The sequence below is a fragment of the Mucilaginibacter sp. SJ genome, assembly GCF_028993635.1.
Lineage (GTDB): Bacteria > Bacteroidota > Bacteroidia > Sphingobacteriales > Sphingobacteriaceae > Mucilaginibacter.
On sequence record NZ_CP118631.1, the window covers coordinates 1,438,869 to 1,496,539 of the forward strand.

At 42.0% G+C, this 57,671-nt stretch carries 43 protein-coding genes (2 of these 43 cut by a window edge); 16 read left to right on the forward strand and 27 right to left on the reverse strand.

All coding sequences use genetic code 11. The annotated features are described in order from the left end of the window. Window positions 1-83, forward strand: partial view of a M1 family metallopeptidase gene (locus tag MusilaSJ_RS05660; protein ID WP_274989076.1) — the final stretch only. It extends 1,510 nt beyond the left edge of the window; only the last 83 of its 1,593 coding nucleotides appear in the window; the start codon falls outside the window, past its left edge; it ends in the stop codon at window positions 81-83. 466 nt (window positions 84-549) lie between these two features. On the opposite strand, the gene rpmA is transcribed toward MusilaSJ_RS05660, so the two are convergent. The 5 genes from rpmA to MusilaSJ_RS05685 all read right to left on the reverse strand — a co-directional run bounded on the left by rpmA (window position 550) and on the right by MusilaSJ_RS05685 (window position 3,802). Further along, on the reverse strand, window positions 550-972 hold the full coding sequence (rpmA, locus tag MusilaSJ_RS05665; protein WP_274989077.1) for a 50S ribosomal protein L27: 423 nt from the start codon (window positions 970-972) through the stop codon (window positions 550-552). Window positions 973-1,021: 49 nt separating this feature from the next. Then, window positions 1,022-1,330: a 50S ribosomal protein L21 gene (rplU, locus tag MusilaSJ_RS05670; protein ID WP_090467954.1), complete on the reverse strand. Its 309-nt coding sequence runs from the start codon at window positions 1,328-1,330 to the stop codon at window positions 1,022-1,024. A 75-nt stretch (window positions 1,331-1,405) separates the two neighbouring features. Beyond that, complete coding sequence (locus tag MusilaSJ_RS05675; protein ID WP_274989078.1) at window positions 1,406-1,912, reverse strand: hypothetical protein; 507 nt, start codon at window positions 1,910-1,912, stop codon at window positions 1,406-1,408. 68 nt (window positions 1,913-1,980) lie between these two features. Beyond that, on the reverse strand, window positions 1,981-2,346 hold the full coding sequence (locus tag MusilaSJ_RS05680) for a four helix bundle protein (protein WP_274989079.1): 366 nt from the start codon (window positions 2,344-2,346) through the stop codon (window positions 1,981-1,983). 82 nt (window positions 2,347-2,428) lie between these two features. Further along, window positions 2,429-3,802 carry a dicarboxylate/amino acid:cation symporter gene (locus tag MusilaSJ_RS05685; RefSeq protein ID WP_274989080.1) on the reverse strand — a complete coding sequence of 458 codons (1,374 nt, stop codon included), beginning with the start codon at window positions 3,800-3,802 and terminating at the stop codon, window positions 2,429-2,431. Window positions 3,803-4,044: 242 nt separating this feature from the next. Between MusilaSJ_RS05685 and MusilaSJ_RS05690 the strand changes: the two genes are divergently transcribed. From MusilaSJ_RS05690 to MusilaSJ_RS05700, 3 genes are read left to right on the forward strand one after another with little or no spacing between them, the layout of a single operon-like run. Then, a complete protein-coding gene (locus tag MusilaSJ_RS05690) occupies window positions 4,045-4,572 on the forward strand; it encodes a hypothetical protein (protein WP_274989081.1) in 528 nt (175 codons plus the stop codon). A gap of 41 nt (window positions 4,573-4,613) precedes the next feature. Then, entirely contained in the window at window positions 4,614-5,111 is a 498-nt protein-coding gene (locus MusilaSJ_RS05695) for an RNA polymerase sigma factor (protein ID WP_090525007.1), read from the forward strand. Next, window positions 5,098-5,688, forward strand: a complete 591-nt coding sequence (locus MusilaSJ_RS05700) for a hypothetical protein (RefSeq protein WP_274989082.1) — start codon at window positions 5,098-5,100, stop codon at window positions 5,686-5,688. Before MusilaSJ_RS05695 ends, MusilaSJ_RS05700 begins: the two co-directional genes overlap by 14 nt. A 100-nt stretch (window positions 5,689-5,788) precedes the next feature. Here the strand turns inward: MusilaSJ_RS05700 and MusilaSJ_RS05705 are convergent, their stop codons facing one another. The 8 genes from MusilaSJ_RS05705 to MusilaSJ_RS05740 all read right to left on the reverse strand — a co-directional run bounded on the left by MusilaSJ_RS05705 (window position 5,789) and on the right by MusilaSJ_RS05740 (window position 22,656). After that, window positions 5,789-8,146 carry a GAF domain-containing protein gene (locus tag MusilaSJ_RS05705; RefSeq protein ID WP_274989083.1) on the reverse strand — a complete coding sequence of 786 codons (2,358 nt, stop codon included), beginning with the start codon at window positions 8,144-8,146 and terminating at the stop codon, window positions 5,789-5,791. A gap of 22 nt (window positions 8,147-8,168) precedes the next feature. Beyond that, complete coding sequence (locus MusilaSJ_RS05710; protein WP_274989084.1) at window positions 8,169-11,774, reverse strand: BamA/TamA family outer membrane protein; 3,606 nt, start codon at window positions 11,772-11,774, stop codon at window positions 8,169-8,171. A 51-nt stretch (window positions 11,775-11,825) separates the two neighbouring features. After that, window positions 11,826-12,722, reverse strand: coding sequence for an SdiA-regulated domain-containing protein (locus tag MusilaSJ_RS05715; protein WP_274989085.1), 897 nt, complete (start codon window positions 12,720-12,722; stop codon window positions 11,826-11,828). Next, the gene (gene ppk1, locus MusilaSJ_RS05720; RefSeq protein WP_274989086.1) at window positions 12,709-14,754 is read right to left on the reverse strand and encodes a polyphosphate kinase 1; all 2,046 of its coding nucleotides are present in this window, start codon (window positions 14,752-14,754) and stop codon (window positions 12,709-12,711) included. Before ppk1 ends, MusilaSJ_RS05715 begins: the two co-directional genes overlap by 14 nt. 35 nt (window positions 14,755-14,789) lie before the next feature. Next, on the reverse strand, window positions 14,790-16,025 hold the full coding sequence (locus MusilaSJ_RS05725; RefSeq protein ID WP_274989087.1) for a Pycsar system effector family protein: 1,236 nt from the start codon (window positions 16,023-16,025) through the stop codon (window positions 14,790-14,792). A 275-nt stretch (window positions 16,026-16,300) separates the two neighbouring features. Further along, window positions 16,301-18,862 (reverse strand): DUF3857 domain-containing protein, encoded by a 2,562-nt coding sequence (locus MusilaSJ_RS05730; RefSeq protein ID WP_274989088.1) that lies wholly within the window; start codon window positions 18,860-18,862, stop codon window positions 16,301-16,303. Window positions 18,863-19,086: 224 nt separating this feature from the next. After that, complete coding sequence (locus tag MusilaSJ_RS05735; RefSeq protein WP_274989089.1) at window positions 19,087-19,446, reverse strand: endonuclease domain-containing protein; 360 nt, start codon at window positions 19,444-19,446, stop codon at window positions 19,087-19,089. A 186-nt stretch (window positions 19,447-19,632) separates the two neighbouring features. Continuing rightward, the gene (locus MusilaSJ_RS05740) at window positions 19,633-22,656 is read right to left on the reverse strand and encodes a DUF2723 domain-containing protein (RefSeq protein ID WP_274989090.1); all 3,024 of its coding nucleotides are present in this window, start codon (window positions 22,654-22,656) and stop codon (window positions 19,633-19,635) included. Between the two features lie 360 nt (window positions 22,657-23,016). Between MusilaSJ_RS05740 and MusilaSJ_RS05745 the strand changes: the two genes are divergently transcribed. Then, the gene (locus MusilaSJ_RS05745; protein WP_274989091.1) at window positions 23,017-24,636 is read left to right on the forward strand and encodes a gliding motility protein RemB; all 1,620 of its coding nucleotides are present in this window, start codon (window positions 23,017-23,019) and stop codon (window positions 24,634-24,636) included. A 62-nt stretch (window positions 24,637-24,698) separates the two neighbouring features. On the opposite strand, the gene MusilaSJ_RS05750 is transcribed toward MusilaSJ_RS05745, so the two are convergent. After that, window positions 24,699-24,842 (reverse strand): hypothetical protein, encoded by a 144-nt coding sequence (locus tag MusilaSJ_RS05750; protein ID WP_274989092.1) that lies wholly within the window; start codon window positions 24,840-24,842, stop codon window positions 24,699-24,701. Window positions 24,843-24,944: 102 nt separating this feature from the next. Here MusilaSJ_RS05750 and MusilaSJ_RS05755 point away from each other — a divergent pair, with 102 nt between their 5' ends. Next, the gene (locus MusilaSJ_RS05755) at window positions 24,945-26,000 is read left to right on the forward strand and encodes a winged helix DNA-binding domain-containing protein (protein ID WP_274989093.1); all 1,056 of its coding nucleotides are present in this window, start codon (window positions 24,945-24,947) and stop codon (window positions 25,998-26,000) included. 45 nt (window positions 26,001-26,045) lie between these two features. Next, window positions 26,046-26,816, forward strand: coding sequence for a DNA-formamidopyrimidine glycosylase family protein (locus MusilaSJ_RS05760; protein WP_274989094.1), 771 nt, complete (start codon window positions 26,046-26,048; stop codon window positions 26,814-26,816). A 105-nt stretch (window positions 26,817-26,921) separates the two neighbouring features. Here MusilaSJ_RS05760 and MusilaSJ_RS05765 read toward each other — a convergent pair whose 3' ends face one another. The 3 genes from MusilaSJ_RS05765 to MusilaSJ_RS05775 all read right to left on the reverse strand — a co-directional run bounded on the left by MusilaSJ_RS05765 (window position 26,922) and on the right by MusilaSJ_RS05775 (window position 29,970). Further along, entirely contained in the window at window positions 26,922-27,503 is a 582-nt protein-coding gene (locus tag MusilaSJ_RS05765; protein ID WP_274989095.1) for a hypothetical protein, read from the reverse strand. Window positions 27,504-27,632: 129 nt separating this feature from the next. Then, window positions 27,633-29,174, reverse strand: coding sequence for an MFS transporter (locus tag MusilaSJ_RS05770; protein ID WP_274989096.1), 1,542 nt, complete (start codon window positions 29,172-29,174; stop codon window positions 27,633-27,635). Between the two features lie 103 nt (window positions 29,175-29,277). Further along, entirely contained in the window at window positions 29,278-29,970 is a 693-nt protein-coding gene (locus MusilaSJ_RS05775; protein ID WP_274989097.1) for a hypothetical protein, read from the reverse strand. 180 nt (window positions 29,971-30,150) lie between these two features. On the opposite strand from MusilaSJ_RS05775, the gene MusilaSJ_RS05780 reads away from it, so the two are divergent. Beyond that, window positions 30,151-31,383 (forward strand): alpha/beta hydrolase-fold protein, encoded by a 1,233-nt coding sequence (locus MusilaSJ_RS05780; protein ID WP_274989098.1) that lies wholly within the window; start codon window positions 30,151-30,153, stop codon window positions 31,381-31,383. A 15-nt stretch (window positions 31,384-31,398) separates the two neighbouring features. On the opposite strand, the gene MusilaSJ_RS05785 is transcribed toward MusilaSJ_RS05780, so the two are convergent. Next, complete coding sequence (locus MusilaSJ_RS05785) at window positions 31,399-31,770, reverse strand: DUF779 domain-containing protein (RefSeq protein WP_274989099.1); 372 nt, start codon at window positions 31,768-31,770, stop codon at window positions 31,399-31,401. A gap of 124 nt (window positions 31,771-31,894) precedes the next feature. Next, window positions 31,895-33,397: an aldehyde dehydrogenase family protein gene (locus MusilaSJ_RS05790; RefSeq protein WP_112655069.1), complete on the reverse strand. Its 1,503-nt coding sequence runs from the start codon at window positions 33,395-33,397 to the stop codon at window positions 31,895-31,897. A gap of 155 nt (window positions 33,398-33,552) precedes the next feature. Between MusilaSJ_RS05790 and MusilaSJ_RS05795 the strand changes: the two genes are divergently transcribed. Beyond that, window positions 33,553-34,485, forward strand: a complete 933-nt coding sequence (locus tag MusilaSJ_RS05795) for an AraC family transcriptional regulator (protein WP_274989100.1) — start codon at window positions 33,553-33,555, stop codon at window positions 34,483-34,485. 92 nt (window positions 34,486-34,577) lie between these two features. Here the strand turns inward: MusilaSJ_RS05795 and MusilaSJ_RS05800 are convergent, their stop codons facing one another. After that, complete coding sequence (locus MusilaSJ_RS05800) at window positions 34,578-35,222, reverse strand: redoxin domain-containing protein (RefSeq protein ID WP_274989101.1); 645 nt, start codon at window positions 35,220-35,222, stop codon at window positions 34,578-34,580. 516 nt (window positions 35,223-35,738) lie between these two features. On the opposite strand from MusilaSJ_RS05800, the gene MusilaSJ_RS05805 reads away from it, so the two are divergent. From MusilaSJ_RS05805 to MusilaSJ_RS05830, 6 genes are all read left to right on the forward strand, one after another. Beyond that, window positions 35,739-37,397: a L,D-transpeptidase family protein gene (locus MusilaSJ_RS05805; RefSeq protein ID WP_274989102.1), complete on the forward strand. Its 1,659-nt coding sequence runs from the start codon at window positions 35,739-35,741 to the stop codon at window positions 37,395-37,397. Window positions 37,398-37,863: 466 nt separating this feature from the next. Next, a complete protein-coding gene (locus MusilaSJ_RS05810) occupies window positions 37,864-41,046 on the forward strand; it encodes a SusC/RagA family TonB-linked outer membrane protein (RefSeq protein WP_274989103.1) in 3,183 nt (1,060 codons plus the stop codon). 7 nt (window positions 41,047-41,053) lie between these two features. Beyond that, complete coding sequence (locus MusilaSJ_RS05815) at window positions 41,054-42,682, forward strand: SusD/RagB family nutrient-binding outer membrane lipoprotein (RefSeq protein WP_274989104.1); 1,629 nt, start codon at window positions 41,054-41,056, stop codon at window positions 42,680-42,682. Window positions 42,683-42,929: 247 nt separating this feature from the next. After that, complete coding sequence (locus MusilaSJ_RS05820; RefSeq protein ID WP_274989105.1) at window positions 42,930-46,157, forward strand: VCBS repeat-containing protein; 3,228 nt, start codon at window positions 42,930-42,932, stop codon at window positions 46,155-46,157. Between the two features lie 112 nt (window positions 46,158-46,269). Beyond that, window positions 46,270-47,607, forward strand: a complete 1,338-nt coding sequence (locus tag MusilaSJ_RS05825; protein WP_274989106.1) for a vanadium-dependent haloperoxidase — start codon at window positions 46,270-46,272, stop codon at window positions 47,605-47,607. Window positions 47,608-47,637: 30 nt separating this feature from the next. Next, window positions 47,638-49,197, forward strand: coding sequence for an FG-GAP-like repeat-containing protein (locus MusilaSJ_RS05830; RefSeq protein ID WP_274989107.1), 1,560 nt, complete (start codon window positions 47,638-47,640; stop codon window positions 49,195-49,197). Between the two features lie 132 nt (window positions 49,198-49,329). Here the strand turns inward: MusilaSJ_RS05830 and MusilaSJ_RS05835 are convergent, their stop codons facing one another. The 4 genes from MusilaSJ_RS05835 to MusilaSJ_RS05850 all read right to left on the reverse strand — a co-directional run bounded on the left by MusilaSJ_RS05835 (window position 49,330) and on the right by MusilaSJ_RS05850 (window position 52,673). Then, on the reverse strand, window positions 49,330-49,914 hold the full coding sequence (locus tag MusilaSJ_RS05835; RefSeq protein WP_274989108.1) for a TMEM175 family protein: 585 nt from the start codon (window positions 49,912-49,914) through the stop codon (window positions 49,330-49,332). Between the two features lie 15 nt (window positions 49,915-49,929). Continuing rightward, window positions 49,930-51,138, reverse strand: coding sequence for a glycoside hydrolase family 88 protein (locus MusilaSJ_RS05840; RefSeq protein ID WP_274989109.1), 1,209 nt, complete (start codon window positions 51,136-51,138; stop codon window positions 49,930-49,932). A gap of 217 nt (window positions 51,139-51,355) precedes the next feature. Beyond that, a complete protein-coding gene (locus MusilaSJ_RS05845) occupies window positions 51,356-52,003 on the reverse strand; it encodes a LamG-like jellyroll fold domain-containing protein (protein ID WP_274989110.1) in 648 nt (215 codons plus the stop codon). Window positions 52,004-52,022: 19 nt separating this feature from the next. Continuing rightward, window positions 52,023-52,673, reverse strand: a complete 651-nt coding sequence (locus MusilaSJ_RS05850) for a hypothetical protein (protein ID WP_274989111.1) — start codon at window positions 52,671-52,673, stop codon at window positions 52,023-52,025. A 134-nt stretch (window positions 52,674-52,807) separates the two neighbouring features. Here MusilaSJ_RS05850 and MusilaSJ_RS05855 point away from each other — a divergent pair, with 134 nt between their 5' ends. Continuing rightward, complete coding sequence (locus MusilaSJ_RS05855; RefSeq protein WP_274989112.1) at window positions 52,808-54,088, forward strand: hypothetical protein; 1,281 nt, start codon at window positions 52,808-52,810, stop codon at window positions 54,086-54,088. A gap of 93 nt (window positions 54,089-54,181) precedes the next feature. On the opposite strand, the gene MusilaSJ_RS05860 is transcribed toward MusilaSJ_RS05855, so the two are convergent. From MusilaSJ_RS05860 to MusilaSJ_RS05870, 3 genes are all read right to left on the reverse strand, one after another. Continuing rightward, a complete protein-coding gene (locus MusilaSJ_RS05860) occupies window positions 54,182-54,628 on the reverse strand; it encodes a hypothetical protein (protein ID WP_274989113.1) in 447 nt (148 codons plus the stop codon). A gap of 9 nt (window positions 54,629-54,637) precedes the next feature. After that, window positions 54,638-56,848 carry a BamB-related PQQ repeat family beta-propellar protein gene (locus MusilaSJ_RS05865; RefSeq protein WP_274989114.1) on the reverse strand — a complete coding sequence of 737 codons (2,211 nt, stop codon included), beginning with the start codon at window positions 56,846-56,848 and terminating at the stop codon, window positions 54,638-54,640. A 210-nt stretch (window positions 56,849-57,058) separates the two neighbouring features. Continuing rightward, window positions 57,059-57,671, reverse strand: the final stretch of a protein-coding gene (locus MusilaSJ_RS05870; protein ID WP_274989115.1) for a hypothetical protein. Its footprint extends 698 nt past the window's final position; 613 of the gene's 1,311 nt are visible here — the last part of the coding sequence; its start codon lies off the right edge, out of view; it ends in the stop codon at window positions 57,059-57,061.

Genomic DNA, 57,671 nt, shown 5'->3' on the forward strand with positions numbered 1-57,671 from the left:
AAAAAGGCATCACCGTAACCAGCAAAACCATGCCGGTTATCGATCCTGATACTTACTATTTAAAGAAGCTGATCATCGAATAAGAAAGTCTGCTTTTAAGGCAACATTATAATTAAGATGGCGTCATTGCGAGGAATCACCACGGAACCCGGAAAAATCATGATGACGTCTACGATATATCTAAGAGATGGTGCATGGGGCTGCGTTAGGGATGGGAGCGGATACCGGCCTGTGGCTAATGCCTTGTGCAGTATGAGCGTACAGCCCGGGCCGTAGGCAACGCCCATATCATAAAACGCCTCCCCCCTAATAATCAACAACTTACTATTACGTCATTATAAAGCACGAAGCAATCCCCGACTTAGTCGATCTGTATAGTTTGGGATTGCTTCGTACCTTATAATGACGCTTTTAACTATTTCATACTGTCATTACATTTTAATCCAATACGACGGCTCTTCGCATTTCCTTCAACTAAAACATATATCAAACAAAAAATCCCGATCAAAACTGACCGGGATTTTTTATATCCTAATATTTGTTAACTGATTACTCAGCTACAGTTTCTTCAGCAGCATCAGCAGCTTCTTCTTTTTTAGCTTTTGGTGCAGCGGCTTTCTTTGCTTTTGGAGCTTCTTCAGCAGCAGGAGCTTCAACAGCTACAGCTTCTTTTTTTGCTTTTGGTGCAGGTGCAGCTACTTCTTCAACTTCAGCAGCCTCAAATGGAACTACTGATACGTATGAACGGTTATCTGCTTTCTTTTTGAAAACTACGATACCTCCAGCCAGTGCAAATAAAGTATGATCTTTACCAAGACCAACGTTTAAGCCTGGATTGTGTTTGGTACCACGCTGACGAACGATGATATTACCTGCGATTGCTGGCTGACCACCGAAAATTTTGATACCTAAACGCTTGCTATGTGACTCACGACCGTTTCTTGAACTACCGGCCCCTTTCTTATGTGCCATTTTTTATATCTTTTATGGAATTGCAGAACAACTCCGGTTCAACCTTTAATTATAATGTAATACCGGTGATCTCAATCTTGGTAAATTGCTGACGGTGACCGTTTTTCTTTTTGTAACCTTTTCTTCTTTTCTTTTTGAAGATAATTACTTTATCACCTTTTAAATGTGACACGATCTTAGCCGATACTTTAGCACCTTTCAAATCAGAACCTAATTTGAATTTACCTTCGTTTTCTGCTAACAATACACTGTCAAATTCAATACTAGCGCCTTCATCGCCTTGTAACCTGTGTACAAAGATCTGCTGGTCTTTTGCAACTTTAAATTGCTGTCCTGCTATACTTACTATTGCGTACATGTTTGTTAAATATTGTTTTAAATTTCGAGGTGCAAATATATGAATTGATTATTTAATAAACAACATCCCAATATTTTATTTTTTACCACGATTCTCCACGTCGGTAAGCTTTTTTTGGATTTCTGCTATCAATCGCTGATTGGCATCGATCAGCTTAGGATTACCAAAGTAATCGGTATCAAAAATTACACGCTTGGTTTTTTCCTTATATTTAAACTCAATGATATACCGAACGGCTTTTCCATCGGCAGCTTTCGACGTATCGCCGGTTTCTTTTGATGGAAAATCCCAGAAACCCAGGTCGGCAGCCTTACGGTGCAGGTATAGCAGGTCATCTTTAGTTAAACGCAAATGCTCTTTAACCAACGAATCGCGCCTGTCAAGGTATTGGAACATGCCTGTACGTGAATCGTATTTATTTACAAGGCTATCCTTATGACCGTATTGGAAACTGATCGATTCAAAATCAACGAAACGATAGGGCGCGTTCTTGATCATCATTCCATAATAATACACGCAGTACAGTATAAACGGCACCACAACAGTCATGATCAAAAATATTTTCTTTAAACGGGGAGACATATATAATTAATTAGTGAATTAGTGAATTATTGAATTAGCGAGTTAGTGAATTAAATCACCGTTAAATTTCATGACACAGTTTTTCTTGATGCTGAAGTGATTTTTAATATCTGAATTGCTTCATCTAATAAGACTGCCAAGTCCGACTGTTTTACAACTTCGGCCTCAATTAATACTTCCATCCAAAATGCTGCTTCATCCGCTTCCTCTACAACAATTGAAAGTTTTGAATGAAATTCGGCCTGGGACCGTGCCCTGCAAGCGGCGCGATAATTGGCCCCTACCGATGATGAAGATCTTAATAATTGCCTTCCGATAATTTTCGCTTCCTCTGTTTTAGGCAGAGTTTTGAAAAACTTAATATTATCTACTACGAATTTCTTTGTGCGATTTCTAAATTGTTCAGCAAAATCTGTTTTATTTGTATCTTTCATATACCTGATTAATTATTGACAAGGTGATTAAAATGTGATAGGGGAAATTAATAAATCACTAACTCATTAAATCACTAATTCACTAATTAATTCCTTCTCCTTCCCACTTACTCACAACGGCTGTCGCCATCGCATTGCCTAATACGTTTGTAGCCGAACGTCCCATATCCAACAACGGATCAATACCGATCAGCAAAAACAAGCCGGCTTCGGGGATATTAAACATAGCAAGCGTGCCCGCTATAACCACCAGCGAGGCCCTTGGCACACCCGCCACGCCTTTACTGGTAAGCATCAGCACCAACAACATGGATAACTGGTGCCCGAATGAAAGATGAATATCATATGATTGCGCCAGGAACAATGATGCAAAGGTCATATACATCATGGAACCATCCAAATTAAATGAATAGCCTAAGGGCAATACAAAGCTTACTATTTTATTGCTGCAACCAAATTTCTCCAGTTCTTCCAATACCTTTGGATATGCGGCTTCACTTGTTGAGGTACTGAATGCTATCAGCATAGCGTCCTTGATGCTATTAAGGAGCCTAAACACCGGCTTTCTTAGTACAATATAGCCAGCCAATATAATTACCGACCATAGCACGATCAGCGAAAAATAAAACTCGCTGATAAAGATACCATATGTTGAAAGTACGCCTATTCCCTGTTTGGCCACTACAGCGGTAATAGCTCCAAATACAGCTAAAGGAGCCATTTTCATCACATAGCCGGTAATCTTCATGATCACATGAGCAAAGGCATCCATCGCTTTGATCACTATTTTACCTTGCTCACCTATAGCAGCGGTAGCTACGCCAAAGAATAAAGAGAACACTACAATTTGCAAGATCTCATTATTGGCCATCGCCTCAATAAAACTCTTAGGAAAAACGTGCCCGACGAACTCCGTTAATGACAGGGCCGATTTTTTGATACCTGTACTTAAATGACTATCAGGCAGTGGCAAATGCATGGTTTTTCCCGGCTCAAACAGGTTAACCAATAACATCCCTAATAATAAGGATACCAGCGTAGCGCTGATAAACCAGAGCATGGTTTTGCCACCTATCCTGCCAACGGCTTTGATATCCCCTACCTTGGCTACGCCCACCACCAATGTGGTAAACACCAATGGGGCCACAATCATTTTAATAAGGTTAAGGAAAATCTTGCTCAGGATGTTATAAAGTTCAAGTTTATCTTCCCGGGCATCCGTAGCCTGGTTTTGCAGTTTTACCTGGGCAATTCTTTGTAATTTAAGATCTTTGTAGGCTGCAACCGTAGTATCGGGTAGTGCTTCAATATTTTTATCGATAGCTTTAATAGCAGCACCGGCAGTACTAAGCTGTTTATTGAAATCGGCAAAAACGTAGGTGTTATAAATATAACCGGCTACCACACCCAATACCAGTGCGATAAAAATGAAGAGCGTCAGTCTGCTTTTTTTCATTTAATTTAATAAGCCTGCAAAACTACAAAATTTACGCGCTGTTTAAACAGGTGTGGGAATATTCTATTTTACAATTGAATTGAATGAGGAAATTAATTTCTACACCTATTTTCCCGTATTAAAACGAATTACACGAATTTAAATACGCCTTCATTCGTGTAATTCGATCTAATTGTGTCCGGCCTAAAAGGCAATTCGTAAAAAATAATTAAACAATTAGTATTTTGCCCGCTTATTACATCATGAGCACCACAGCCTACGGATTACAGCATATAAAAAAAGAAATTCAGCACCTGCCTAATGAGCAGCTGGCCGAGTTGATGCTGCGCCTGGCACGGTACAAAAAGGAAAACAAAGAGTTACTTGCCTACTTGCTTTTTGAAGCCCATGATGAAGCCGCTTTTATTGAAAAAGTAAAAGCCGAAGCGGGTTTCATGTTCAGCCAGTTATCATCGCTGAGCTACAACGCAGCAAAGGGTATGCGCAAAATATTGAGGTTGCTGAGCAAATACACCAAGTTTATGGCATCAAAAGGTGCTGAGATTGAATTACTGATCAATTTTTGTGAAAACTACCTCGACTATGCTGACAGGCGTACCTCATACAAACCCTTAAGGCTGATATTAATTAGACAGGTTGAAAAGGTCCGCGGGTTAATTAATAAACTCCATGAAGACTTACAGTTTGATTACCAGGACAGTTACAATAAATTAATAAGCGATGCCGAAAGCAAGCTTGGCTGGTTTAAAAAGAATGATCACTTGTTGTAACATATAAAGTTTAACATCGTCTAAATATAAAATTAACTGAAGTGGCCAACAAAGAAGCAGCATTCAAGCAGATATATGAAGCTAATTCTAAAAAGATATTCCATCTGTGTTATGGTTATACCGGCGATGACGATGCCGCCAACGACCTGTTACAGGAAACCTTTTTAAAGGTTTGGCAAAATTTAGAGAAATTCCGTAACCAGGCCATGATATCAACCTGGATTTACCGCATTGCTGTAAATACCTGCTTAACCTATTTGCGCTCGGAAAAACGCCAGGCCAAAGACGAACTAACCCCACAATTAGCGGAAACAAAACGAGAAGAACTATCGGATAAAAACGAGCAGGTAGCTTTGCTCTATAAGTGTATTTCAAAACTGGAAGAATCAGAAAGGATTATTATAACTATGGTACTTGATGAGGTGCCATACCCCGAAATTGCTGAAATTTCGGGTATATCAGAGGGAAACCTGAGGGTGAAAATTTATCGTATAAAACAAAAATTAACGGAGTTATATAACCAGTATGAAAGACTTTGATCATTTGATGTCGGTTTGGCAGGGACAGCCAAAACCAGATCAGCTTTCGGTGGATGAGGTGCTGAAGCAGGTAAAGAAGGGAATAAGGAGTATAACCCAAAAGTTATACTGGAGTATTGTGGCCATGGTTGTAACTGTCGCATTCGCTTTTGTCGTCACTTTTTTCCTGGCATTTAAATCTGCAGTCACTACTATTGGGATCCTCATCGTACTGGTAACCATGTTGATGTACCTTTCGTTGATGGTACGTCATTACCACATTTTGAGTAAGCGTGACGCAACCCTCAACCCTGCCGAATATCTTGACAGCCTTAAGGCATATCAAAAAAACCGCAGCAAAGTTATCGGCTGGTTCTATTATACCTATATACTATTACTCAGCGCAGGTTTGGCCATGTATTTTGTCGAAGTACTTGAGCATTCGTCACTGGCTTTTAAGATTGTTACCTACACATCAATTGGCATTTGGTTCCTGTTCACCACGTTTTACCTTAAACCCAGGATGTTTAAAAACGAGGAAGAAAAGTTAAACCTCATGATTGACAGATTGGTAAGGTTGAAAGAGCAATTTGACTGAAGAATTATTATTGAGCGTAAAGCTTAAAGCATAAGGCTAAAAGCTTTTACGCGTATTTTGCTTTGGGCTTTCAGCCTTAAGCTTTTAGCTTGATTTATTTTCAGCTATTCAATAAAGGTAGTTGGTAGTTAACCCCAACCCTTAAAGCTTTTAAGCCGGTAACGCCCTGCAGTTCTTCCAGCTCAAGATATTCAAGGTCATCAAGCAGATAACCCTGTACTTGCAGGTACCTGATGTACTCGTCATATTCAGCGGCTTCCGTTGGGTTAAAATATACCATCGCTATTTTACCGGGCTGGGTAAGGCGTTCAAAAGTTCCTGCTATCAAAACTTTATCAATCCGTTTTTTGATCACCTCGTACCGGATATTGTAAGCTCCTTCAACATCAAACCGCCTTTCATCATTCCTGAAGCTGATGTCTATAGCGTTTGAGTGAATAAATATCAGGTGCGTGGTTTGTAAAGGGCGCGAAAGCTGATCGCTAAGGTCGTTTGTCATTCGGGCTATCTCGGCCATCGACCGTAGCTGCCACAAACGGATATTTTTAAGATACAGCATATCGAAAACACGTTGCGGCGCTATAGATTGCCCTATGTAAATATCATATTCCACCCCATCGGTACGGAATTTTTCAAAATAACAGGGGAATGATTCCTGCACTTCAGTCTGAGCCTGCTCCAGGTATTGGTTGATAGAAGTATTGATGAGCTGCATAGAGGTCTCCAGGTTGCGCCTGTTTTCAAACGAAGCACCGGTTTCTTCGTTCATGGCATTAAAATACCTGTCAATGGTTTCTCTTTCTGCAGGGTAATTATTTCTGAAATGCTCCAGAAAAGGGTTAATCTCGTTATGAAGGAAAGTATCCAGCATCAATTCATCATTGGTAGTAATATACCCGCTGATGCGCTCAAGCCACTCTTCGCATTTAGATACCAGCTTGCCGGTAAGGCTTAAATGGATATGATCATTTAAAACCTTAAGTGTTTCAATAAGTATGGTGAGCAGATTTTTCAAATCCTCCTGCAGGGCGCTGTTGCGTTCAACCGTGGAGTTACGGATATCAACCGCACCAAATAAAGGATATACATTTTGAAAAGCTACGGTCTCTATCTCCTGGTTCTTTTTCTTCTTTCCTTTTTCCTTAAGATATTTCCAGGCCACCTCATTAAATTTCCACTGAACGGATGGCTGTAACGAGGTGAATTTATTTTTGATAACACCCGAAATCCGGGCTTCAAACTGATCGATGCTGTTTTGCAGCAACTGGGCAATCAGCGGAATAGTGGCTTGTAATTTTGAAAGCAGTTTTTCATAAAAAACAATCTCTTTATATGAAAACACTTCCATGATGCCTACATTTTTCTTATTGTAGTACACCGGGAAAATTCCGTACGATTTAATGCCGGCTTGTTTCAAAACCTGTAAAAAGGGAAATTTGCCTATCTTTTCGTCGGTAATAGAATTAAAAAAGATAGGCCTCGGATTTTGGTTGTAATCATCAATGATAGCGTCAAATGTTTCCTCGGCAAGGTTAAAATCTTTTGCGGCCTTGAGCAGGATGCTTCTGGAGCATTCGTCGTTATCAAAAATAGGCTCATTATTGATAGTTAAAAAAGGCATCAACCCAAATTCAATACCCGGGCTTTCGGCAAGGGTTTTAAGCGAGCTGATGATGTGCGCGTATTGCTCCTCCTCATTGGCCGAATGATTAACCAGTTCTGTGCGGATGTTTTCGAGCGCGTGGGTTAGTGTTACATCAGTTAATGTAATTATCGAGAACCCCTTAAATTTAAAAATGTTAAGCGGTATTACCTTTTCAATAAGCTCAAGGCTGGTATGCGAATGCAAATATGGTTCAATAGTATCAAAACTAAGTTCAGGAAGTTCGCCATTCAATTCAATTTCCACGAAACGGGCATCAGTCTGGATATTAAAATACCGTGAAAGACCAGTTTCCGGGTCTTCATACGAAAACAGCAATTCATTCTTAATTGCCGACGAAAAGCCATACATCCGTTCAAGGATCAGGTTATAAATGAACCGCTTTTGCCTGTCACTAAACATTTCATTCTTCGATACATTCAACGCATATAAATTAGAATGGTGACTTGAATGGAAATCATAAAAAGCCTCAGTGCTGAAAAATATCTTATCAGGTACCGGTGTACTTAGCGCCCAGTGAAATTCCTTTTCGTTGGCTATTGGCGGTGTCAGTATGGAGTAAATGAGCTCCAGCATTTCCCTGTATTTTTCGGCATCTGTTGGCCGCATATCCAGGTCAATACATATGTCATGCTCAAAACGCTCCAAAACGTAGCGATAAAACTCACTTTTGAGCGTTTTTTCGGTAGCAATCCGTTCTTTTAAATGCGCTACGAACGGATTAAATGTCAGGCATGTTTCAACCTGGCAAATAGTGCATTCGTTTTTGCTTATATTGAGTACTTCTGTGTGCATTTTAATTACAGTTTTACCCTCATTAAAATCTGAAACTTGTTGAAAGATAAGGGTACCATCCTTCTTCAGAGTAACCGGCAATTATCTTAATAACCGCCAGTCGTGCAGGTGCCACGTAAAAACCCGCGCCGGTGCCGTTATGCCATTTATCTGAACTTTGCCCGTTTTCCCAAACACGGCCTATATCATAAAAGCCTATAACGCCTATTTGTCCGGGAACTATATAACTGGCAAAATCAGTCAGTTTTATACGCAACTCCAGGTTATTATAAAAACTATGCTGGCCGGCAAACCTATAAAGCCTGTAACCTAATAAATTATCCTGCCCACCTAAAAACAACGACTGGTAAAAGGCGGTTTTTCCGATGGTAATACCACCTCCCACTCTATCGGCCAAAACAATAGTGCTTTTGGCATTCAGGCTCTTGTACAAAGCAACCTGGGGTATAAGCTGGGCAAAACTTGTGGAGTTATTATTTAAGCCATTAAACTCCTGAAGTTTGATATTAATAAAACTTCCCCAGGCCGGAAGTACTTTGTCGTTGCGTTTATCGCTGGTAAAGTTAACAACTATACCGGCATGCATTTTTGTTTTGTCAAAGGTATAACTGTCGGGAGCATTTGTGAGTAACGGATATGTAATAAATCGGCCGGTATTGTCATCAACATCTAATTTATAGTACTGAAACGCAGGGCCTACCGTAACGGAAGTACCCGATTCATTACGCCACCTGAAGGCGGGGCTGAAAGTAAAATTAGTGAAGCGCGTACGGTGATATTTACGGTAATCACCAACTTTAATAAATGGCGTTTCATTACCCCTGCCAAAAAAATTGATATTATCCGGATAATCAAGCTGGCCATCCATCAAAAAGTCGGCATTGCCAAAGGCATGGATCCATTCTCCGCTATATTTAATCTTGAAAGCCTTTGTAGTAAATGAGTGGCTGGCAAATACCGTTTGAACATCGTTATAAGGCAACTTTTGAAAGCCTTCCTGATGGGTGTATTTAAAACCAGCACCAAGCAGTACGCCCTCATCCGGATTGTAGGAGATATTGGCAAGTGGCGCTATCACATTCATCAGGTTAACCCTTAAATATGATGTGTTGGCACTATCCTTACTAATGTGTTTATTAACCTTTGATTCATCGCCGGTTATGCTCAGCTTTTTGCCCCGGTCATAAAGCTGTACAGTATTAAGCGATTTTACAATATTATAAGTTTTGGTGCCTGTGCTATCAATAAACCTCAATTTTATTGGTGATGTGGCATTATCAAGCACCACCTTATCATCCCCGCCGCTTACATAAATGCGGAGCTCTTTGGTAATATCGGGATGGTAATTCTGGTTCATCAGCGTATCCTTAACCTCACCATCCTTATTGATCTTGTTGATGATCACATTGAGGCTGCCGTTCGGCTCATCCTTCACAGTTACCAGCTCATTTTTATTTGAAGTATGGATATCAACTATTTTATTGATGAACTTGTAGTAATACTCCATTTCGGCCGGGATATTAGCGCGGCGTTCTTTTAGCTGCTTTAGCAATACGTCATGCCTTAACTTATAGGATGACTCCGGCAAACGCCTTAAACCGGCTTCCAGTACCTCATCAGTTTCTGCGGCAACAAAATCATTCACAATTTTTGTCCATTGTTCATGACTGTATTGTACAGATGGCCATCGTTGCATGAACATGGTTTTCCATAGAGAGTATTTTATGCTGTAAATCTCCCCGCTAAAGCCCTGCAGGTTCGGTGCAATCCATGGCTGTGCTGCTATGGTTGGCAATACACCCTGGTTGGTATAAAACACCTGATCGCGGTCGCGCGGAACGGCAGTATAGAATTTACCTTTCCCTTTATCCTCATCACGCCAGCGCCACTGATCGCCGTGCCTGTCCCAATCACCAATGAGCAAGTCGAGCAGGCGGGCGCGTAGAAATTCCTCGCCGTCTACGGTATTATCATTATCCTCCAGCATTTTGCCTATCATCTTCACGGTATTATCCGATTTGCCACCCGGTTCGCGCTCTTCAAGCAAACAAACTTTATTGGCAAAAATATTAGCATACTGCCCCAAAACCGGATCAGCCGATACCACACCAATTATCGGGTTGGCATGCGGCACACGTGCGGCATCAGCCAGCGGCGGTACTATCAGTGCCGAAAACGGGTGCTGGGCACTCATGGCATCGTTAACCCAGTCTTTGGCAAACGTTTCCTGGAATTCATCGGGCAAAATCTTTTCAGGCTGCTTCTCCACGCTGCGGAGCACCCACTCCTTGCCATCCTTATCAATTAAACGAAGTGAGTGTGTCTGGAAACCACCGCCAATGCTTTCGGTCTTTAAACCGCCATGAATTTCCGATAGCCTGATCACAGGCAGTTTGGTTTCGGCAGCCCATTCCTTACGATAGTTTTCACCAAACCAGCGGCGGTGAAAATTGCTTACGCTATCATATTTGGGGTGCACCCTAACCATGACGCTATCTGTCTTGATTGGTGTGTGCAGCGTATCAGGAACATTTTTTACTGATGTATAAGGCTGCGTATAGGTAAACACCTGCTTAACACCTTTATCACTGTCGATATAATAAGTAAAACGCATCCGTTTGTCAATCAGTAAATCAGCAGTTACATAACCTTGGGTAGCATCCGCAAAAAGCGAGTATTTGCCTTTAATGGCATAGGTTTGCTTAGCACCTGCGCCGCTCACCACCTGCAACTGTTTGCTTTTGATGAATTGCAGGCCATGCTCATGCCCCGCCACGTGAATAAGGTTTGGAAAACTTCCAAAAACAGCATCCACCTTTTTGATCATATCTTTATACAAGGGATGCCCCAAATCTTCGGGGTTTGAAAATGTAGAACGTAAAAATGGGTAAAGCGAACCAATTCCCGGCAACGGCACCCATAGGTCTTTATTAACTACGGTTAACGGAAAAATATGGTCCTTAAGCGAAAAATAGCCACCATGTGTACCATAACTCTGAAACGGGTGATGCGATGCCAGGATGATCACCTTATCTTTATTACGCTCAAAAATCAGCTTGATCTTATCGGCAATGTCATCTTTGTTTTTACAATCGCACTCCGCACCAGGGTTGCTTTTATTGAAAGGGTATAACCACCATTCACTGTCAAAAGCTATTACGGTAAGATCATTCGTCAAATTAATCTCAACCGGATCGGGACAGCCATTTTCAGGCACCATTTTCAGCAGCTTATCGCCCTGTTGATCAAGGTACTCCCACTGTCGTTTTATTTTGGCTAAACCAAGCGGTCCCATTTTATCCCAGTCGTGATTGCCGGGGATAAAATAAACCGGCGCTCCCGCGGCACGCATTGGCTGATATTGTGATTGCAGGATCTTTTGGGTTTCTGTCTCTTCAGGGCTGCCCGGCAAACCCATTCCCCGTGGATAAACATTATCGCCCAGATAAAACACTGAGGTTTTATTTTTGAGCACGTTGGCAGCCGCATGTTTTAAAACAGCACTTTGCTGCAGATCCGTTTCGCCGGCATCTCCAATGAGGATCATCCTGTACTGTACCGAATCCTGGGCCTGGGTTTTTAGCATGCCCAATAGTAAAACAAACAACAAGGGTAGTTTTTTAATCATGAGGTTGGGTTGAGATGTATGTAGTATTTGTATTATCTGTGCCTCAAAGCACTATTTCTTAAAGCTGAATTTCAATATATTACCAGCGCTTAACTGATCACCTTCATTAGAGATATACAGATTACGCTGATTATCAAATGCCATGCCCTCGGGCTGGCCGAATATAGTTACACTTAAAGGGTAAACGTTTTTCACCTTCCAGTTAGCGTCAGTAACTACCAGCATTTTATTTACCGACGAAAGGACATACCACTCATTGGTGAATGTATTTTTGGCTAAAGCCGAAGGGCGGAACGGCACACGTTTTTTATTGGCAAGGCGCTCGATTTCCTTAACATCTATCATAAAACTGCCCGATTGCTTCAGTGTACCATCAGGCTGCAATTTCAGGATATAGCCGCTGCTGCTTTTTGAAGTTTTTTCTTCGGCGCAGTGCTTGCACAATGCATAAACAAGGCCCGACTTGTCATCGGCGTATATGGCTTCATATTCACCTTCAGGAAGTTCGCCTTTTGTTTTTTGCACGTCGGTTACTTCTTTGGCCCTAACCTGGCTAAAGGGAAAGGTAAATAACGTTCCATCGCTTTTAAGCATGATCACCTGTTCGCGGCAAATGGCTACATCTTCATAGTCGCCGCTTTTAGCAAATTTGGTATAGTTTGCTTTTTTATCGCCCAGCTTCAGGTTAAACAAAAAACCTTCTTCGTCCTGCTGGGCGTAAACCGAATCATTTTTACCGTTGTGAAAGGCAAAGCCGGAGATTTCGGTCAAATCCTCGGGCATTTTATATTTAATGGGGTGATTAAGATCATATCCCGGCGGGCTTAAAGGAATAGCTTTCTCTTTATTTTTGCAGGAAATTGCCAAAAACACAGCGGCTGCGGTAAACATCCCCGTTAAGTAAACAACCAGCTTTCGCCTGGCATTTTGCTTTTTAAACCCTGTCATATTTTTTTTGCTGTAAAAGTTCATAAACGGCCCGCTGCGATTGTACCTGCGGCTCAGTTTTATCAACCCTTATGTTTTGCAATTGTTCATTTAATTTTACAGCCTGCACATTATCGGCCAGTTGAATATCAAGCATGGCTATTACCTCGTTCCTGATGCGCTCATCATAAACAGGAAAACACACCTCGATGCGGCGATAAATATTACGGTTCATCCAATCGGCCGAACCCATAAATACCTCCTGGTTACCACCATTGTGGAATGTAAAAATACGCCCATGTTCCAGGTAACGGTCAACTATACGCCTTATGGTAATATTTTCGCTCATGCCTGGTACTCCGGGGATCAGGCAGCAAATACTACGTACAATCATCCTTATTTTTACCCCGGCTTGCGATGCTTCATAAAGCTTGCCTATCAGTACCCGCTCTTCCAGGTTGTTCAGCTTTATGGTGATCCCTGCCGGGTTCCCTTTACGGGCCTGCTCAATTTCCCTATCGATAAGTTCAATAAACCGCGAATGCAGATTAAACTGGGCTACCAGCAGGTGTTTAAAATCGATATCATACCCCTCGGCCGATTTTGCTTTTTTAGCCAGATAGATAAACAGCAGGTCCATTTCGCGCAGCAACTGCGGATTGGCTGTCATCATGATATGGTCGGTATAAAAAGCAGCTGTACTTTCGTTAAAATTACCTGTAGCTAAAAGTCCCGAATATTTTATCCTCCCGTCAACAAGGCGCTTAACCAGGCCAACTTTGGCGTGTACCTTTATAGCTTTATCGCTGTAAATTATATTGGCTCCGGCAGCTTTGAGCCTTTTTGCCCATTTGATATTATTTGCCTCATCAAAGCGGGCTTTCAGCTCAACAAGCACCCTTACTTTTTTACCGCTTTCCGCGGCACTGATGAGGGCATTTACTATACGCGAATCGCTGGCTACCCGGTAAAGGGTAACGGAGATTTCTTCAACGTTTTCGTCGATAGCGGCCTCGTTAAAAAAACGGAGGATGGAATTATATGACTGATAGGGAGCATGGAAAATACAATCACCTTTATCTATATAATCAAATATGGATTCGTTTGCGCTGATCTGCCGGTTCACCAATGGCGGCCATTTGGTAAATTTTAAAGAAGGGATACCTACCGGCAAACTCATTAAATCTTTAAGGTTATGGTAAAAGCCGCCTTCAATAACGCTCAATCCCTGTACACCCAGCTTATCTTCAATTAAATGCAATATGCGTAGTGGGATACCCGGCTGATGCAAAAAACGCGTTGCCAAGCCCTGATCGCGCTTTTGTAATTGCTTTTCAATCTGCTCCTGAACATCGCCATCATAATCATCACTTAGCTCAAGCTCGGCATCGCGGGTTATTTTGAAGCTGTAGCAGCCTTTTATCTCTTCGGTTTTAAAGATCTTATCAATATTGTACCGCACAATATCATCAAGAAAAATGATGTATTGTTTTCCATCTTCATTAACGCTAAAAAATCGTGGCAGCTGGTTCGACGGAATATTGAGGATCACGGATCTTTCCTTCTTCTTATCCAAACCAAGGTTTACCAAAAAGTATAACCGGTTGTTTTCGGGGAAGAATTGTTTTTTGCCGCCAACCAGATCAACAGGCTGCAAAAAAGCAAGCACCTGGCTATAAAAGTAATCACTCAGCCTGTCTGCTATCGAAGCCGGGATGAGCTCATTGAACAGCAGGTTTACATTATTTTCTTTTAATAACGGAATCAGCCTGCCTGTAAAAACCTTACCGAAACGATTTTGCTGGCTACTAATAAGCTCCTGGGCTTTGTATAGTACGGCTTCACTTTGCTCTGCTTTATTAAGCAGGTTAAGCTTGTGCAAAGCCATTACCACAGGCATACGCACACGGTAAAATTCATCAAGATTTGATGAAAATATAGCAAGAAAATTTACCCTTTCCAATACAGGGAGCTCTTCGCTTTCGGCCTCCATCAATATGCGCTCATTGAAAAGTAACCAGCTCAGGTCCCTGTCGAAAAATGAGTATTCCATAGGTGTAGATTTTGTTTTGGCAGTATCTCGACCGCCTACAGTAATGAAGATATGATGAATGCCACTACCGATACGATAAGGCCGAACATGAATATATTGTACGATGCCCTGAGCAGCCTGTATTTTTTACCCAGCACAACACCCTGTGAGTAATTATCACGAATTAAGCTGCCGTAAAGGAACTCGCGGTCTTCCATCATTTTCTCCATACCGTCGCTGTAATCCTGGTATGACATGCGGTAGAAGTTACCGAAGAACAACAGGTTAACTGTTTTTTTATTGATATCCTCGGGTGTAAACAAACCCGGTGGGATTGACGGACGGGTTGAAAGTATGGAGAAGATCATCGTAGCCAAACTAACTGACAGGAGCATGAAAGTTGGAATGAGCAAATTAGAATGTTCATCAAGCTTACGCAGCACCAAACTGATAATCGCTGAAAGTATGATAGAGTTAACCGTGATCATAATATGAGCTTTGTTATCGGCCATATCGCTCAAACGCTGATGATTGCTGGAGCTGATCCTGAACATGGTTTCGATACCACGATCGGGCCTGTCGTTCTTATGTTTTTTTGGACCATGCTCGTCCTCATGGTCTTTTTCTTTTTCGAGGGTAATAATGGCATTACCATCAATATTGGAAGTAAGCAGGGCTGGTGTTTCATTTACTTCAACTTCGGCCTGCTTTTCAATCAGCTTTTGCAGGTTTTTTTGTTTCTGATCATTAAGCAGCAGGCGACAGTAATCTGTATAGTACTCATGCCCCTGCAAAAACTCGATGTTATAGCCGCGCCATTCGTCCTTCCCAATGTCATGCTTTTTAATCGCTTCCATCTCTTTGCGCAAAAGCTTATTCTTATCCCTGAAATCATCGGTGCCTAAGTGAAACAGATCGGCATCGCAAATAATTTGCTGAAGAAGGTCGGCAGGGCTTTGAGGCATTTTTGTTGCTAAAATACAACCGCTAACCTTATCAATAATTGGTTGTTCAATTTTATGCTGTTTCAGAAAGTGTGTAGCAATGCCGACGCTTTTTGATTCGTGGTCGTTTTTATCGGTAAAATACCCGGTATCATGGAACCAGGCTGCCGAAATCACCACAAAGAAATCCTCATCACTTAGCTGGTAATGGTTAGCTATTTGGGTGGCAGCTGCAACAACGTCTTTGGTATGCCTGAGGTTATGATAAATCAAGTCGGGATCATGATGTACATCAAAATAGGATATAACGTACTGTTTTACCTGTTCTAACAGCGGTTGAAATTTCATCGTAGTTTTTGTTGTTAAAAGTAAATCAAATTTTTAAAAATACCTATTTGCAGCTATGCCGGGGAGAAACATCATTTATCTGGCATTGTTTGTGCAAAAGACAGGAAAATGGTTGCGCTTGTTTTTACAAACCGCATGCCACACAAACACATGCCTGGTTATCAGCAACTTGAACAACAATACTCAAAACCACATGGCGATATATCGTGAAATGCCGAAAAACTATATCAAAAGCCCAGGCTCCATTATTAAAGGCTCTTTAATAATCAAATAATTCAGGATACCGCTTCCTCTGTAACCCCGGGGCCTTCATAACTATAGTTATAGGGTGGATGCGGTACAATGAAGGTTTCCTGTACGCGCGATGACTTTTTAAAATACGGAATCCAGATAGCCGCTGTAACTGCTGATCGTAAAAGCGGGCTAAGCGCAGTTTCCGCAAGTTTACTGCTAATGTTGGCAGCCAAAATATAATCAGCCAGGAAGAAAACGAAGGCAAAGGCAAAATATCCTGTAATACAAGCGGGGAGTATATCACGTTTGTTGAGTAACAGCACCAGGCAAAAAATGGCGTACATCATTAGTATGGTATTACCAATTGCTTCCACAACCACCAAAGATCTGAAATTAAGCTCATGGTGGATGCCATGATATACGTTCCAGGTGTGGAGGCTAAAATAATCCCCCGTAACCATATTTGAACCGGTAACCAAAGCAGTGGCAGCTAAGCCTATAGCAATTAATATGAGCCATCCACCAATAGGTACAAACGTTGAGCCATAAGCAAACACAATGCCCGGTGTTTCCCTTTGATAGAGCCATACTCCGAGAACTATAAGTCCCACCGTTATCAATAACATCACCAAAACCAACGCGCTGTTAATTGTTGATGGCCTGGCAGTGCCCTGTGGCGTATACGAAAAACTGTAACCTAAACTGGTATCGTTTAGTTTTTTGATATCGGCCTTAAACTCGGCAAGTTTATTTACCGGCACATTATCTTTCAAAAATGATAATTTATAATTGAGCGATAAGGTATCGCCTGCAGCCGTAAAATCCGATCCGTAACTGTAGTAGTCCCGGTTAATGGAATCATGATCTTCATTAATATTCCACCCGCCCGGCAACACCACTTTAATAGAATAACTGGCATCATACGGGTATGTAAGTGCAACCGGTGTTTTGGTGCGACTGGTAATTGAGGGAAACTGATTATAAATAAAATTAGCAAAAAGATCAGCGGTTAGTTTATCACTGGTCGAATCTTTTTTAAAGAAATCGCCTACTTTATAAGTTTCTATGGTAATGAGCTTGTTCGCTTTCAAATCATCTGCTACTGTAATTGAATCCTTAGTTTCAATCTTGTTGTAGATCTTTGCGTAATAGTCGAGATAGCTTTTTTCTGTTTCGGCCATACCAGATGATTCCAGTTTACCGCGCATATAATCGGCCTCATCGCCGGTGTAAGTAGTTTTCACCGTGAATAGTACGGGTGATTTCGCATCTTTTACCGTATAAACATCCTCGCCTGTAACGCTGCCTCCTTTTGATGGCGGAATAGAGGTGAGCACATCGCTGCCTGGTTTTAATACCAATCCTTTACCATAACGCGGAAAGTAAATATCTGTGCCCTCGCCGCCCTGGTTATCCATTGTTGCATCAACCCAAACCTGCTTTCCGTTTACATTGGCAGTTACAACGGCGTGGTTAAAGGCATAAGCCGTAGGTATGTATTGCTCAACATGCTCGTTCATATCGGCATTTACCAAAACCATAGCGGCATCAATCCCTCCTGCTTTCAGCATGGAAACCAACAACAATGATTTATCCTTACAATCACCATAGCGTTGCCTAAAAACTTTTTCGGGGTTGTTGGCACGATGCGAGTACTCGCCTATTTCAATGCCCATATAGCGCACTTCCTGCTGTACGGTACGTACCGCGGCCCTGAAATATTTTCCTTTATCATTACCCGCCCCTTTTTTCAGTTTCGCGATCCTTTCGCCAAGTTCGCCTTTGATGTTAAGCGAGGGAGGATTGATACTCAAAGCCCAATTCACGACTCCGGCCCAGTTAGCAAACTCACTTACCTGGATAAAACCGCGTTCGTTGTACCATGAAGGCTGATTATTATCGTCATGGGCAGGCGGTACCTGGAACCATTCATATACATAGCGTTTTAAGCCATTGCTTTCACTAATGGCTGGTTTGGGCACACTATTAAAAGTTTTAAAATTCAGTTTTCTTTGCAACGAGGCAATAATGGCCGTGTAATGATGAGCAATAGGCGTATACCACTGTACATACATATTGGCACAAAACTTACCATTCAATATAGGGTTACGCCCTGTGATTGTGTACGAATATTCAATGCGGTCGCCTTTGCGGATATCATCAAGAATACATAAAGCAGAAAAGCTTCCCTGGTAAATAAAGTTGGAAAGATCCTGCTCATCGGCCAATACCTTAAATGCCGAAGCTTTTAACCGGTTTAATGGTTTACCATCGCGCCAAACGGTAATATCATGAAAATCGAGCCGCTCATAGGCCGGATCAAAACTAACGGAGATCTGAGAAGCATTTTGAATCCCGGTTTCAGATACTATCTCGCGGATAATATGATTATAATCGGCCTGTTTTTCAACGTGCACTTGTTCTTCAATAAGCGCATAATAAAACCCACGTTCGATAATGCGTGACGATGGCTTTTGGTTATAAGGTTTTATTGCGCTGAGCCAATTTGGTTTGGCCGAAATATGTACCGACGGCGTATCGCTAAAAGCAGCCCCGCTGCACCAAAACAACATCACCAAACAAAGGGAAAACGTAAAACGCATTTTAAAAGCTTTTGTATACCGGCTTTGAAAATAAAGAAATTCAAGTCAATTTAATGTAACTATTTTAATATTTAACGGTGGGGTTATATGGGATAATAAACGTATTAAACCGCGCGATGAGTTGACTCACCCCGGCGTTGCTTCGCTCGCCACCCCTCTCTACGCTTTGCGTATAGAGGGGATAATCGCAAGCAAGGAAAGATCATTTGTTCATAGTGAAGTAGTTAGCGTAGATATTCAATAACCTTATTCAAAACCCCATCTATATTATTTTCTATTTCGTCGTTCTTAAAGCGTAATATCGTCAGTCCCAGTTCTGCCAATACTTTGTCTCTATTGCTGTCGTAATCTTTTTTATATAAATGAATAGGCCCGTCGGCTTCAATAACCAACTTTGCTTCATGACAATAAAAATCTGGAATATAATAAAGGTTTTTTCCAAAATACGATTGTACACAGAGTGGGTGTTGCCTGAGGAATTTCTTTTTTAATAGCTTTCTATTTCTTAATTCCTGCCATAACAGCTTTTCAGCTACAGTTTCCCGCTGTCTTAATTCTCTGCAAAAATCAATAATACCGCTCATTTTGATAAGGTGATAGTACAGGTAAAGATATCACTTAAATTCAAAATTAAAATTTCCTATCCCTTCTTTACGCTTGCGTAGAGAGGGGTGACAAGCGCAGCGATGTCGGGGTGAGTCAACTCCCAACAACCAACAAAGCCACCCCGAACCGAGATGGCTTTGCGAATAGAATATTATTGAGGATTACTATTGTCCCCCGCCTAATACAGCACGGAATTTTGTTTCATAACCCTTTAACTGGTTTTCAAATTTGGCAGCAAGGGCAGTTTGATGGTTGTCTTTGGTAAACTGCACCAGGCCATTCAACACTTGCATGCCTATCTGTACATCCCGGCCGTTAATGCTGTTTACATCCTGGCTAAGCAGGTAAGCATTATAATCCAGCTGATCGGTAAGGTAATTATCAATATTGCCTGCCAGTTTATTACCAAGCACCACATCATGAAGCTGATAAGCCAACTGCGTTAAATACAATTTACGGCCAGCAACATCTACATACGGATAAATATCAGGCAGTTCAGCATCATATTTTTGAATAACTTTTAACGCTTTATCATTTTTTCCTTCCTGAACAAGGTTTTGAGCCAGATCAAGGAAAGTAGTTACCATTACAGGGTAAAACATAGAGGTCGACTCATGATCAAGATATTTGGCTGTTTTGAACTTACCGAATTTAAACTTGTTCATCACGTTATCATACATTACATCGGTATTGGTTTTGCTCAACTGGTCATGCAAAGCTGTATCCGGCTTAAACGGTATCAGGTGGTAGGTAAAACCTTCTTTGTATAAATAAGGCTGTAAACCTATCAGGTTTTCGTTACCGATGGTAGTGGTGAAGCAGATAGGGCGTTTCCAGTGGTTATGCGCCAAAATATCAAACATAGCCAGGTTCTCTTTAGTTACATAGTTTGATGTATACTTCCATTCCATGGCTGTTGCCAGCTTGTCTTTCTGATCGGCTTTCACCACACCGTTGGCTATTACCTCATCAGGATTAATAGTAACTTTCAGGTTTTTGGTTGGCAAATAATTACCATATTCTCCGCTTTGATATTGCACTTGCGTAGCTTTATCATCAGAAGTAATGAAATCGAACACTTCTTTAATATCCTGGTAACCTGGCAATTTCTGATCGTTAAAGTAAATAACGTCTCTCACCCCTTCTTTATATTTATCAAAAGGCATGGTGATTGGCAGCGGCTCAGAACTGTTCATTTTCTTCTGCATCTGGCGGATATACCAGTCGCCGGTAAACAAGCTCAGGTTTACAATCCGCACATCCGGGCGGATACCTTCAACCTCCTGGTCGTACCATAACGAGTAGGTATCGTTATCACCATAAGTAAACAAAATAGCGTTTGGCGGGCACGAAATAAGGTAATTGTAAGCCATATCATGCGGCGTCATTTTGGTTGAGCGGTCATGATTACCCCATTCTTTGGCAGCCAAAAGTACCGGGCAAACTAATAAACCAATCACGGTTGAACCGATAGCGGCCATTTTAGCGTCGATATATTTGCGGCCAAATTCGGCAATGGCAATTACGCCGAGACCTATCCATATGGCAAAGGCATAAAACGAGCCTACGTATGAGTAATCACGCTCACGCGGCTGCACTGATGCCTGATTTACATATAATACAATAGCCAAACCTGTGAAGAAAAACAGTAAGCCAACAATCAACGCATCTTTACTGCGGCGGTTAACATGGAAAAACAAACCTATTAAACCAATTATTAATGGCAAGGCATATAACGGAGTATAGGTAGTAGCTGCGGTGACAGATTTTGGTAAATGCTTACCACCGTCAAATAAGCCTGTTGTCCAGTTACCGTCAATGCCTTCGGTGCTGGTTTGTCCGTCGGCATCATTATAACGACCAACAAAGTTCCAGAAAAAGTAACGCCAGTACATCTGGTACATTTGCCAGCTGAACATCCACTTCAGGTTATCGCCCATGGTTGGCGCCTGCCCCTCGGGGATGCGCAGCCATTGCTTGTAAAACTGCACATCGTTAGGATCGGTGCTGTACATACGCGGCAAGGCTGTAGTATGGTCATATACATAATCGGTTTTACGACCTGCATTTTCATATTTGGTTTTGCCTTTGCGGTAAATGATACTCCCCTGTTTTTGATCGGTAACCTGCGAATCATACATAGGACCAGTTAGCAAAGGCACCTCACCATACTGGATACGGTTAAGATAACCGTAAAGCGTAAAAGCGTTATCAGGATGTGAGTTATTTAAATTAGTATTAGCCGTTGCACGAATAGGAATGTAAGCGAATGAGCCATATCCAAAGTATATAAATGCAACGCAAAGTAAAGCCAGGTTTAATACAGGTTTCTTTTTGCGGATGCTGTACAGAATCCCCCATACCAGTGCAACAACTATTAGTAAAATAAAAAAGAAAGCTCCGGTCCCAAAGCCCATTCCTAAGGAGTTAACAAAGAAAAGGTCGAAATAAGCGGCGAACTTAATGGTATATCCCCTGATGCCGTATTGTACAAGGCCAAGGATCACTACCCCTGCCAAAAAAGTCAGGATACTATTACCAACCGTAATGTTTTTAGTTCGGCGGAAATAATAAACCATTGCAATAGCCGGTATAGTTAACAGGTTTAACAGGTGGATCCCGATTGATAAACCGATAACATAGGCTATAAAAACAATCCATTTATCGGCACCGGGCTCATCGGCACGCTCATCCCATTTAAGAATTGCCCAAAATACAATAGCAGTACATAGTGATGACAGGGCAAATACAATGGTTTCGACAGCCGAAAACCAAAATGTATCGGTATATGTGAAGGCCAGGGCTCCAACAAGGCCGGCTCCCATGATTACATATAATTTATAACCGTCAATAGCTTCATCACGTTTTTCAACCATCAGTTTTTTGGCAAAAGCAGTAATTGTCCAAAATAAAAACATAATAGTTGCACCGCTGGCCAACGCCGAACCCATATTGGTAAAGAAAGGCACTTTAGTATTATCGCCAAATGACAATAACGACAAAACCTTGCCTATCATGGCAAAAACCGGGTAACCGGGCTGGTGGGCTACCTGCAAACGGTAAGCACATGAAATAAATTCGCCGCAATCCCAAAAGCTTACAGATGGCTCTAACGTTAAAATATAGGTTATTGAGGCTATAACAAAACAAAGCCAGCCTAACAGGTTATTGATTTTTTTGTACTGCATTTAATAATATCAATTGATTTAATAGCGCGGCAAATATCATGATTTTTATAACTTATTTAAAAAAAACACCTGTACGTGACAAAATTTAACATTAATTAACTTTTTAAAGTACTGGGATTAAAGAAATTTTGTTAACCAATCTCCACGAACAGGCATATTTCAATCTATTTATTTAATAACTATAAACCTGCTTTATTGAATTATTAATTCAATGATTATGAGCGGTTAACTAAGTATCAATACCCAAATCAATTTGGCTAATTTTAATATATCAGAAACAACCTGCCGGGCATTTATGTATATATCCTTATTTACCAATGAAATTTTTAACTTAGAACAATTAATACTTATTTTGTTATAATGCAAAACATCTACTCCTTAAGTTTTCGAACAACATTTATAATAGCGCTAATTGTATTCACATCACAGTTAAGCAAGGCACAATCAGTTTATTTACCTAATTCATACCAGTTATATCAGAAGTTTAATTCGGATATTTATTCTGTAAAAAACTCGGTCCATACTTCATTGCGTCCTTTTTTAATTGACAGCACTATTTTGCACACCTATGATTCGGTAATGAATGTAGGGGTTAAAGATCGTAAAACCTGGGGCGGGCGGAAATTATTTAACGAGCACTTATTTGATGTAAAAACTAAAGAATATACTTTTTATGCCGATTATATTACGGATCTGCAAATAGGCAGGGATTTTAACGGTAGCCGTTCAACAAACCTAAATACCCGCGGATATCAGATAGGTGGTACTGTTGGCAATAAGTTTTCGTTTTACACCAGCGGCTTTGAAAACTCGGCGAAGTTTGTTTCCTATTACAACGATTATATTACTGCAGGCGGTTTTGTACCGGGACAGGCCTATGCCAGGAAATATACAGGGCAGGCACGAAATTCACAGGATTGGTCGTATGTAACTGCAATCCTTTCTTATTCGGTAACGAAAAAACTAAATATTACATTAGGTGAGGATAAAATGTTTATAGGTGATGGTTACCGTTCTGTGTTATTGTCTGATTTTGCTGCTAATATGCCTTTATTAAAGCTTACCGCCGATCTTGGCCCGGTACGTTACATGGTTGCCTGGGCCTATATTGAAGATATTAAACAGCCAAAATTTGACAATTTTGGAAGCAACCGTCGCAAATGGGCTTTGTTCCATTACATTGACTGGAGTATAAACAAACGCGCCTCGTTTGGCATGTTTAACGCTTTGATTACACCTGAAGCTGATAACCAGGGCAACCGGGCAGGCTTTGACGCCAATTTTGTAAACCCCATTCTGTTTGCAAGTTCGCTGGGCCCGGGCGGTTATCAAAAAGACAACGTATTCTTAGGTTTTAATGCCAAATACAAGATCTTTGATAAAGCTGCGCTGTACGGACAAATCATGTTCGACAGGTTCAAAGGCAGCGATTTCTTTTCGGGCAACAGTACCGATAACACCAACGGCTGGCAATTGGGGATCCGTGGCGCAGATATTTTTAAAGTTAAAAGGTTAAACTATTTATTTGAATATAACACCGTTAAACCCTACACTTACAGCAACCAGCAGTCAATAAGCAGTTATTCGTTTTATGGCGATCCTCTGGCCCATCCTTACGGAGCAAACTTCAGGGAGCTTTTGGGCATTCTGAATTATTCGGTTGGCCGTTTTGATTTCCAGGGACAACTTAACTATGCCAAATATGGTCTTGATGCCACAAAGGCTGAAAATAATGGCAAAATAATTACCAAGCCTTTTATACCATCGGTAAACACAACTACCAACGTGGGCCAGGGCTTAAGCACACAACTTTATTATGGTGAAGGTACAGTGGCCTATATCCTGAACCCAAAATACAATTTGCGCCTGGAGCTTGGCGCATTATACCGCCAGGAAAAAAATGATCAGAAAAACTCAAAAAACACCATGATAACCTTCGGAATAAGAAGTTCGTTCAGAAATTTATATCACGATTTTTAATTACCGGCCGAGACTTACGAAGTTTTTCAAACTTCGTAAGTCTGTAATTTGGAGAGCCTTCCCTACCCTTTCTTCTTTCTTAGGCCCACACACAAGCCAACGGCAACACCAGTTGCTATACCTACACCAACGCTGTGTAAAGCTAAGCCGATAACAATACCGACGATCAGCCCGCCTGTAAAATAATTAGGATCTATCCTGTTCATCCGTTCATCAAAATAAGCCTTTCAAATTAAATCATTTTTCCTGCTGACAAACAGTTGTCATTAGTATATATTTATTTTGAATAGTACCAAAAGCAGATAAACATGACCATACGTGATATAGCTAATCTCCGGGTTTATAACCAACACCTTAACCACAATAAGTTTAAAAACCCTGAAGAGGTAGTGGGATATATGTGCGCCATGCAGGCACAGGAATATGCTAACGCCAAATGGGCAATCGGGTTACGTATGTCATCTCCATCGGATAAGGCCGTGGAAAAAGCGATGACCACCGGTGCTATTTTACGAACTCATGTATTACGACCAACGTGGCATTTTGTTTTGCCGCAGGATATCCGCTGGATGCTTAGCCTTACCGCTCCAAGGATCAACGCGGGCAATGCGGCTATGTATAAAAAACAAGAGGTAACCGATGCAATTTTCAACAAAAGCTTTGATGTATTTATAAAAACCATGCAGGGCGGCAAACAATTAACCCGTGCCGAAATTGTTACAGCCTTGCATGAGGCAGATATAGCTACAGACGATCTCAGGCTTACGATACTGTTAATGAAAGCCGAACTGGAGCAATTAATTTGCAGTGGCGCAAGACAGGGTAAACAATTTACTTACGCACTGCTTGATGAACGTGCACCAATGACACCGGCCATAGATCGTGACGAGGCGGTGGCCCGCCTGGTTTTGCGGTATTTTATAAGCCATGGCCCCGCTACAATAAATGATTTTGTACATTGGAGCGGCCTTACTGCTGCCGATGCTAAAACCGGGATCGAAATAAATAAAGGCCGGCTAAGTAATATTCTCATTGAAGGGATAAACCATTGGATGGATACTGATATCGATTTCAGTACAGCAAAACAAATAGGAGCTTACCTTCTGCCTGTTTACGATGAGTTAATTATAGCTTATAAAAATCGTGATGCCATGGTACCGGCCAGGTTTCGGGATAAAATGGGGGCTATCACCTTTTTTCCAACCATAATGGTCAATAACCTGGTGATTGGCAACTGGAGCCGGAATATGGGCAAAAAGAATATTGATATCGAGCTCAAACCATTTAACAAACTCAATAAGGCTCAAAACCAGTCTATTGAAAGCGCCATACAACGTTTTAAAAAGTTTAATGGCCTCGGATAACAAACATTAACAACAACAACAAGTTACTTATAAAAAAAAGATTTTATGCCCGAACTACCCGATCTGCAGGCTTTTAGCCATAACCTGCAAAAAATACTTGCAGGTAAAACCGTTAAAAAAATCGAAGTACCTAACGCTAAAAAACTAAATGTTAGCGTACACGAATTAAACGAGGTATTAAGCGGGCAAAAGCTCGAAAAAGTATATCGCGAAGGGAAGGAACTGCATATTAAATTTAGCAAGGGCGATGTACTGGGTCTGCACCTGATGCTGCATGGTAAACTGTTTTTGTTCGATACCAAAAACGAAAACAAGTACAGCATCATCGAGCTGCACTTTGATGATGGCAGCGGATTAGTACTAACCGATTTCCAGGGGATAGCGATGCCTACCCTCAACCCCGAAAAAAAGGACGTACCCGATGCGCTTGATGCCAATGCCGAGTATTTGAAAAAGCGCCTGGCAAAAACAAAAACCAATATTAAAACTGTTTTGCTTGATCAAAAGATCATGAGAGGCGTCGGCAACGCCTATGCCGATGAAATTTTGTGGCATGCCCGCATTTCACCGTTCTCCATAAGCAGTAAAATACCGGAAGCCAAACTGAAAAACCTGGCTCAGTCAATAAAAACAGTACTGGAAAATGCTGAAAAAAGCATTTTGAAATCAAACCCCGACATCATTAACGGTGAAGTTCGTGATTTCATGGATATTCACAATTCAAAGAAAAAACACAGCCCGACAGGCGCCGCGATCATAGTTAACGAAGCATCACGGAAAACATATTATACTAATGAGCAGGAATTGTTTGAGTAAGCCTCGTCGGGTTTAAAGAAGACTATTTAGCGTATTTTGCTATGCTCGTTTGCAATGAGCGCAGTTGTTAAAAGTCTCTCCTTTAGGGCAGATTTAGAGCGGCATCTACTTCAACTTTTTCACCAGTACATTAAAATCAACACCAACAATCGGAATCTTCTTCCAAGGTTGGGTTTCACTGTCCTTATGGAAGGTACCACCGTTAAATAAGCCGCATGCAAATCCAACGTTGGAATTGGTTTTAGTTGTCAAAAATTCAATAGAAACCACAATGTCACCGGCCACTTTAACATTGTATGGCGATAAGTCGACAGTGGTTAATTGATGATTTTCCACATTGTCGTATTTTTTAATGTAGCCTTTTATTTCGTCTTTAACCAAATTAGCTTCATTTGGAAACTTCCCGGCCATTTGGTAAACATTTACTTTAAAAGGGATGCTATCGCTTGATCGGTTTTGAGTATGAAAGTTGAGCGTAAGTAATTGTACCTGCTTTTTACCAGCATTCATTTCAATACCAACCTGCGCACCTTTAACAGCATCAAAGGTATTGTTGGATGAGCCGCTCCGGGGTTTGTTGCCTATCGTTTTGGTTTTATCCTGGGCGGATACGCTAACGGCAACAAAGCATAAAAAACATAAGGCAAAGAGTTTTACAAAATTTCGGGAGAATATCGATTTGAACATAACAATAAGCTTTAGACGGGTTTATAAGGTAGACGATGGTGATAAACAAATGGTTGCAACCTCAATCTGAAAATTTTTCATCGCGGATCCCTGTAGAGATTCATCACACGCCTCTGTAATCAGGCAACGTCATTCCTTCTTAACAGCACTGTTCCTGATAAAAACAACCGACATTAGGGCGCCCAAAAAACCCAGGCCGGCGCAGATCCGCATAATATTGCCATAGGCCGAAATAAATCCGTTGTGATACGCAATCTCGACCGCCTTTTTATTGGATCCGTCGATACCGGCGGGCACTTTAGCATTACCTAAGTTGGCCGATTGTTCCATAACCGTCTTTTTATCTTTTTCATTAAGGGATAACTTTTTCAACTCCCCCTGCATCGCTCCCGAAAAAAACAAAACCGCGAGGGCACCAAAAATGGCATTGGCAAAAACATTGGAAATGCGGGTCATAGCATTGTTAATACCCGATGCTGTGCCCGAAAAATGATCACTTACCGATCCCATTACCGTTGCCGTAAGCGGCGCTACCGTTAACGACATGCCGAAGCCAAAAACAAGCACGCCGGGGAAGAAGCTTGTCCAATAATCGGAAGGGCCTGCAGTTTGTTTGATGAACGACAACATTAGTAACCCCGCTCCCGCCAAAGCCGGACCGATAATGAGCAATAAGCGCGGGCCTTTTTTATCGGCAATAGCTCCTGCGTAACGCGCGATTGAGATCATGAGCACAGTAAAAGGTAAAAATGTTAACCCAGATTGCAGCTGGCTATACCCCTGCACCTGCACCATGTTTAGTGACATGAACAGCATACCGCCACCCAAACCCGCATACAGAAAAAATGTAAGCAGGTTTATCCCGCTAAAGGTTTTATTGCTAAACAGGTTTAGCGGCATCATGGGATGTTTGCTTGTACCTTCTATGCAAATAAAAACAATGAGCAATAATAAGCCCAGAGCTAATGATCCGTAAACCTGCCAGCTATTAAAACCTACCGCCGGCATCCGCAGAAAACCAAATGTTAGCAAAGCAAGCCCTGATGCAATAGAAACAGCTCCGGGAAAATCAATGGTTTGGTCGGTACTATCATCCTTGCTTTCGGCAACCTTGCGCCACAGGATGAGTAAAGCTACTACCCCTATGGGTATATTAATAAAGAATATGTACCGCCATAAACCGGCGTCGGCTAAGGCGCCACCCAATACCGGGCCGCCCATTGTAACTACCGTGGTAATGGCCGACCATGTTCCGATAGCCTTGCCCCTTTCTTTTGCATCGATGGATGATGAAATAAGCGAAAGGCTCCCCGGAATCATTAGTGCACCTCCAATACCCTGTATGATCCGAAAAACAATGAGATAAAAAACACCTGGTGAGAGCCCGCAAAGGGCTGATCCGGTTATAAAAATAAAAATCCCAATCATGAAGACCTTCTTCCGCCCAAGTTTATCGCCAAGCGAGCCGCCTATTAAAATAAGCGAGGCAAGCATCAACAGGTAGGCGTTCAGGATCCAAAAGAGATCAGCTCCCTTGGCATCAAGGCTTTGTTGTAGTGCCGGCAGCACCACATTAAGTGCTGTACCATCAATAAATGCCATGGCCGAAGCCAGTATAGCCGAAACCATGATCCATTTGCCTGCCGGGCTGCCCAATGAAACTGTAGCCATATTTTATAAGGTTGTAATTGAAAGGTTTATTACAAAGTTGCAGTAAATGATCGGATTAAACGGAGCATAAAAAAACAATTTAAAGTGTTGCAAAAAAATATGACTATCGCCTGAAAACACCGATATTTTCCGGGCAAAGCAGGATCAGCAAAAATATTGCAGCAAAATCAAGTGGTAAAACTTCCGACTCATTTACTGCCGAAAATAGCGTTATCAAAATAGTTAATATAATTATTGCGATAACGTGGTTGCGGTGCGGGATAGGGATTCCGATTCTATCAATAAAGCGTTTAGCCTTAAAATTACTCCGATATATAAACGGTAATATCAAAAAGTAAAAAGCACTTGCGGCTATCAAAATCCAATAGAGCACGATTTTGCCGGTGTCATTAATTTTAATTATTCCATTTGCATTTGCCCCCAATATTGCAGTGTTGGCTTTAAAAAGCGAATGGGCTGACAGATGAAAAAGATCAGGCAAACTGCTCATTTTTTCGGCGATAAAAAACAGGCTTGCTATCCCGGTTAAAATTAAAACCACACAAAACTGGATGCTGCGATAGCGCGAAAGCCTTACAATATATACTGTCGACACTATAAAAATTACAAGTAACAACAATACCGTGAAGTATCCTATAAAACCGCCATAGCGATTGTATATCATCTCAAAATATCCTTCATCAATGAAGAAGAGTATGATAGCCCCTATAGTGAACACGATCATCAAACCGAATATCAACGTCTCAAACGTTGTTAAGCTGTTCTTTTTACGGGCAGTATTATAGGTATTGAGCACGGCGATAATTTTATGAATGATTGTTACAACTAACAAAAACTTGCCAAAACATGTTTTCGGTCCTTTTTAAAACGAAAACAAGCTCCAAATTATTTCCGTCACGCCAACGGCAACATTCGTCACATTTAATTCTGAAGGTCATATTGTTGCTGTACCATTGAATCATAAATCAGCAACTATATGAAAAAGCTCATCCTGATACTTATTCATCTCACCATTGCATACCTGTTAAAGGCACAGCCACCGCAGCAACCTATAGTTTTGGGGAGGGTAGATACCATTTATTCCAACATCCTGAAAGAGAAACGACCACTTTGGGTTTATACGCCAGGATATGATACCAACTACTTTTCAAAACCGGAATTTCCGGTTTTGTACGTTTTAGATGCCGATGATCATTTCATGTCGCTGGTTACTATGATCAAAGAACTTAGCGCAACTGCAGGCAACACGGTGTTGCCGCAAATGATTATAGTTGGTATTTTGAATACGCCCGGACACCGTACACGCGACCTTACGCCTACCAGCAGCACTATGGACGAGTCATCGGGCGGAGGGGAAAACTTTGCCGCCTTTATGGAAAAAGAACTAATCCTATATATCGACAAAACATATCCAACTGCTCCCTATCGCACCATGATCGGTCATTCGTTGGGAGGATTAACGGTTATCAATTTATTATTAAAACATACACAGGTTTTTAATGCCTATGTGGCTATAGATCCCAGCATGTTTTATGATAACGATAATTTACTTAAACAGGTAACAGTTATCCTTAAGCAAAAGAATTTTGGCGGTAAAAAGCTTTTTCTCGGTTTTGCCAATACGATGAATGCAGGTATGGATACGGTGCAAGTAAAAAAGGACACGGCCGAAATATCGCACCATATCCGGTCTATCATGAAACTGGCTGATGATCTTTCTATCAATAAAGCAAACAATCTGCAATGGGCTAAAAAGTATTATCCCGATGACGATCATAATTCTGTTTCATTCAACGCCGGGTATGACGCCTTACGGTTTATTTTCAAAAACAACCGCTTTCCGCGAAACCAGCCTTATAACCAATATTTTGATAAACAGTATAATGCCGTGCAGCTAAGACAAATGATAGATACCCATTACAAAATGATGTCCGCTGAAATGGGTTACACCGTACGCCCTCCCGAGCCGGAGATGAATGGCATAGGCTACGCGTTTTTGCAACAAAAAAATTATGAAAAAGCGGCCATGTTTTTCCAGGTGAACATAGATAATTACCCGAAAAACTTCAACGTTTATGACAGTATGGGCGATTGCTTTTTAGCCCGTGGGGATAAAGCAAATGCCGAAAAGTATTTTAAGAAAGCTTTATCAATAAAGTATACCAAAGAGATCATGGATAAGCTGGATAAGGTGCAGGCAGAGCAGTAAGGGATTTGGAGGGGGCTAATCTATAAAACTCACCGGTTCTAAATCTTTCAACTCTTCTTCAGCAAACAACCTTGAATGGATCATAAACCTAAAACCCGTCGGTATTTCTATTGAAAAACTTGAACCACGACCTTTGGTAATATCAAGCTGGAGCTGGGTATGCTGCCAGTATTCAAACTGATCCTTACTCATCCAAAATTCGCAGTCATCCACCTCTCCTATTTTCACGTCGCTGCCGCCGAGTTTAAACTCGCCTTTTTCAAAGCACATAGGCGATGAGCCATCGCAGCACCCACCGCTTTGATGGAACATCAGGTCGCCAAAGCGGGATTTGAGTTCGGCTATCAGCTTTGAAGCTTCGGGGGTTATGGTTACTCTTTTGATCATGTTTTCAAATTCGCGCGAAGGCGCTAAGCCGCAAAGGGAGGATAATAATCTATTCAAACACATAAAGACTTACGAAGTTTCAGAAACTTCGCAAGTCTGGGGAACGGGGGGATTAAAGCCGGGATTAAAAAAATCCCAGCTTGTTCTTATTATATGAGATCAGCATGTTTTTAGTTTGACGGTAGTGGCCAAGCATCATTTTATGATTTTCGCGACCAAAACCTGATTTTTTATAGCCACCAAACGGTGCATGTGCAGGATAAGCGTGGTAATTATTTACCCAAACCCTGCCGGCCAGTATAGCGCGGGGTACCTGGTAAAGCTCGTGCGCATCTCGGGTCCAAACACCTGCACCCAATCCGTACAGAGTGTCATTGGCTATCGCGATGGCTTCTTCAGTAGTTTTGAATGTGGTTACACAAGCCACCGGGCCAAAGATCTCTTCCTGGAAAATGCGCATCTTATTATTACCTTTAAACAACGTCGGCTGAATATAATAGCCGCCTTCCAGCTCACCATCAAGCTTTTTAACCTCGCCGCCGCAAAGTACCTCCGCTCCCTCTTCTTTACCAATTTTCAGGTACGATTGGATTTTTTCGTACTGGTCGTTAGATGCCTGCGCACCCATCATGGTATTCCCATCAAGCGGGTTACCCATAATGATAGCATTAGTGCGTTCTATCACCTTCGACATAAATTTATCGTAGATGTTTTCATGCACCAGGATTCTCGACGGGCAGGTGCAAACCTCGCCCTGGTTAAGGGCAAATAATACGGCGCCTTCAACAGCTTTGTCAAAAAACTCATCATCGGCATCGGCCACCGATTCAAAAAAAATATTTGGTGATTTTCCGCCCAGCTCCATCGTAACCGGGATGAGGTTTTCAGATGCGTACTGCATAATCAAGCGGCCTGTTGTGGTTTCGCCCGTAAAAGAAACTTTGGCAACCCTTGGCGATGAAGCCAGTGGCTTACCTGCCTCCGGACCAAAACCGGTGATAATGTTCAAAACACCCGGAGGCAAAATATCCTGGATCAGTTCCATCAGCACCATAATAGATGTTGGGGTTTGCTCGGCAGGCTTCACCACGCAGCAATTACCGGCAGCAAGCGCGGGCGCAATTTTCCAGGTAGCCATCAGCAGCGGAAAATTCCATGGGATGATCTGTCCTACTACGCCCAATGGTTCATTTAAACAAATACTTACGGTATATTCATCATGCTCGGAAATCCCGCCTTCTTCGGCACGAATTACACCGGCGAAATAACGAAAATGATCAATCACCAGCGGCAAGTCGGCAGCGCGACATTCACGAATGGCCTTTCCGTTATCAATGCACTCTACAACGGCCAAAAACTCCAGGTTGGCTTCAATAACATCGGCTATCTTATTTAATAAAGAGGCCCGGTGTGCGGCCGAAGTTTTGCCCCATGCCGGGAATGCGGCATGAGCGGCATCCAGAGCCAGTTCAACATCTTCCTTTCCTGATCGTGCCGCTTTGGTGAATACTTTGCCATCGATAGGCGAAACGTTATCAAAATATTCGCCTTTAACCGGCGGGACAAATTTTCCGCCGATAAAATTGTCGTATTTATCCTTGAAGGATGGTTTAGAAACAGCGCTCATAATTTTTATGGTTTTTTTGGTAACACTAATGTAGAGCTACCTCACCGTAAGGCATTTGCATTATGCTCTCAAAAGGTAGCACAATGGTCGCATTTTTTGCACCCACTTGTTAATCATGATAAGTATACCTAATTTGGTATAAATTATAAATGGCTATGAATAACAAAACCCTGTTATCTCCACTAAGCCTCTCACACGGAAAAGAACTGAATACCCTGGTTGAAAACCGCAAGGCTTATACCATGAACCATTGCGAACTCAACGTTTTTGAAACTTTTGAGCGCAGCGAACTGGTGCCCTTAACTTTTAGCGACCTGGTAATAACAAGCATGCTGCGCGGCAAAAAGGTGATGCACCTGTTTGATAAACCGGGGTTTGATTACCTCCCCGGTGAAACCGTTATAGTACCGCCAAATATTACGATGAAAATTGATTTCCCGGAGGCTACTATCAACCAGCCATCACAGTGCACCGCTTTGGCTATTAACCACCAGGAAATTACCAATACGCTTGATTTTTTAAATGAGAATTACCCGAGGGAAGATAAACGGGTATGGCAGCTGAATTATAACCAGTTCCACTTTTTTAATAATTATGAGCTGGCCCAGCTTATTAACAAACTTATCCGCATCAGTACCGGCGACGCATTGACTAAAGATGTGCTGGCTAATCTCACTTTAAAAGAGTTGTTGATCCGCATTATGCAGATGCAAAACCTTAACGAGATCAGCGATAACCTGCACGAGCTATCAAGCAGTAGCCGATTTGCCTACGTACTGGAATACATTAGGGTGCATTTAAGCGATAAGCTTAATATTGATGCCCTGAGCCAGATGGCCTTCATGAGCAAAGCCAGCTTTTTCCGGGCGTTCAGGCACGAGCTGGGAATTTCGCCGGTTGACTATATCATTAAAGAGCGCCTCCAATTAGCCAAGCAGCTCATGAACAATCCGCATAACAGTATCTCTGAAGCCTGTTTTAAAGCCGGGTTCAATAACCTTAACTACTTTAGCCGGGCATTTAAGAAGATAGAGGGCATTACGCCAAGTTATTACAAGGCCAGGCTGCGGGGTGGGCATTTGAATTAAAAATGTAAATAGACAACAAAAAACATCTCATATGTTTGCTAAACTAAACGCATGAGATGTCTTTTTATCCGATGATTTACCTTTCGGGATGTTTATGCCGATCTGCGGCTATTACTGATCAATGCTGATTCATAAACAGTGCTGATGATGTCTTCGGCAGAAAAAGTGCCCAGGAAATCCCAGTCGATATGGCTGTAGATAACCTGTTTTGATGGTTCAATAATATAAGTGGCCAATAACGGCGCGTTTTCGTCAATGCCTGAAAACCTGTCCCACACCGGGTAATCATCAGAATACACCCTGAATTGCTGTGCTATTTCTTTACCAGCATCGTGATAAAAATTAAGGGTGAGGCTTTGTTCCCATGCCCATTTTTCAAGATCTTCGGTGTGCTCGTCACTAATGATAAGCAGGTTGCCGCCGCTTGCCTTAACCTCATGCTGCAAATTATTCAGTTGTTTAAGCTGCGCCAGACCTTGCTGCCCCCAATGGCGCGAATAAAAAGAAATAACCAGCGGCTTATTCAATAAATTCCTTTGCGAAATAGGGCCATGTGTTTCGGCACCATTGTAAAATTGCTGCCAGCGGCTATAATCGTTACTTAACTTAAATTCAGGGACCAAATTGCCCGCTTTTACGGGATGTAATGATTTCAGTTTACGAAACTTAAGATCGGGTTCGGCAACAACTTCAAGCAGATCGAAAAAAGGATATTTATTATTATTTGTGGTTTGCATTTTAAAATAGATTTATGATGTTATGGATAATGTTTTAAGGTAATTGTAGTTGAGCTTCATTGTTCAACAACAACGGCATAATCCATAAATTACCCGGTAACGCATGAGCAAGCCCGGCGGGGTGGCGCTGCTTAATTGTTCATTGCTGGATGTGTTCATAAAAATATATTAATTGAGGTCAGTAAATTTAAAGGTGCGTAACAACTTATCTTGTAGTGGAGAGAATTTCAACAACAGCAACACATGGGCATGTACACCATGCCCCGGTTTTCGGCTGGTATATGTTTGTTGCTGGTGGTTAAACTGTTGCCCGTCATCTGTTTTTGAATGTTACACGACAAATATACTATAATATCTATAAACTTAGTAGAATTTATTGAAAAATATTTCGCTGTTCTTTTTAACGTCAAAATTCCTTTTCTCCGCAGGCATTTTATATCGGCTAACATTCAATGCTCTTGCCTTTCTAAAAACAAAACCTTGTAATTTGCGTTCCGTATAACCAATAAATTAACTATGCAGAACAGGTTGAAACCGCAATATATTATCGTATTTGTTTTAAGTGTTTTAATCTTCTCCAACTGCAAAAACAACAGCAAAAAACATTACATTTATAAAGCTGATTCCCTAAAAAAGAAAATGGCTAAAGAGTGGACAAAAACCATTCCTGGTAACTTTAGTGATCAAACTGAAGTTGTATTTGACAGTACCCGCATCGTCACATTTCTTCAAAGCCATCCCGCTTTGGCTCTCTATGAGCAGGATCTGCGGAGTTTTTACCGTAAGCGTAAATTTGCCTATGCATGGTACGAAAAAGGTACTTTAATTGAACAGGCCGGTAACCTGAACGACAGGCTGATGAACCTGCAAAACGAAGGCATATATAAAGGTATCCCCTATCAAAAAGATTTAGACTCACTGATATTTGACAATCATTCAAAAACAAGGGTCAAAAAACCTGATATCGGCACCGAGTTAATGCTCACTGCCCAATATTTCGCGTTTTCAAAGCTGGCTTTCCGGGGTATGAGCGATTCGGTTAGCCGTTCGGTAAACTGGTTCCTGCCGCGTAAAAAGATAGCATATGATGATTACCTGGATACGCTCTTAAAAAAAACTTCGAAACAAACCCCTGCTATAAGCGAGCCGGTATACCGCCAGTACGACCTGCTAAAAAGTTTCCTGGCCAAATACCGTCAGCTCGATGCCCATGAGAACTGGGAACCAATTATTATCAGCAAAAAACTCAAACCCGGAGACTCGTCCGCCGTAGTTGCCCGCATAAAAGCCCGCCTATATAAACTGGAAGATTTTAAAGGCGATACGCTCAACAATAAGTTTGATGACGAGTTCAAAGCAGCCATAACCCAATTCCAGCTCAGGCACGGCCTTAGCGCCGATGGCTTGCCCGGCCCCGGAACTATTGCCGAAATGAATGTACCGCTCAAATCACGGATCAAACAGATCATTGTGAACATGGAGCGCTGCCGCTGGCTGCCTGTAAGTTTAACTACCGACTATCTCGCCGTAAATATCCCCGAATTTAAACTGCATGTTTATCATGCTGATAGCTTATTATGGAGCTGCAATGTGGTAGTGGGGCAAAAAGTGCATCAAACAGTAATATTCTACGGCGAAATGCAGTATGTGGTATTCAGCCCTTACTGGAACCTGCCCGAAAGTATTGTGCGCAATGAAGTGTTGCCGGCCATGAGCAGCAACCCCAATTATCTTAACGAGCATAATATGGTCATTACCGGCCGGGAAAACGGGCTTCCCGTAATTCAGCAAAAACCCGGACCGGCAAACTCATTGGGGCTGGTAAAATTCCTGTTCCCCAATAGTTACAGTATCTATTTGCACGATACTCCTTCAAGGTCGTTGTTTGGCGAATCGTCTCGGGCGTTTAGCCACGGCTGTATCCGCGTTGGCGAACCGGTAAAACTGGCTTCATTTCTTTTAAAATACGACAGCACCTGGACAACCTCCCGCATTAATAAGGCCATGCACCTGGGTAAAGAACAGCAGGTTACACTCAAACAAAAGATGCCTGTATTTATCGCCTATTTTACCGCCTTTACCGACAGAAATAATCTTCTCAATTTTCGCAAAGATATTTATGACCGCGATGAGCAGCTTGCATCCATGATCATGTCAGGCAGCGGGCAATATTAATGTTAAGTTAATAGTACTAAGTCTCAAGTAAAAAGTTAAGTTTATTGTTTTTTGACTTAGAACTTAAGACTAATGACTATCCGTCGTTACATGATTAATATCACGCCGCCCTCTATCTCCCTCTTTTCTCCTTATGCAGTTTAAAATACCGGTAACTAATAATTCCAAAATATTTTTCACGGGTTTGTAGGCAATCGTTAAAATTTAATTGTCCTCACTTTAAATCACCATAGTGCGCCCCTACAAAGGATGCTTTTCCTTTAGCACGGTGACCATTAACCAAACTATATGACATTATTAATAAACCCAGGAAAACTGATGCCTATGTAAAAAAAGCTTACTCTCCCCGCTACAGGCGATAATTACCCGGAGGGAATTACTGCCCCGAAAAAGATTTTTGAATGTTTATAACTGCGTTGTGCTTCCAGGGCGCTTCGCTATTAACTCCCTTTAAATTCAATAAAATATGAAATTTTTCAAACACCCGGTGGGTGTACACAGGCCATGGGTATCAAAATCCCTCAACCTGTGTAAATTTGCCCTTGCAGGTATGGTGCTCTTGAATATGCAGGCTTCGGCTGCTGAAGCGCCAAAAGCAAATGCCAAATCAAACTATAATTTTAACTTAAACTTCGCTAAACTTACCGGTAAGGTTGTTGACGAAAAAGGCGAACCCCTCGTAGGCGTAAGCATCAGGATCAAAGGCACCACCACAGGTACACAAACCGATGCCAATGGTAATTTCACACTTGATGTTCAACCAAACACCGTATTAACAGTAAGCTACATCGGCTATGCTACCAAAGATGTAGCAGTGGGAGGTAAATCAACAATCACAATTACACTAAGCGCCAACACCAACTTAAATGAAGTTGTAGTAACGGCCTTAGGTATTAAAAAAGAACAGAAAAAATTAGGTTATTCTGTATCAACAGTTAAAGGCGATTTGCTTGATAAAGCTAAAGAAACAAACGTTGCCTACTCATTAGAAGGTCGCGTAGCGGGCTTAAGTATAAGTGGTGTAAGCGGTGGTCCTGGTTCTTCAGCACGTATCTTACTACGTGGTGTAACCAGTGGTTCGGCCGGTTCTCCATTATTTGTTATCAACGGTGTACCAATGGATAACTCATCACGTGGTACATCGGGCGAATGGGGTGGTGCTGATTATGGCGACGGTATTTCCAATATCAATCCAGACGACGTTGAAACAATCACTGTACTGAAAGGCCAATCGGCGTCAGCGCTATATGGTGCTCGTGCATCAAACGGTGTAATTTTGATTACCACCAAAGGCGGTAAAAAAAATTCGGGTTTTGGTGTTGAAGTTAACAGCAATACGCAGTTCGATAAACCAATTAACTACGAAGATTTCCAAACCCAATATGGCCAGGGTGAACACGGTATAAGGCCTGCCAATGTGGCAAGTGCTATATCAACCGGCAACTTAGGCTGGGGCGAGAAACTGGACGGTAAACCAACTATCCAGTTTGATGGTAAAATGTACCCGTACTCAAACAAAAGCAACTATCTTGACTTTTACCGCACAGGCAGCACCTTCACCAATACCGTATCATTTGACGGCGGTAACGAAACCGGCGCTTTCAGGTTATCATTATCTGACCTACATGCCAATTCGATTGTGCCAAATAGTACTTTAGACAGGAAAACCTTCAACTTAAATGCTAACCAAAACGTTACCGATAAGTTGAACATTGCTGTTGTTGCTAACTATTTGGTTGAAAACTCGAAAAACAGGCCAAGCTTAAGTGATGGCCCGGGTAACCCTAACAACGTATTGTTCCTTGCCGCTAACGAAGATCAGGCTGCTTTAAAGCCTGGCACAACAGCTACAGGAGCTGAGCAACAGTGGAACAATGATATTTATGTTACCAATCCTTACTTTGCCGCAAATAACTTCATCAATAACACCGGCAGGAAACGTTTAATTTCGTCATTAACTGCCCGTTACGACTTCACTAAGTGGATTTATTTGCAAGCACGTATTGGTTACGATAACATCAATGACAGCCGCTTTAAAGTAACTCCTACCGGTACAGCTTACTCAAGCAATGCCGCGGGCGGTTTAGATGAACAGTCAACTGCACAGCAATACGAAATAAACTATGACGCATTGTTAGGTGTAAAACACGACATCGTAAAAGATCTCCTGTCATTCGATATATCGGCAGGTGCCAACCAACGCAGGAATAGTTATACATACACCAGCTTGAGCGGTGGTCCGTTCATTTTGCCATATTTCTACAGTTATTCAAACCTGCAAACTAAAAACGCTGCAAGTTATAACTTCTATCAATCAAGGGTTAACTCAGCTTACTATACTGCAGATTTCTCAATTAAAAACTACCTGGTATTAAGTACTACAGGCCGTTATGATACCTACAGTACACTTTATCCTGTTGTAGTAAAAGGTAACGGAGGTATTTTTACGCCATCAGTAGCAGGTAGTTTCATTTTCTCTGAATTTACTCATCCATCATGGCTTGATTTTGGTAAACTGCGTGTATCATATGCAAAAACCAGCAACGAGCCAAGCAGCACTTACATTACCCAACAGTATTACAATATCAACAATCCTGTTAATGGTGTTGTTACCGGAGGTTTTTCAGGTGATCTTCCGAACTACTTCCTGAAACCATATACGTTGACTGAAACAGAGATTGGTACTGAGATGAAATTCTTTGGTGGCCGTGCAAGTTTAGACCTTGCCTATTTCTATCGTAAAACTAAAGATGAGATCTTAAAAGGTAATCTTGATGTGGCAACTGGCTATAACAATCGTTACATCGGCACTCAATCAACTCAAAATAAGGGTATAGAAATCGAGATAAAAGGAACTCCAGTTCAAACACCTTCGTTCTCATGGTCTCCATCTATCAATTTCACCTATGTGAATAATAGAATATTAAAAACCGACGATTTAAATACGACACAAGGCTTAGGTACTTATAGGCCGTTAAATGCGAATCTTGCACTTGTGGTAGGCATGCCTGGCCCACAAGTTATGGCAACCGATTACAAACGCAATTCATCCGGCCAGATTATTTTCGATGCAAACGGTCTGCCAGAGTCAGATGGTGTTCGTACTCCTCACGGTACTACCGTTCCTAAGTATTATGGTGGTTTTAATAACGATTTCAGCTACAAACACATTAATTTATCATTCCTGGTTGATTACAGGTTTGGCAATAAAGTGTTATCGGCAACTAACTACTACAGCATGTACCGCGGTTTAAATAAAGCTACTTTGCCAGGTCGTGAAGGAGGTGTGGTAGGTGACGGTGTAACTGAAGATGGCCAGAAAAATACCAAATCAGTTGAGGCCGAAGTTTACTACCAGGCTTTAGCGCAAAGAGTATCAGCTCTTAACGTACTTGACGGCAGCTTTATCAAATTACGCCAGGTTACTTTAGGTTATACATTTACCAAAGGCTTCCTTACCGGCACTCCATTTAGCGGTGTAACTATCTCGGCAGTAGGTCGTAACCTTTGGACAATCATGAAACATACCAACAACATTGATCCTGAATCGGGCTTTGCAAACAGCCTTGCCTATGCAGGTATTGAAGGTACCAGCTTACCAAGCACACGTACCTACGGTATAAATGTTAACTTTAAACTTAAAAAATAACAGAGAGATGAAAAAACGACTCATATATAGCGGTTTATGTTTAGCCGCGGCTCTTGTTTCGGGTTGTACAAAAGATTTCACCAAGATAAACACAAACCCAAATGCTACTTCAGCAGCTGTGTTTAACCCTAACTTTCTTTTGGCTCAAGCCCAAATCCAGTATTCACAAACTGGTTACGATCAATTGCTTTACCAAAGCATGTGGTCACAATCGTTAGCTTCAACTTACGATTATTATGGCAACGGCGATAAATACATCTATAAAGGTTCATTTAATGATTACAAAGCAAGGGTTTACAACAGCGGTTACTCTGCCGAAACACTTGTGCAGGAAATGAAAAACCTAACTGATGGCAAAGCAGAATACGCCAATTTGAATAAAATTGCAACCATCATGAAAGTGTTCATTTTACAACGTGTAACAGACGCTTATGGTGACGTTCCTTACTCTGAAGCGGGTATGGCTAAAAAAGGGATCTTTACCCCTAAGTTTGACAAGCAGCAGGATATTTATAACGCCATGCTGGCTGATCTTGATGGCGCTACCTCTGGTCTGGATGCTTCAAAAGACAAACCAAGCTCTGACCTTTTCTATACCGGCGATATCACCAAATGGAAAAAATTGGGCTACTCATTAATGGTTCGTGTTGCTATGCGTTTAACTAAAGTCGATGCTGCTACAGCTCAAAAGTATGTTGAAAAAGCTTATGCAGGCGGTACCATGACCAGCATTGCTGATAACGCTAAAGTAAAAACAGATAACGCTAACGGTAATTCCAACAGCACTATCAATGCATTAACTGTTCCTGATGATTTCAGGGAAGTACGCTGGTCAAAAACTTTGATCGACTATATGCAATCGACTAACGATACGCTACGGATCAGCGCAATTGCTGAAGTTTCATCTGGTACTGGCAAAGCAGCAAACTCAGATGAAACCAAACCAGGTAATGACACTGCTAAATATCAACATGGTATGCCTAACGGTTATGACTTAAATGGAGGAGCTACTGATATCAGCAAAGCTCCTGGTTATCCGGGCACTTCACCTGCTGATCCTTCTGTTGCAAATGATGCTGCTGCACCTGATGGTAAATATTCACGTCCGAGGCTACAGGTTTATTATACCTCTTCTACTTCAACCAGCCCCGTTGATAAAAGTGGTATTAATATGCTCTTAACTTATGGTGAAACAGAATTGTTGCTTGCCGAAGCCGCAGTAAGGGGATGGAACACTGGTACTGCTTCTGTACACTACGCAAACGCACTTTTAGCAAATCAGTTAGAACTTGCCCAATTTAATGCTGCTGCCACTATTGACGCGGCCAAGGCGGCAGCTTACGTAGCAGCTCACCCATTGGTGCCAGCTACAGCATTGCAACAAATCAATATGGAATATTATGTTGAAACATCTTCGACGTTTATCCATAACGAAACATGGGCAAATTGGAGAAGAACAGGCATCCCTGTGCTTACACCGGTTAAATATGTTGGTCAGTTTACCGACGGTTCTATCCCTCGGCGTATTATATATCCGCTTAACCTGATCACAACTAATGGCACAAATTACAAGGCTGCTGTCGCTAACCTTTCAGGTGGTGATACATTTACCTCAAGAATCTGGTGGGATAAATAATACCCCTATATAATTCTCTTTAAAAACAAGGCTATGGCTTCATAGCCTTGTTTTTTAGTTTTTACAACAAAAAGGATTAATAATCCGGTGGCAATTATCAATACAAATAAGTAAATTTAAATCCCCCTGCAACCCGGAAAAATAAAATCTGTTGATGATGTGTTGTTCTTCTTCCCTCTTTAATTTTAAACTTAAAAGGTTAAACACTTTTACATTTTGTGCTGTTATCCTGTTTACATTACAAAGTGTGCGCGGTAATGCGCAGCAGCCGCTTTTTAAGCTGCTTACCCCCGAAGAAACCAGCATTAGATTTCGTAATGATTTGGTTGAAGACGAAAAGCTGAACGTACTTTCATATGAGTACCTGTACAACGGCGGTGGCGTTGCCGTTGGCGATATCAATAATGACGGCCTTGAAGACTTGTTTTTTACCAGCAATCTTGGCCAGAATAAACTCTACCTTAACTTAGGGAACCTAAAATTTAAAGACATTACCCAGCAGGCAGGCGCAGGCCTCGCGGGCAGGCCCGGCGACTGGAAAACCGGCGTTACCATGGCTGATGTTAACGGCGACGGTCTCCTGGATATTTATGTGTGTTACTCCGGCCTTGGTGATAATGCCAAACGCCGCAACCAGCTTTTCATCAACAAAGGCAACAGTAAATTTGTTGAAATGGCCAAACAATACGGCCTTGATGATCCGGGTTATAGCACCCAGGCTGTGTTTTTTGATTATAATAACGATGGCAAACTGGATATGTTCCTGCTTAACCATAACGTAAAAAAGATCAGCAATCTTGAATTTGCGCAGGCCAAAGCCGAAACCGACGAACTGGCCAGCAATAAACTTTTTGAAAACCAGGGCGGTCATTTTGTTGATGTATCCAAAAAAGCGGGTATCATTCAAAATCCGCTCACCTTTGGCCTTGGCGTTGCCATTGCCGATATGAACAAAGATGGCTTACAGGATATTTATGTAACCAACGATTACAACGAACCCGATTACCTATATATAAACAACGGAAACGGAACTTTTACAGAAGACAGCAAAAAGTGCTTTAAACACCTGTCGCAGTTTTCGATGGGCGTTGATATTGCCGATATCAATAACGACGGCCTCCCTGATATGATGACGCTTGATATGCTGCCGCCCGATAACCGGCGTCAAAAGCTGTTACAACTACAGGAAAACTACGAATCGTTTGAGCTGATGCTGAACCAGAACCTTTATAAGCAATACATGCGTAACATGCTTCAGGTTAATAACGGCGATGGCACATTCAGCGAAATTGGTCAGCTGGCAGGTGTTTCCAATACTGACTGGAGCTGGTGCCCGCTTATTGCCGATTTTGACAACGACGGCTACAAAGACATCTTCATCTCCAACGGTTACTTCCGCGATTATACCAACAAGGACTTTTTACGGTACTGGGGCGATTATAAACTCAAAAAAGCGATGAACCGTGAACCATTCCTGCTGATGGACCTGGTTAAAGCTATGCCCTCTACTACCCTGTCAAACTATATTTACCAAAATAATCATAACCTTACCTTCACCGATAAAAAACAGGACTGGGGGATCAATAAAGGTGGCATTTCCAGCGGCTCGGTTTATGCCGACCTTGATAACGACGGCGATCTTGACCTGGTTACCAATAACATCAACAGCGAGGCTTCCATATTACAAAACATGACCATGGAAACCGGCAAAAAGAATTACCTGGCAATAAACCTTAAACAACCGGAAGGAAATACTAACGCCATAGCCTCAAAAGTATTTGTATACAGCGGTAAACAAGTACAATACCAGGAGGTTAACCCTAACAGGGGATATCTTTCATGCGTATCCACAGTTTTAAATTTTGGATTGGGCGATCAGCAGCAGGCAGATTCAGTACGGATTATCTGGCCCGATCAAACATCGCAATTACTTACAAATGTTAAAACTAATCAGCGCTTAAACGTCACCTATAAAACAGGTAACCCAATATTTAAAACTGATGGAAAAACCACCACTAAATCAGTTTTTAGTTTGGCAAAACCGGTTATTGATTATACCCATACCGAAAACAGCATCAACGATTTTAAGCGCCAGCCTTTGATGCTGTTCATGAGCTCAAAAACAGGGCCGGTGATAGCCAAAGCTGATGTAAACAAAGATGGTCTTGAGGATCTATTTATTGCCGGCGATCAGAACACACCGGGTAAGATGTTTATTCAAAAAGCAGGTGGTAATTATACCAATCAGGAAATATCAGATGTTAACAAAGAAAACACATCAGCAGCGGCGTTTTTTGACGCCAATGGTGATGGTTTTCCCGATCTGTACATAGCCAAAGGCGGCTATTCACTATTAGAACCCGGCGCCAATGAGCTGCAGGACAAGCTATATCTGAACGATGGTAAAGGCAATTTCAGCTTTTCAAGTACCTCCCTCCCGATATTAACCGCCAGCAGTAAATCATGTGTACGCCCTTGTGATTATAACAACGACGGGAAAACTGACCTGTTTGTTGGATCAAACGTTACACCGGGTTATTATCCATCTGCACCAAAAAGCTACCTGCTTACCAATACAGGCGGCGGTCATTTTGAAATTACCGATGCACCATTTACAGGCATAGGTATGATCAAAGATGCTCAATGGGCCGACTTGAATGGCGATGGCCGTAAAGACCTGGTAATATGTGGCGAATTTATGCCCATCATGGTTTTTACTAACACCAAAGCCGGTTTTGTTGATGAAACAGCCAAATACTTTGATCATTCCGTTACCGGTTTCTGGAATACGCTAACCATTGCTGATGTGGATGGCGATGGTAAACCGGACATCATAGCAGGCAATCTTGGTGAAAACACGCAGATCCATGCCAGCCAAACGGAACCAGCCGAAATGTATTTTGCCGACTTTGACGGCAACGGCTCAATCGATCCGTTTTTTAACTTTTATATACAGGGCGTAAGCTACCCTTTTGTAAGCCGCGACGAACTGAACGACCAGATTTACCCGATGCGTAAAAGGTTCGCTTCATATAAAGCTTATTGTGATGCTACCATGAAAGATATTTTCACGCCCGAAGAGCTTGCTAAAGCTACTAAGCTTACAGCTAATGAGGTTGCAACATGCCTGTTCATGAACCGTGGTGGAAAGTTTGTAAAAGCTGAGCTGCCGTTGCAGGCCCAATATTCATCGGTATCAGAGATCCTCACCGGCGATTTTAATCATGACGGTAAAACAGACTTCCTGCTGCTGGGCAACCATTCAGATAACCGCCTGAAATTGGGAAGCTTTGACGCAAATTATGGCTGCCTGCTTACCGGCGACGGGAAAGGTAATTTCACCTACCAAAGCCAATCGGTTGCAGGGCTATCAGTAAACGGTGACGTAAAATCGGCCACGGAAATAAAAATAAACGGCGCAAATTATGTAATGATAGGTGCATCGGGCCAGGCTTTGCAGTTTTATAAATACTAAGCCTTGAGCCTTAAGTAAGAAGTCTAAAGTCTGGAATCGAGGGGCATTAGTGTTTTAGGGAACTACTGGCTTCTTACTTAAGGCTTGGGACTCGAAACTAAAATTAAAACAGATGATCAAACAAATATCCATATTGTTTTTAGCGCTGATAAGCACAACAGCTTATGCGCAAAAGAATAAAAAAAACATTCTTCCGTACTTGCATATCGATCAGGCTGTAAACGCTATTTCGGCGGTTATGATCCATGATGTGGTAAACCCACCCGCTGCCTCCCGCTATTATGCTTATGTAACCCTGGGGGCTTATAATTTGGTTAGCCTCAACAATAAACAGACAATACCGGTTGGCAATTTCATCAAAAGTTACACACAAGATAACCAGATCAGCATCCCGGCTGATAAGTATGATTATCGTATAGCCGCTATGTATTGTATACTGGAAACAGGAAAGCAGATGCTCCCATCGGGTTTTATGCTGCAGGATGATGAGGATAAATATGTAACCCTTCTTAAAGATAACGGCGTAACCGAAGATGTGATCAAACAATCGATAGCTGCTGCCACCGAAATGACTGCCAAGGTTGTCAATTATTCCAAATCCGATAATTACAACAAGCTGAGCGGTCGGCTCAGGTATTCACCTATAAAAGGCGGTAAAAACTGGTTCCCAACCCCGCCAATGTACATGGAGGCCGTTGAGCCTAACTGGAAAACTATTCGGCCAATGTTTATCGACTCGTCCGACCAGTTTGTGCCTGTTAGGCCTGCCGTATTCAGCACTGACAGCACAAGCGACTTTTACAAGGAAGCATATGCAGTTTACCAGGTATCCAAAAACATGTCAGCCGAGCAAATTATGATTGCCAACTTTTGGGATTGCAACCCCTTTGCGGTTACCACATCAGGGCACATGATGATCGGTTTTAAAAAAATAAGTCCGGGTGGACACTGGATGAACATTGTTGGTATTGCCGTAAAAAAAGCCGGGCTTAGTTTTGATAAATCGATACAGGTAGCAACACTGGTTGCCATGACCGAAATGGATGCATTTATCAGTTGTTGGGACGAAAAATATCGCAGTAACGGCATCCGCCCCGAAACTTATATCAACAAATACATTGACATTAGATGGGTGCCCATGCTGCAAACCCCGCCATTTCCGGAATATCCAAGCGGCCATGCCGTGTTGTCAAATTCGTCGGCCGGAGTATTAAGTTATCTGTTGGGTGATAATTTTGCTTACACAGATGATTCGGAAATCCCCTACGGTGTTGGCCCCCGCGATTTCAAATCATTTAAGCAGGCGGCTGAAGAAGCTTCTTTGTCGCGCTTTTATGGCGGTATTCATTTTAATGATGCCATTGTTAACGGCAATCAGCAGGGGCGCGATGTGGCAGCAGCGGTTATAAAAAAATTAAAAGCAGCCGGAGTAAACTATTTGGGTAATTAGAACGTAGTTAAAAGCAAACAGCTTTTAATTATGCGCACCAGGGGAACGGTTTTATTATTACTTTTCATCATTACCGGGCTCCTTGGACTTAATTCATTCACTGTAAAAACAAAGTCCGCTGCTGTGGCAATGGATGAAGAAGGTCGCGTGTTGTTTTTACGCCATTGTACAGTTTGCCATTTAGCACCCGATCCGGCCGGTCTTACCAAAGAGATCTGGACAGGCCATGTGCTTCCGGTTATGGCTGCCCGTATGGGAATCATTTATCCCAATTACGATCCGTTCAAGGGATTATCCGATGAAGAGCAAGCCATTGTTAAAAAACACAACATTATTCCTGAAGGACCGGTTTGCACTGATGCTGAATGGGTTAAGATCAGGGATTATATTATCAGTAATGCTCCTGATAGCGTAAGTACTGATGAAAAACGCCTCACCCGGAACAGTCCGCTTACCCAATTTGTACGACAAGATGTACAGATTGATAATAAGGCCCCCTCACTCATCACCGGGCTTAAATATAACGGCACAACCAAAACCCTTTGGATAGGTAATTTTTACAACCAGGTGCTAAACTGGCAATATAATAAAGGGGTAATAAAAACCATAAAAAGTCAGGGTCCGGTTGTTGATTTCAATTTTTATATGAATAACACATACTTTACCCAGATAGGTAAACTATACCCTACCGAACTCAGCACCGGCTCATACGCTCAGCTGGCGGATACCGGTGTTGCTCCTATCCTTACGCAATTGCACCGCCCGGTATGTATCAAAATTAACGACCTTAATAATGACGGTACATCCGAAATTGTGGTATGTAACTTTGGCAATAAATTGGGAAGCTTATCGCTCTTTAAAAAGAACAAAGCCGGTAAATACATTGAAGATGTCTTATTGCCCTTGCCCGGCGCTATCAAGTGCTATATAAAAGATATGAATGGCGATGGCAAGAAAGACATTGTGGCTATGTTTTCGCAGGGGGACGAGAGCGTTTATATATTTTATCAAAAGGACAATCTTAAATTTAAAACTAAACGTGTGTTACGTTTCCCGCCTGATTACGGTACTACAGATATGGCCCTGGTTGATTATAACAATGATGGGCTTACTGATATTGTAACAGTACATGGCGATAATGCCGATTACTCCAATATTCTGAAGGCATATCATGGCATCAGGCTGCACATAAACCAGGGCGCCGATGTTTTTAAAGAAAAATTCTTTTACCCGATATATGGCGTAACCAGGGTTTTGGCTGAAGATTTTGACAAGGACGGCGATATTGATTTTGTGGCAACCTCCTTTTTTCCTGAATTTGGCAAGTTGGTAGATGAATCATTCGTTTACCTCGAAAACATTAATAAAGACCAATTTATCTTTAAACCTTACATTCAAAAAAGTGAGGTACCGATCAAAACCCTCACTCTTGAGAAAGCCGATATCGATGGCGATGGTGATATGGACATCATTACCGGCAACTTTGCCCAAAGCCCCGGCCCGGTTCCGGCAGCACTTGACGAAAAATGGAAATCGGCAAGGTACGGATTGAGCATCTTTTACAACCAGCTATACCAGCCAAAGAAGTAAGCCGTAAAAATAAACGTCGCTGTAAGACGATAACTCTAATGTAGCAAATTATTTAGGTGCCGATCCGGGATGTACCAAAGCCTCACAATTTTCTGTTGGGCTGATGTTGGCATATATTCACAACCTGTAAAACTATTGCGATTCGAGAAGGCGTTCAAAACGCTTATCGGGTATAAACCAACTGCCTGCTACCAGTACATAAATTACAACGCTTATAGTTGGGTTTAACCAGGTACATAAAATAGCAGCCGCATATAGTATCACAGAAACTTTCCCCTTAAAATCATTTCCGAAGGCCTTTGCTATCAAAGAGTCTTCTCCATGATGTTTAATGAGCATTAAGGCCAGGATGCGATAGGCAATACCATTCATGATGAGCACCACACCATAAAAGAAAACCGGCCATTGGGTGAGGTGGGTCTCTCCCATCCAACTGGTTACAAAGGGTATGAGCGATAACCAGAACAGCAGATGCAAATTAGCCCACAATATTTTACCATTTACCGACCGTACAGCCTGCATCGTATGGTGATGATTATTCCAGTAAATACCCACATAAACAAAGCTGAGCAGGTAACTTAGAAAAACAGGGATAAGCGGCTTCAAATCCTCCAGGCTTTCACCGTGCGGAACCTTCAACTCTAATACCATAATGGTAATAATGATGGCTATTACGCCATCACTAAATGCTTCCAGTCTGCCTTTACCTAATGCCATGGGCTAAATATAGCATTATTTGGCAAAAGCCTTATAACGCTGCATAGCCTCAACAAAGTAATAATCGGCATAAGTTAAAGGTACGTCAACTTCGGTACCTGCCGGAAAATGGCCTACACTGTGTTTCAAAATGAACCCGCCATTGGTGTTCAAATCTGCTTTATATGCTGGTGCCGACAGGTTTTTTATAATGGTTTGAGCTGTATTAAAATACTCCCGGCCATCCTTTTTATCAACATAACGGCAAAGTTCAAGCAAGGCCGAGGCCATAACTGATGCCGCAGAAGCATCGCGCAACGCATTGGGGATGTTTGGTGCATTATAATCCCAGTAAGGTATTTTATCGGCAGGCAGGTTTGGATTTGTCAATATAAAATGAGCTATATTTTTTGCCTGCTCAAGGTATTTTTTATCCTTAGTTTCGCGGTACATAACTGTATAGCCATATAAGCCCCATGATTGTCCCCTTGCCCATGCCGACTCATTAGCAAAGCCTTGCGCGGTTTTCTTTTCCTTTACGGCTCCTGTTTGTTCATCGTAATTAATTACGTGATACGAGCTAAAATCTGGGCGGAAGTGGTTTTTCATAGTGGTGTTAGCATGGGTAACCGCTATTTTATAAAAACTCGAATCGCCGGTTGCCTTGGTAGCATAAAACAAGAGTTCAAGGTTCATCATATTGTCAATGATCACCAAAAAATCATTAGCCTTTGAATTCCATGAACGGATACAGCCAACCGTTGGGTTAAACCTGGTTGAAAGTGATTTGGCACTATTAATCAGAATTTCTTTGTACTCAGGTTTCGGCTCAAGATGGTTTGCTGTACCGAAGCTGCAATACATCATAAAGCCGAGGTCATGCGTCCCTTTATTATATTGTTCTTTTTCGAGGCCTTTCAAGTTTTCATTAGCCTGGTTAAGCAGCTCAGCATCTTTAGTTTGCTGATATAGATTTAGTAATGTACCTGAATAAAAACCACTGCACCACCAGCTGCTATTGCTTGTTTCAAACTTGTCGGTAGTAGGGTGATACGTTTTTGGGAACTGCTCAGGTCCAAATTGTTTGGCCATGTACTTATATTGTACATCCGCATCAGCAAAGTTTTTTTTGATGATTGCCAATACAGCCTTTTGGGGTTTAAAACTATTTTGCGAAAAAGAATTGAGGCTCAGCGCTAATAAACATGCAGTAATTGTTGATTTGTACAGGTGTTTAAATTTCATAGACTATAAATAACTGGTTAAAGTGCTTATGCAGGGCACATTTCAAGTTATAAAAGTGCAGATTTTGGTTCAATAAAAACAAGCACCGGACAGCCATTTGACTATATATTTCTACTACATCGATGTAGTTAGGGCGATTTTTTGCAGTTGAAGACTTACGAAGTTTAAAAACTTTGCAAGTCCGGACAGAGAGCGCATAAATCCCTCACCATAGTTCTTAGTTAAAAGCCGTTACAACAAGATTTTTATAAGCACCCTGGGGGCAGTTGCCGTGCCAGTAACCTACCGCACCGCTTTTCAATGATGGATCAAGCGGGGTGTACACCATAGCCGGCTTCGGGGCATTATCCACATACACCTCCATTTTGCTGCCCCGAACCACCACTTTAACATGAAACCATTTATTTTGCGGAATTATGGCTTTAGCCTGGTATTTTGTTGCCTCATAGTCCCACCAGTTAAACTCGGCCTTTTTTTCGGGCATGTACTGGATGGCATTAATGGTACCAGATGCCCCCGGCCTGAAATAAACTGTTTCGTAATTATGGGCATCCCGGATATGAAAAGCCAAACCGACAAAGCCTCCTTTAGGATTTACACAAGCTACATCCATTTCAATAATCCCATCCTTGAAATTTAAACCCGGCTTATACGCTAAACTGGCAGATTTGTAGTCGCCGATTTTCCGTTTGATGAGCAACGCCTTTTGCCCCTGGAAAGTGCCCAGCTCATAGCCAAGCGTATCGTTTTTAGGGATGATCCATTGTTTAGGGTTTACAACCGAAAGGTTGTAAACCTGGTGCTTTTGCTGTGCCTGTGTTTTTACGGCAGCAAACAGCGTTAACATTAAGACTAATTTTTTCATGATGATGGTTGATTTATACTTATTGAGTAACAACAAGGTTGGCAAAATCGCCCGGCAGGCCGGACGACCAAAGGCCAACGAGCCCGTTTTGCCGGTTATTCAGTTTTTTTACAGTAAGCGATGGTTGATCGGAATGGTCAACATACACAATAATATCATTGGCATTAACTACAATGCGCGCATGAAACCAGGCCTCGGCCAAAGGAAATGGATTTACGGCATTTTCATAAACCAGCGGATGTTCCTTACGGAGTTTATCCCAGGGAAAATCCGGCTCGCTAATGTATTGTACCGTATGTTTGCGGCGAAGCGTATCTGTGCTTTGAAAATTAAAAGGGCGAAAATAAATAACGTCATTGGTTGTAGTATCAACCCCGTGAAAAGCTATGCCTAAAAAGCTTTCCTGAAAAACATCTCTGCCGCGCAAATCGATATCAATAGTACCTGTTTTAAAATCCACATCCTTAAGCCATAAAATACCATCTAATGTTAGGCCTTGTTTACTGCCGCCGGTAAGTTCTTTAACAGTTTGGCGGGGATAGGCTTTCACCAGTTTATTTTCCTTCAGCAATTGGTTAATATCATATGTAACTTTTTTTTGCTGGCTGTAACAAAAGCCGCTACCGAGCGTCATGCTTAGTGTGGCAAACAATAAAATCTTGTTGTTCATGGGTTTTGATTTAACTTTAATCAAAACTTGCAAATTGTCATTACAAATAAAGCACGGGCGGTATTTCAAGTTAAGTTCAAGTTTGTTCAAAGCATTTTAGGGATTTTTAAACCACATTATTACCTGTAGATCAAATGGAAAAGGAAAAACAATTGCTTTTGCTATGCCGGCAGCTTATCGAGCGAACTTTAAACTGGGGCGATAGCAGTATTTGGGGCAATGATGATTTTGAGCAACTCAGCCAGCAGATCTTTGATAAAACACGGGTACAGCTCAGTGTATCAACCCTGAAAAGGATCTGGGGTAAGGTGCGTTACGAAAGCTTCCCCAATGCAGCGACGCTGAACGCTCTTGCCCGTTTCCTCGACTACACCAGCTGGCGCGATTTCAGGCAGCACCACCAGGTTAACGGCATAATTGAACAGCCGGTTAAAATAAATGATTCAGATACCGCAGTTGTGGTTCCTCTTCCCAAACCCGGTTTACAGTATATATGGCTTGGCAGCGCATTGCTGCTGGTATTGGGTGCATTGTTTTTCATGAGCAGCAAGCGCAATAAACCAATTGATCCCGGCTCAATAAAGTTCACGAGCAAAAAAGTTTCTGACGATTTGCCCAACTCGGTCGTATTTAATTATGATGCCTCAGCATTTCATTCGGATAGCGTTTTTATTCAGCAATCGTGGGACCCGAATCGCCGCGAACAGGTGCCCGGTGACGGCAAACAGTATACCTCTATCTATTATGATCCCGGTTATTTTATAGCTAAGCTCATTGTAGACAAACATGTGCGGAAGGAAACATCGGTATTTATTAAAACCAAGGGCTGGAAAGGCATCCTTGATCACCAACCGATACCTGTTTATCTTTCGCCGGAAGAAATTAAAGGGCAGGGCTTTATGGGAATTACAGCAGATGTCATGGAGCAAAAATCAGGAACACCTGTTTTTAACAATACCAGGGTAAAGTTTGCCAACATTCGCGAATTTCCGGGAATTAACGCAGATAATTTCACTATGGATTGCACCCTGCGCAATACCTCAACACCCGGCCAATCGGCTTGCGCCAAAGCCGACCTTACCATTTTAGGTAACGGCACCGCCATTGTGATCCCTATAGTAAACAAAGGATGCATCGCCGATATGGGCATTTTAACCGGTGAAGAATGGGTTGATGGAAAAAACCATGACCTGAGCGCCTTTGGTACAGACATGTCGCAATTTCAAAACCTGCGTTGTTCGGTAAAAGACCACTACCTGAAAATATATCTTAACAACAAACAGATCTTTGAATTTAAACAGGCTCACACCATGGGCCGCATTGTAGGTATCCGTTTTGAATTTGAAGGGCCGGGGGAGGTTAAGCAATATAAATTGGAAACGCCGGGAGGAGCGGTTTATGAGGAGCAGTTTTAGGAAAGGCCGCTCGCGACCGTCAACTAAAAGACCTTAAACAACGTCATTGTTTCATACCTTATAATGACGTTGTTTTAATGTGGGTGATTATCCCTAATTTACCGAATTATCCTCTACCTTAATATCATAACCCTGTACAAGCAGATCACTCACGCTCGTGATAAACGGTTTAACAAATTGCTCAATCTTAGCATAACCTTCCTGAACAGCATCTTCATTCTGCGGGTCAAAAACAATCTCATCCAAATTACTGATCACCTTATTATCGCCATGATGTACATCGGCGATTAAAAAGATGCCATTTGTATCGCTCTTATGATCGGGATGGTTAGGTTCTGTTTGAGCGTTGATAGCAAACACCAGCCCGTAATCGTCATCGGAGATATTTTTTAAAACAGTGATCTCCAGCACAAGGCAAAAAGCACCATTATCGCTATAACATTGCTGCGTGTACTGGCATTTGATCAGATCCTGAAAATCATTTTCGGCTTTTAACCGTATCTGTTCGTACAAATCAAAAACTGCTTCAAATAAATCCATAATGAGGTGTTAGTCGGTTAATCCAAAACAAACATAACTATCTCCCGACTTACTTCCAATTTTTCCACCGCCACAGGCAATAACTACGTACTGTTTACCATCAATTGAATAAGTTGCCGGGGTAGCATAACCCGCCGCCGGCAAATTAGCTTCCCAAACCACTTTGCCGGTACGTTTATCAAACGCACGGATCTTTTCATCTTTGGTTGCTGCAATAAATACCAGGCCACCCTTGGTCACCACCGGCCCGCCATAGTTTTCGGTGCCGGTTAGGGGGATTCCTTTTTTGGTTAACTCAGCATACTCACCCAGCGGCACTTTCCAAAGCAATTTGCCCGATGTAAGGTCGATAGCGTTAAGTGTACCCCACGGCGGTTTTATACCGGGATAGCCATCCTTATCTAAAAAACGGTTATAACCATTCATGGTATAAGGTACTTCGTCAACCATTTTCTTTTCAGAGGCCGAGCTGGCGGCGCGATTGCCGGTTGGCTCTTTGGCTACTTCTTTCGCCGCCTTAGTTTCCGGGATATTGAGCAGGAAAGCAAGCAGGTTCTTTTTATCCGCAGGCGAAATTTGTTTAAATGATGGCATCATATTGCGGCCGGCGGCAATAATACTGCTCACCTGATCGGCAGTATACTTTTTGCCGATGTTTACCAACGATGGATAAGAGGCGCCATTTCCCTTCCGTTCGGCACCGTGACAGCCGATGCAATTCGTATTATATACCACATGTCCCAATGCCTGCGGCGAATGATCGTTAGTGTCGGTTTTAGGTACATCGATCATTACCTGCGCCCATGGCATTTCTGAACAGTTTACGTATAGTATCTTACTTTCAGGATCAACAGCAGCGCCGCCCCACTCACCCCCACCGTCAAAACCGGGGAAGATCCACCCTCCCTCCTTGCTTGGCGGGGTAAACATGATCCGGTTTTTAACCTGGTTATATTTGGCGATCATTTCCCGGTGCACTTCGGGCGTACGGTCGGTAACATCTTCGGGATTAAACATTTGCCGGGCGAAAGGTTTCGGCAAAGCTGGGATGGGTTGCGTAGGCCAAACTTCTTCGCCGGGCAGGGCTTTGGTTGGGACAGGTGTTTCCACTATCGGGAATATAGGTTTACCATTCGTTCTGTCGAACATAAATACATAACCATGCTTGGTGATTTGTGTTACAGCATCAATTTTTTTACCTTCCTTAACAATTGTTACCAGGTTTGGATTAGCAGGCAGGTCACGGTCCCACAGGTCGTGATGCACAAACTGGTAATACCATTTCAGCTTACCTGTAGCTGCATCAAGTGCCAGCAATGAATTGGCAAACAGGTTTTGCCCTTTCCTGAACCCTCCATAAAAATCACCGCCTACCGAGCCGGTTGGAATGTACACAGTCCCTCGCTTTTCATCCAAAGCCATACCCGCCCAATTATTGGCCCCACCAAATTTCTTATAAGCTGCTGTGTCTTTCCAGGTACTGTAACCTGTTTCGCCGGGATGCGGTATGGTATGAAAGATCCATTTTAACTTTCCTGTACGTGCATCGTAAGCACGCACATGTCCAGGAGCCGCATCGGCTGATTCCGATACACGATCACCAACAATCAATACATCTTTATAAACCACGCCGGGCGTAGTTCCTGCGACAAATGATTTGGTATCCCTGTCTAAATTCTTAGTAAGGTCGAGATAGCCACCCTTGCCAAATGAGCGCACCGGAGTGCCGTTTTCGGCATCAATAGCCCAGGTTTTAGCACCCACGCTGTAGAAAATCCTCTTTTCGCCGCCATTATCATTTTGCCAGTATATTACTCCGCGGCTCACTTTATAATAAGCCATCGGGTCGCCGTTATTGGTGGTATCATCCTTTGCGGGGTCAAACAGCCATTTTTGCAGGCCTGTAGCAGCATTCAGCGCAAACAGCTTCAATTTAGGACTGGTACCATACAAAATACCATCAACCATAATTGGGTTGCATTGATTTTGGCTGCGATTGGCAGTGTCCTTATCGCCTGTGCCAAAAGTCCACATCACTTTTAGCTTGTTTACATTATTTAAAGTAATTTCATCATTGGATGAATACCGTAAACCTTCCTTTGAACCCGCATAGGCAGGCCAGCCGCTATAGTTACTGTTTTGATTGCCTTGCTGATTTTTGCAGGACGCATAAATACCTGCCACAAAACACATGGCTATAAAATGTCGGACGTTAATCATTTATCAGGTAATATTGGATGTAAAATTGGTTCCCAATGCATTTCCGCATACATAATGCAGCTGATTAGTAACGGCGCTCTCTAAATGTATGAATAAAAATTATTTTACAAATATTCATCCGTTACCTGCATATATCATTTCGTCCATAAAAAATGCCATAGCTAATAAAGCCATGGCATTACAAGAATCCTCTATGGGGAACCTATACTTTTATTTCTTCACTAAACTAACCGGCGCAACCTCCTGGCTCAACAGTTTTCCAAACAACTCCCAGCGTTTTGCAGGAGTTTTTGCAGTACCTCCGTTTGATTCAATGTAGTTTTTCACCAAATCCTGGCCGTAATTATAGTTGATAACATAACTGCGGTATTTTTTGATAAAGCTGATTGATTTTTGAGCTGTCTCATCGTTCATGAGACAGTATTTTCTAAGATAGGACAGCGCCTTATCCTGGCTCATGGTATTATTGATCAGCCCCCTTGCAGCCTCATTGCGGGCATAGTTTAAAGTGCCTTTTATGGCGAGGGCCTTGAAATACAGGTCGGCACCGGCTGTATCTAACCCGGCCAGCGGCAGCAATACGTTTTTCGCAAACTTTATTTTATCATCACCGGGGAAAGCTACTTCAATACCGTAATTGGCACTGCCCTCGGCAATCAGCGATTGCGGACTGAATAATGGGTACAAAGAAATTTCAACCCAGCCTTTATCATGATAAAGGTTTTTCTCCAGCAGCATGTTGTATACATGGTGTCCGGGATAACTTTCATGACTGCCCACATCAATGGCACGGTCAATAAAAATCTTCAGATCGGTATTGATC

Coding starts and splice junctions, on each gene's coding strand:
- rpmA (WP_274989077.1), bottom strand. CDS start 972: ATGGCACATAAGAAAGGGGCCGGTAGTTCAAGAAACGGTCGTGAGTCA.
- rplU (WP_090467954.1), bottom strand. CDS start 1,330: ATGTACGCAATAGTAAGTATAGCAGGACAGCAATTTAAAGTTGCAAAA.
- MusilaSJ_RS05675 (WP_274989078.1), bottom strand. CDS start 1,912: ATGTCTCCCCGTTTAAAGAAAATATTTTTGATCATGACTGTTGTGGTG.
- MusilaSJ_RS05680 (WP_274989079.1), bottom strand. CDS start 2,346: ATGAAAGATACAAATAAAACAGATTTTGCTGAACAATTTAGAAATCGC.
- MusilaSJ_RS05685 (WP_274989080.1), bottom strand. CDS start 3,802: ATGAAAAAAAGCAGACTGACGCTCTTCATTTTTATCGCACTGGTATTG.
- MusilaSJ_RS05690 (WP_274989081.1), top strand. CDS start 4,045: ATGAGCACCACAGCCTACGGATTACAGCATATAAAAAAAGAAATTCAG.
- MusilaSJ_RS05700 (WP_274989082.1), top strand. CDS start 5,098: ATGAAAGACTTTGATCATTTGATGTCGGTTTGGCAGGGACAGCCAAAA.
- MusilaSJ_RS05705 (WP_274989083.1), bottom strand. CDS start 8,146: ATGCACACAGAAGTACTCAATATAAGCAAAAACGAATGCACTATTTGC.
- MusilaSJ_RS05710 (WP_274989084.1), bottom strand. CDS start 11,774: ATGATTAAAAAACTACCCTTGTTGTTTGTTTTACTATTGGGCATGCTA.
- MusilaSJ_RS05715 (WP_274989085.1), bottom strand. CDS start 12,722: ATGACAGGGTTTAAAAAGCAAAATGCCAGGCGAAAGCTGGTTGTTTAC.
- ppk1 (WP_274989086.1), bottom strand. CDS start 14,754: ATGGAATACTCATTTTTCGACAGGGACCTGAGCTGGTTACTTTTCAAT.
- MusilaSJ_RS05725 (WP_274989087.1), bottom strand. CDS start 16,025: ATGAAATTTCAACCGCTGTTAGAACAGGTAAAACAGTACGTTATATCC.
- MusilaSJ_RS05730 (WP_274989088.1), bottom strand. CDS start 18,862: ATGCGTTTTACGTTTTCCCTTTGTTTGGTGATGTTGTTTTGGTGCAGC.
- MusilaSJ_RS05735 (WP_274989089.1), bottom strand. CDS start 19,446: ATGAGCGGTATTATTGATTTTTGCAGAGAATTAAGACAGCGGGAAACT.
- MusilaSJ_RS05740 (WP_274989090.1), bottom strand. CDS start 22,656: ATGCAGTACAAAAAAATCAATAACCTGTTAGGCTGGCTTTGTTTTGTT.
- MusilaSJ_RS05745 (WP_274989091.1), top strand. CDS start 23,017: ATGCAAAACATCTACTCCTTAAGTTTTCGAACAACATTTATAATAGCG.
- MusilaSJ_RS05750 (WP_274989092.1), bottom strand. CDS start 24,842: ATGAACAGGATAGATCCTAATTATTTTACAGGCGGGCTGATCGTCGGT.
- MusilaSJ_RS05755 (WP_274989093.1), top strand. CDS start 24,945: ATGACCATACGTGATATAGCTAATCTCCGGGTTTATAACCAACACCTT.
- MusilaSJ_RS05760 (WP_274989094.1), top strand. CDS start 26,046: ATGCCCGAACTACCCGATCTGCAGGCTTTTAGCCATAACCTGCAAAAA.
- MusilaSJ_RS05765 (WP_274989095.1), bottom strand. CDS start 27,503: ATGTTCAAATCGATATTCTCCCGAAATTTTGTAAAACTCTTTGCCTTA.
- MusilaSJ_RS05770 (WP_274989096.1), bottom strand. CDS start 29,174: ATGGCTACAGTTTCATTGGGCAGCCCGGCAGGCAAATGGATCATGGTT.
- MusilaSJ_RS05780 (WP_274989098.1), top strand. CDS start 30,151: ATGAAAAAGCTCATCCTGATACTTATTCATCTCACCATTGCATACCTG.
- MusilaSJ_RS05785 (WP_274989099.1), bottom strand. CDS start 31,770: ATGATCAAAAGAGTAACCATAACCCCCGAAGCTTCAAAGCTGATAGCC.
- MusilaSJ_RS05790 (WP_112655069.1), bottom strand. CDS start 33,397: ATGAGCGCTGTTTCTAAACCATCCTTCAAGGATAAATACGACAATTTT.
- MusilaSJ_RS05795 (WP_274989100.1), top strand. CDS start 33,553: ATGAATAACAAAACCCTGTTATCTCCACTAAGCCTCTCACACGGAAAA.
- MusilaSJ_RS05800 (WP_274989101.1), bottom strand. CDS start 35,222: ATGCAAACCACAAATAATAATAAATATCCTTTTTTCGATCTGCTTGAA.
- MusilaSJ_RS05805 (WP_274989102.1), top strand. CDS start 35,739: ATGCAGAACAGGTTGAAACCGCAATATATTATCGTATTTGTTTTAAGT.
- MusilaSJ_RS05810 (WP_274989103.1), top strand. CDS start 37,864: ATGAAATTTTTCAAACACCCGGTGGGTGTACACAGGCCATGGGTATCA.
- MusilaSJ_RS05815 (WP_274989104.1), top strand. CDS start 41,054: ATGAAAAAACGACTCATATATAGCGGTTTATGTTTAGCCGCGGCTCTT.
- MusilaSJ_RS05825 (WP_274989106.1), top strand. CDS start 46,270: ATGATCAAACAAATATCCATATTGTTTTTAGCGCTGATAAGCACAACA.
- MusilaSJ_RS05830 (WP_274989107.1), top strand. CDS start 47,638: ATGCGCACCAGGGGAACGGTTTTATTATTACTTTTCATCATTACCGGG.
- MusilaSJ_RS05835 (WP_274989108.1), bottom strand. CDS start 49,914: ATGGCATTAGGTAAAGGCAGACTGGAAGCATTTAGTGATGGCGTAATA.
- MusilaSJ_RS05840 (WP_274989109.1), bottom strand. CDS start 51,138: ATGAAATTTAAACACCTGTACAAATCAACAATTACTGCATGTTTATTA.
- MusilaSJ_RS05845 (WP_274989110.1), bottom strand. CDS start 52,003: ATGAAAAAATTAGTCTTAATGTTAACGCTGTTTGCTGCCGTAAAAACA.
- MusilaSJ_RS05850 (WP_274989111.1), bottom strand. CDS start 52,673: ATGAACAACAAGATTTTATTGTTTGCCACACTAAGCATGACGCTCGGT.
- MusilaSJ_RS05855 (WP_274989112.1), top strand. CDS start 52,808: ATGGAAAAGGAAAAACAATTGCTTTTGCTATGCCGGCAGCTTATCGAG.
- MusilaSJ_RS05860 (WP_274989113.1), bottom strand. CDS start 54,628: ATGGATTTATTTGAAGCAGTTTTTGATTTGTACGAACAGATACGGTTA.
- MusilaSJ_RS05865 (WP_274989114.1), bottom strand. CDS start 56,848: ATGATTAACGTCCGACATTTTATAGCCATGTGTTTTGTGGCAGGTATT.